The 57,470-nt window shown below is 71.9% G+C and carries 46 protein-coding genes and 2 tRNA genes (2 of these 48 running past the window's edge); 14 read left to right on the top strand and 34 right to left on the bottom strand.

Going from position 1 to position 57,470, the window contains the following annotated elements; translation table 11 throughout:
• Window positions 1–532, bottom strand: the start of a protein-coding gene (locus ABZ267_RS02560) for a catalase (protein WP_356747239.1). The gene continues 938 nt to the left of window position 1, outside the view; only the first 532 of its 1,470 coding nucleotides appear in the window; it begins with the start codon at window positions 530–532; its stop codon lies off the left edge, out of view.
• A 146-nt stretch (window positions 533–678) separates the two neighbouring features.
• Here ABZ267_RS02560 and ABZ267_RS02555 point away from each other — a divergent pair, with 146 nt between their 5' ends.
• Window positions 679–1,098 carry a Fur family transcriptional regulator gene (locus ABZ267_RS02555; protein WP_356746800.1) on the top strand — a complete coding sequence of 140 codons (420 nt, stop codon included), beginning with the start codon at window positions 679–681 and terminating at the stop codon, window positions 1,096–1,098.
• A gap of 106 nt (window positions 1,099–1,204) precedes the next feature.
• On the opposite strand, the gene ABZ267_RS02550 is transcribed toward ABZ267_RS02555, so the two are convergent.
• The 4 genes from ABZ267_RS02550 to ABZ267_RS02535 form a co-directional block, all read right to left on the bottom strand.
• Window positions 1,205–1,278, bottom strand: a tRNA-Met gene (locus tag ABZ267_RS02550).
• 76 nt (window positions 1,279–1,354) lie between these two features.
• Window positions 1,355–3,607, bottom strand: a complete 2,253-nt coding sequence (locus tag ABZ267_RS02545; RefSeq protein WP_356746801.1) for a tetratricopeptide repeat protein — start codon at window positions 3,605–3,607, stop codon at window positions 1,355–1,357.
• A 210-nt stretch (window positions 3,608–3,817) separates the two neighbouring features.
• Window positions 3,818–3,891, bottom strand: a tRNA-Met gene (locus ABZ267_RS02540).
• 42 nt (window positions 3,892–3,933) lie between these two features.
• Window positions 3,934–6,918, bottom strand: a complete 2,985-nt coding sequence (locus ABZ267_RS02535) for a UPF0182 family protein (RefSeq protein WP_356747241.1) — start codon at window positions 6,916–6,918, stop codon at window positions 3,934–3,936.
• A gap of 136 nt (window positions 6,919–7,054) precedes the next feature.
• On the opposite strand from ABZ267_RS02535, the gene ABZ267_RS02530 reads away from it, so the two are divergent.
• Window positions 7,055–7,615 (top strand): PPA1309 family protein, encoded by a 561-nt coding sequence (locus tag ABZ267_RS02530; RefSeq protein WP_356746802.1) that lies wholly within the window; start codon window positions 7,055–7,057, stop codon window positions 7,613–7,615.
• 30 nt (window positions 7,616–7,645) lie between these two features.
• Here ABZ267_RS02530 and ABZ267_RS02525 read toward each other — a convergent pair whose 3' ends face one another.
• The 3 genes from ABZ267_RS02525 to ABZ267_RS02515 form a co-directional block, all read right to left on the bottom strand.
• Entirely contained in the window at window positions 7,646–8,749 is a 1,104-nt protein-coding gene (locus ABZ267_RS02525) for a PDZ domain-containing protein (RefSeq protein ID WP_356746803.1), read from the bottom strand.
• Window positions 8,750–9,150: 401 nt separating this feature from the next.
• Window positions 9,151–9,612, bottom strand: coding sequence for a molybdenum cofactor biosynthesis protein MoaE (locus ABZ267_RS02520; RefSeq protein ID WP_356746804.1), 462 nt, complete (start codon window positions 9,610–9,612; stop codon window positions 9,151–9,153).
• A gap of 110 nt (window positions 9,613–9,722) precedes the next feature.
• Window positions 9,723–10,880, bottom strand: coding sequence for an SDR family oxidoreductase (locus ABZ267_RS02515; RefSeq protein WP_356746805.1), 1,158 nt, complete (start codon window positions 10,878–10,880; stop codon window positions 9,723–9,725).
• Window positions 10,881–11,070: 190 nt separating this feature from the next.
• Between ABZ267_RS02515 and ABZ267_RS02510 the strand changes: the two genes are divergently transcribed.
• The gene (locus ABZ267_RS02510; protein WP_356746806.1) at window positions 11,071–12,519 is read left to right on the top strand and encodes a zinc-dependent metalloprotease; all 1,449 of its coding nucleotides are present in this window, start codon (window positions 11,071–11,073) and stop codon (window positions 12,517–12,519) included.
• A complete protein-coding gene (locus tag ABZ267_RS02505; RefSeq protein ID WP_356746807.1) occupies window positions 12,516–13,058 on the top strand; it encodes an NUDIX hydrolase in 543 nt (180 codons plus the stop codon). Before ABZ267_RS02510 ends, ABZ267_RS02505 begins: the two co-directional genes overlap by 4 nt.
• A 69-nt stretch (window positions 13,059–13,127) precedes the next feature.
• Here the strand turns inward: ABZ267_RS02505 and ABZ267_RS02500 are convergent, their stop codons facing one another.
• The 4 genes from ABZ267_RS02500 to ABZ267_RS02485 form a co-directional block, all read right to left on the bottom strand.
• On the bottom strand, window positions 13,128–13,883 hold the full coding sequence (locus ABZ267_RS02500) for an AIM24 family protein (protein WP_356746808.1): 756 nt from the start codon (window positions 13,881–13,883) through the stop codon (window positions 13,128–13,130).
• 17 nt (window positions 13,884–13,900) lie between these two features.
• A complete protein-coding gene (locus ABZ267_RS02495) occupies window positions 13,901–14,581 on the bottom strand; it encodes an AIM24 family protein (protein WP_356746809.1) in 681 nt (226 codons plus the stop codon).
• A gap of 12 nt (window positions 14,582–14,593) precedes the next feature.
• Window positions 14,594–16,201: a TerD family protein gene (locus ABZ267_RS02490; RefSeq protein ID WP_356746810.1), complete on the bottom strand. Its 1,608-nt coding sequence runs from the start codon at window positions 16,199–16,201 to the stop codon at window positions 14,594–14,596.
• A gap of 120 nt (window positions 16,202–16,321) precedes the next feature.
• On the bottom strand, window positions 16,322–16,903 hold the full coding sequence (locus tag ABZ267_RS02485; protein WP_356746811.1) for a M48 family metallopeptidase: 582 nt from the start codon (window positions 16,901–16,903) through the stop codon (window positions 16,322–16,324).
• Between the two features lie 299 nt (window positions 16,904–17,202).
• Here ABZ267_RS02485 and ABZ267_RS02480 point away from each other — a divergent pair, with 299 nt between their 5' ends.
• The gene (locus ABZ267_RS02480; RefSeq protein WP_356747243.1) at window positions 17,203–18,348 is read left to right on the top strand and encodes a ThiF family adenylyltransferase; all 1,146 of its coding nucleotides are present in this window, start codon (window positions 17,203–17,205) and stop codon (window positions 18,346–18,348) included.
• Window positions 18,349–18,412: 64 nt separating this feature from the next.
• A complete protein-coding gene (locus ABZ267_RS02475; RefSeq protein ID WP_356746812.1) occupies window positions 18,413–19,891 on the top strand; it encodes an AarF/ABC1/UbiB kinase family protein in 1,479 nt (492 codons plus the stop codon).
• A 5-nt stretch (window positions 19,892–19,896) separates the two neighbouring features.
• On the opposite strand, the gene ABZ267_RS02470 is transcribed toward ABZ267_RS02475, so the two are convergent.
• The 5 genes from ABZ267_RS02470 to ABZ267_RS02450 all read right to left on the bottom strand — a co-directional run bounded on the left by ABZ267_RS02470 (window position 19,897) and on the right by ABZ267_RS02450 (window position 23,828).
• The gene (locus tag ABZ267_RS02470) at window positions 19,897–20,100 is read right to left on the bottom strand and encodes a hypothetical protein (protein WP_356746813.1); all 204 of its coding nucleotides are present in this window, start codon (window positions 20,098–20,100) and stop codon (window positions 19,897–19,899) included.
• Window positions 20,101–20,217: 117 nt separating this feature from the next.
• Window positions 20,218–20,481, bottom strand: coding sequence for a hypothetical protein (locus tag ABZ267_RS02465; RefSeq protein ID WP_356746814.1), 264 nt, complete (start codon window positions 20,479–20,481; stop codon window positions 20,218–20,220).
• Window positions 20,482–20,573: 92 nt separating this feature from the next.
• Window positions 20,574–20,942 carry a WhiB family transcriptional regulator gene (locus ABZ267_RS02460; RefSeq protein ID WP_356746815.1) on the bottom strand — a complete coding sequence of 123 codons (369 nt, stop codon included), beginning with the start codon at window positions 20,940–20,942 and terminating at the stop codon, window positions 20,574–20,576.
• A gap of 164 nt (window positions 20,943–21,106) precedes the next feature.
• Window positions 21,107–21,436, bottom strand: a complete 330-nt coding sequence (locus tag ABZ267_RS02455; protein WP_356746816.1) for a hypothetical protein — start codon at window positions 21,434–21,436, stop codon at window positions 21,107–21,109.
• 166 nt (window positions 21,437–21,602) lie between these two features.
• Window positions 21,603–23,828: an ATP-dependent DNA helicase UvrD2 gene (locus ABZ267_RS02450; protein WP_356746817.1), complete on the bottom strand. Its 2,226-nt coding sequence runs from the start codon at window positions 23,826–23,828 to the stop codon at window positions 21,603–21,605.
• Between the two features lie 225 nt (window positions 23,829–24,053).
• Between ABZ267_RS02450 and ABZ267_RS02445 the strand changes: the two genes are divergently transcribed.
• On the top strand, window positions 24,054–24,308 hold the full coding sequence (locus ABZ267_RS02445; RefSeq protein ID WP_084749136.1) for a glutaredoxin domain-containing protein: 255 nt from the start codon (window positions 24,054–24,056) through the stop codon (window positions 24,306–24,308).
• A gap of 73 nt (window positions 24,309–24,381) precedes the next feature.
• On the opposite strand, the gene nudC is transcribed toward ABZ267_RS02445, so the two are convergent.
• The 5 genes from nudC to ABZ267_RS02420 all read right to left on the bottom strand — a co-directional run bounded on the left by nudC (window position 24,382) and on the right by ABZ267_RS02420 (window position 34,452).
• Window positions 24,382–25,338: an NAD(+) diphosphatase gene (nudC, locus tag ABZ267_RS02440; RefSeq protein WP_356746818.1), complete on the bottom strand. Its 957-nt coding sequence runs from the start codon at window positions 25,336–25,338 to the stop codon at window positions 24,382–24,384.
• A 64-nt stretch (window positions 25,339–25,402) separates the two neighbouring features.
• Window positions 25,403–26,794 (bottom strand): dipeptidase, encoded by a 1,392-nt coding sequence (locus ABZ267_RS02435; protein WP_356746819.1) that lies wholly within the window; start codon window positions 26,792–26,794, stop codon window positions 25,403–25,405.
• Window positions 26,795–26,804: 10 nt separating this feature from the next.
• Window positions 26,805–30,290 (bottom strand): UvrD-helicase domain-containing protein, encoded by a 3,486-nt coding sequence (locus tag ABZ267_RS02430; RefSeq protein WP_356746820.1) that lies wholly within the window; start codon window positions 30,288–30,290, stop codon window positions 26,805–26,807.
• Between the two features lie 57 nt (window positions 30,291–30,347).
• Window positions 30,348–33,836 (bottom strand): ATP-dependent DNA helicase, encoded by a 3,489-nt coding sequence (locus tag ABZ267_RS02425; protein WP_356746821.1) that lies wholly within the window; start codon window positions 33,834–33,836, stop codon window positions 30,348–30,350.
• Between the two features lie 214 nt (window positions 33,837–34,050).
• On the bottom strand, window positions 34,051–34,452 hold the full coding sequence (locus ABZ267_RS02420) for an MGMT family protein (protein ID WP_356746822.1): 402 nt from the start codon (window positions 34,450–34,452) through the stop codon (window positions 34,051–34,053).
• A gap of 221 nt (window positions 34,453–34,673) precedes the next feature.
• On the opposite strand from ABZ267_RS02420, the gene ABZ267_RS02415 reads away from it, so the two are divergent.
• The 3 genes from ABZ267_RS02415 (at window position 34,674) to ABZ267_RS02405 (ending at window position 40,978) form a co-directional block, all read left to right on the top strand.
• Window positions 34,674–37,625, top strand: coding sequence for a lysylphosphatidylglycerol synthase domain-containing protein (locus ABZ267_RS02415; RefSeq protein WP_356746823.1), 2,952 nt, complete (start codon window positions 34,674–34,676; stop codon window positions 37,623–37,625).
• Between the two features lie 76 nt (window positions 37,626–37,701).
• Window positions 37,702–39,303 (top strand): alpha/beta hydrolase, encoded by a 1,602-nt coding sequence (locus ABZ267_RS02410; RefSeq protein WP_356746824.1) that lies wholly within the window; start codon window positions 37,702–37,704, stop codon window positions 39,301–39,303.
• Window positions 39,304–39,397: 94 nt separating this feature from the next.
• Window positions 39,398–40,978, top strand: coding sequence for an alpha/beta hydrolase (locus ABZ267_RS02405; protein ID WP_356746825.1), 1,581 nt, complete (start codon window positions 39,398–39,400; stop codon window positions 40,976–40,978).
• Window positions 40,979–41,048: 70 nt separating this feature from the next.
• Here ABZ267_RS02405 and moeZ read toward each other — a convergent pair whose 3' ends face one another.
• The 12 genes from moeZ to ABZ267_RS02345 form a co-directional block, all read right to left on the bottom strand.
• Entirely contained in the window at window positions 41,049–42,227 is a 1,179-nt protein-coding gene (moeZ, locus tag ABZ267_RS02400) for an adenylyltransferase/sulfurtransferase MoeZ (RefSeq protein ID WP_030561087.1), read from the bottom strand.
• Window positions 42,228–42,326: 99 nt separating this feature from the next.
• Window positions 42,327–43,166, bottom strand: a complete 840-nt coding sequence (locus tag ABZ267_RS02395; protein WP_356746826.1) for a spherulation-specific family 4 protein — start codon at window positions 43,164–43,166, stop codon at window positions 42,327–42,329.
• Window positions 43,154–44,119, bottom strand: coding sequence for an NAD-dependent epimerase/dehydratase family protein (locus ABZ267_RS02390; protein WP_356746827.1), 966 nt, complete (start codon window positions 44,117–44,119; stop codon window positions 43,154–43,156). The genes ABZ267_RS02395 and ABZ267_RS02390 overlap by 13 nt, the downstream gene beginning before the upstream one ends.
• Window positions 44,120–44,309: 190 nt before the next feature.
• Window positions 44,310–45,461 (bottom strand): hypothetical protein, encoded by a 1,152-nt coding sequence (locus tag ABZ267_RS02385; RefSeq protein ID WP_356746828.1) that lies wholly within the window; start codon window positions 45,459–45,461, stop codon window positions 44,310–44,312.
• Window positions 45,454–47,214: a DUF3492 domain-containing protein gene (locus ABZ267_RS02380; protein ID WP_356746829.1), complete on the bottom strand. Its 1,761-nt coding sequence runs from the start codon at window positions 47,212–47,214 to the stop codon at window positions 45,454–45,456. Before ABZ267_RS02380 ends, ABZ267_RS02385 begins: the two co-directional genes overlap by 8 nt.
• A 190-nt stretch (window positions 47,215–47,404) precedes the next feature.
• Window positions 47,405–49,072 carry an ABC transporter ATP-binding protein gene (locus ABZ267_RS02375; protein WP_356746830.1) on the bottom strand — a complete coding sequence of 556 codons (1,668 nt, stop codon included), beginning with the start codon at window positions 49,070–49,072 and terminating at the stop codon, window positions 47,405–47,407.
• Window positions 49,069–50,058 (bottom strand): ABC transporter permease, encoded by a 990-nt coding sequence (locus tag ABZ267_RS02370; protein WP_356746831.1) that lies wholly within the window; start codon window positions 50,056–50,058, stop codon window positions 49,069–49,071. The genes ABZ267_RS02375 and ABZ267_RS02370 overlap by 4 nt, the downstream gene beginning before the upstream one ends.
• The gene (locus ABZ267_RS02365) at window positions 50,055–51,065 is read right to left on the bottom strand and encodes an ABC transporter permease (protein WP_356746832.1); all 1,011 of its coding nucleotides are present in this window, start codon (window positions 51,063–51,065) and stop codon (window positions 50,055–50,057) included. The genes ABZ267_RS02370 and ABZ267_RS02365 overlap by 4 nt, the downstream gene beginning before the upstream one ends.
• Before the next feature lie 20 nt (window positions 51,066–51,085).
• Window positions 51,086–52,810, bottom strand: coding sequence for an ABC transporter substrate-binding protein (locus ABZ267_RS02360; RefSeq protein ID WP_356746833.1), 1,725 nt, complete (start codon window positions 52,808–52,810; stop codon window positions 51,086–51,088).
• A gap of 236 nt (window positions 52,811–53,046) precedes the next feature.
• A complete protein-coding gene (locus ABZ267_RS02355) occupies window positions 53,047–53,142 on the bottom strand; it encodes an Ms4533A family Cys-rich leader peptide (protein WP_316943073.1) in 96 nt (31 codons plus the stop codon).
• A gap of 78 nt (window positions 53,143–53,220) precedes the next feature.
• Window positions 53,221–54,639: a DUF3152 domain-containing protein gene (locus ABZ267_RS02350; protein ID WP_356746834.1), complete on the bottom strand. Its 1,419-nt coding sequence runs from the start codon at window positions 54,637–54,639 to the stop codon at window positions 53,221–53,223.
• Between the two features lie 8 nt (window positions 54,640–54,647).
• On the bottom strand, window positions 54,648–55,613 hold the full coding sequence (locus tag ABZ267_RS02345) for an alpha/beta hydrolase (RefSeq protein WP_356746835.1): 966 nt from the start codon (window positions 55,611–55,613) through the stop codon (window positions 54,648–54,650).
• Window positions 55,614–55,738: 125 nt separating this feature from the next.
• On the opposite strand from ABZ267_RS02345, the gene ABZ267_RS02340 reads away from it, so the two are divergent.
• From ABZ267_RS02340 to ABZ267_RS02325, 4 genes are all read left to right on the top strand, one after another.
• Window positions 55,739–55,954: a hypothetical protein gene (locus ABZ267_RS02340; RefSeq protein ID WP_356746836.1), complete on the top strand. Its 216-nt coding sequence runs from the start codon at window positions 55,739–55,741 to the stop codon at window positions 55,952–55,954.
• A 167-nt stretch (window positions 55,955–56,121) separates the two neighbouring features.
• Window positions 56,122–56,766 carry a TetR/AcrR family transcriptional regulator gene (locus ABZ267_RS02335; protein ID WP_356746837.1) on the top strand — a complete coding sequence of 215 codons (645 nt, stop codon included), beginning with the start codon at window positions 56,122–56,124 and terminating at the stop codon, window positions 56,764–56,766.
• A 160-nt stretch (window positions 56,767–56,926) separates the two neighbouring features.
• Window positions 56,927–57,154, top strand: coding sequence for a DUF3107 domain-containing protein (locus ABZ267_RS02330; RefSeq protein WP_018489160.1), 228 nt, complete (start codon window positions 56,927–56,929; stop codon window positions 57,152–57,154).
• 214 nt (window positions 57,155–57,368) lie between these two features.
• A protein-coding gene (locus tag ABZ267_RS02325) for a hypothetical protein (RefSeq protein ID WP_356746838.1) crosses the window boundary here: on the top strand, window positions 57,369–57,470 show its start. It continues 171 nt past the right edge of the window; only the first 102 of its 273 coding nucleotides appear in the window; the start codon lies at window positions 57,369–57,371; its stop codon lies off the right edge, out of view.

Raw genomic sequence — 57,470 nt, 5'->3', positions numbered from 1 at the left:
TCGACTCGGGCGACAGACCCCAGAAGTCCCAGACGTTGTCCGCCTCCTGCGAGCCGGTGTACGGGTCGCGCTTCTGGGTGTGGATGAAGTCGGGGAACTTGATGGCGTCCTTGATGAAGAACACCGGCGTGTTGTTGCCGACGAGGTCGTAGTTGCCCTCCTCGGTGTAGAACTTCAGCGCGAAACCGCGCGGGTCGCGCACGGCGTCGGCGGAGCCGAGGTTGCCGGCGACCGTGGAGAAGCGCAGGAACGTCTCGGTCTCCTTGCCGACCTCGGAGAGGAACTTCGCCCGGGTCCACTGCGACACGTCACGGGTGACGGTGAAGGTGCCGTACGCGCCGGCGCCGCGGGCGTGCACGACGCGCTCCGGGATGCGCTCCCGGTTGAAGTGGGCGAGCTTCTCCAGCAACGCCTGGTCCTGGACCAGAACCGGACCGCCGACGCCCGCGGTCTCGCTGTTCTGGTTGTCGGCCACCGGCGCGCCGGCCTCCGTGGTGAGCGGTCCCTGCGTCACGTGCGCCTCCTGCGTCATGTCCTGTACAGCCATCTGTTTTCCGTACAGCCCTACCCCTTGGCCAATGCTGTTCTCGATCCTACAATAGACATTGTCTAAGTCAATTGAAGATCCAAAGTCACACCCGATCGGGATTCGATCCCTCCACTGTTAGGCTGGGCTGCATGAGTGACCTCCTGGAACGACTCCGTGGACGCGGCTGGCGCATGACGGCGCAGCGGCGTGTCGTGGCCGAGGTCCTCGACGGGGACCACGTGCACCTGACGGCTGACGAGGTCCACGCGAGGGCCGTCGACCGGCTGCCCGAGATCTCGCGCGCCACCGTCTACAACACCCTCGGCGAGATGGTGTCCCTCGGCGAGGTGCTGGAGGTCTCCACCGACCGCCGGGCCAAGCGGTACGACCCGAACGCGCATCGCCCGCACCACCACCTGATCTGCGGCCAGTGCGGTGCCATCCGCGATGTGCATCCGGCGGGCAACCCGCTCGCGGACCTGCCGACGGATGAGCGCTACGGCTTCACGGTCTCCGGCGTCGAGGTGACGTACCGCGGTCTCTGTCCGAGCTGCGCCGCGTCTGCGTGAGCCTGGCGTCGGGCCCGTCTCCTTGAGGCGGGCCCGGTCCGCTGTCCGCTTCCGGACATGACGAAGGCCCGGATCCCCTGAAGGGATCCGGGCCTTCGTTCTTCAGTAGCGGGGACAGGATTTGAACCTGCGACCTCTGGGTTATGAGCCCAGCGAGCTACCGAGCTGCTCCACCCCGCGTCGGTGAATGCAACATTACGTCAACGGGTTGGACGGCGCAAATTCCTTCACACCGATCCCGGACTGCCCCGAGGGCCTACGCGGTCAGCTCCTGGTGCAGCGCGTCGCGCAGCCGGGCCGCCCGCTCGGCCACCTCGGCCGGGCCCAGCTCCACGGCCCGCGCGCACCAGCGCTGGCCCTCGGTCAGCTCACCCCGGCGCGCGGCGAGCAAAGCCAGCCGCAGCGCGGCCCGCCCGTGACCGGCGTTGGCGGCGCGGCTCCACCACAGGGCCGCCTCGCGCTCGCTGCCCTCGCGGGCCAGCAGCAGCCCCAGGTTGAAGGCGCCGTTGCGGCTGCCCGCCTCCGCGGCCTCCCGGTACCAGTGTGCGGCGCTCTCCACGTCCCCGCGGGCGGCGGCGAGCATGCCGACCCGGACCTGGGCGCGGCGGTGGCCCTGCTGGGCGGCGCGCTCGTACCACTCCTCGCACTCGGTCTTCTCCGGCATCGGCTCACCGAGCGCGGGCGGACCCGGCGGCGGCTGGCGCGCGTCCAGCACTCCGGCCAGCCGGAACGCCGCCTCGGCGCTGCCGCCGCCCGCCGCGCAGCGCAGATGGCGCTCGGCCTCGTGGTCCTCGCCGTCGCGCAGCAGGGCCATGGCGACCTGGAGCGCGGCGTCGGTGTGCCCGGCCGCCGCCGCCCGCTGGTACCAGCCCAGAGCCGTACGGTCCTCGTCGCGTCCGGCGTGCAGGATGCCGAGGTTGAAGGCGGCGTCCACACTGCCCGCCTCGGCCGCCTTGGAGAACCAGGGCTCGGCGCCGGTGTGGTCGCCGGCCTGGAGCAGGAGCACGGCGAGCGCGTTGGCGGCCTCGCGGTGTCCGGCGTAGGCGGCACGGCGGTACCACTGCTCGGCCTGCGGCGTACGGTCCTGGGCGGCACAGAGCAGCCCGAGGTTGTACGCGCCGTTGACGTCACCGGCGTCCATGGCGGCCCGGTACCAGCGCTCGGCGGTCTGCTGCTCGCCGCGCGCCGCGTGCAGGGCGCCGAGCGCGTTGGCGGCGTTGCCGTCGCCGTCCTGGGCGGCGCGCAGCCACCAGACGGCGGCGCTCTCCTCGTCGCCCGCGTCGCGCAGCAGGAAGCCCAGCGCGCAGGCGGCGCGGGCCTCGCCGTCCTTGGCGGCGGTGAGGTACCAGCGGCCCGCCTCCTTGAGCTCGCCGCGCTGTTCCAGGATCGCGCCGAGGTGGAGTGCCGCACGGCGGTGGCCTCGGGCGGCGGCGCGGCGGTACCACTGCTCGGCCTCGCCGATGCGTCCGGCGGCGGGACCGGCCACGGGGCTGTCGCCACCGGCTCCGTCCTTGTTCTCCTTGGTGCCCCGCTCGCTCTTGGCCAGCGCGGCGGGGACGGCGGGGTCGGCGGCGAGGCCCAGACCGCTCCGGCCGGCGCCCCGGCCCAGGCCGAAGGCGTCGTGCGGGTCCTCGACCGCGTTCCGCTCCAGCGTGCGGGCCAGCCGGTAGGCGGCCTCCCGGTGGCCCTGCTCGGCGGCGGCGCGCAACCACCGCTCGGCGCCGATGTCGCCACGGTGCTCCAGCAGGTCGGCGAGCGCGTAGGCGCCCAGCGCGTGGCCCTGCTCGGCGGACTGCCGCAGCCAGTACTCGGCGCCGGGCTCGTCGCCGCGCTCGCGGAAGTGGCGGCCCAGCGCGTGCGCGGCGGCGGCCGAACCGGCCACGGCGGCGATGCGCCACCAGCCCGCGGCCTCGTCCGGGTAGCCGCGCTGGTGCAGCAGGACGCCCAGGTTGTTGGCTGCGGCCCGGTCGCCGTCGGCGGTGGCGGCGCGGAGGTAGGTCTCGGCGCCGTCCAGCTCGCCGCGGCGCAGCAGCAGCGCGCCGAGCACGCTCATGGACGCGGTGTCCCCGGCCTCGGCGGCCCGGCGGTGGCGCGCCTCCGCCTCGGCACTGTCCGCCGCGTCGACGGCGTCGGTGATGCCCGCGTCGGCGTCGGTCCTGTCCGTGGCGGCGTGCGTGACGCCCGCGTCCGGCGTGGTCACATCCGTGACGCCCGTGGCGCCGGTGGCGTGGGCCGCGGCCGCACGCACGGCGTCGGAGCCGGCGTGCGTGCGGCCCACCGTCGCGGCGGTCTCGCTCGTGGTACGCCCCCTGCCCCGGGCCGGCGCCTCGACGGCGGGTCCCGCTTCACCGGCGGTGGTGGCGTCCCGCGGTCCGGGTGTGCTCGCGCCGGCGGCTCCGGCGATGACGGCAGCGAAGGCCGCATCTGCCACCTTGTCCGCCTTCTGGTCGCGCCGCTGCACAAACCGCCCTGTCTCCAACAGAGTTGCCCTGTCCCCCATAAATACCATCGTCGCACCACCTGTAACCCGCGTACACCTGGTATATCGCGGCCAGTGAGGTCACTTCAGCGTTTTGTCGACATACCCACAGAGAGACAAGTCAAACACGTCGGAACCCAACTGGTGCCCAGCGAACCGCACTTCACGCCCACGGAACAAGAAAGACACGACGACATGACGAAGGCCCGGATCCCATAGGATCCGGGCCTTCGTCTTCAGTAGCGGGGACAGGATTTGAACCTGCGACCTCTGGGTTATGAGCCCAGCGAGCTACCGAGCTGCTCCACCCCGCGTCGTTGTGTTCAAACCGTACCACGACGCGGGGTGGAGCTTACTCAGGTGCCCTGGTCGCCGCCCTGCTCGGTCCCGCCGCCCTCATCAGGCTTTTCGTCGGGCTTCTTCGCCGGATCGGCTCCGTCACCCTTCTCCGGCACAGCGGCCTCGCCGCCCTCGGCCCCACTCGTGGGCTGAGCCGTGGCCGCCCGCTCCAGAGCTTCCTGGAGCGCGTCCTGGGCCTTGCCGTAGGCGGGCCAGTCCTGCTCCTTCAGCGCCGCCTCACCGTCCTCGTACGCCTTCTGAGCGTCCGCGATGGCCTCCTTGAGCGCGTCGCTGCCGGTGGCCGGCGGCTTGGTGGTGTCCCCCGGCGGATCATTGGGATCGGGCGGTGTGGTGTCCACGTCGCCGTCGACCCCGAAGACCGCGTTGAGCGCGTCTCCCAGGTTGTTCTCGAAGACGATCTTCGAGCCGAACGAGGCGGCCACCTTGCGCAGCAGCGGATAGTTCTGGTTGCCGCCGCGCGTGTAGACGGGCTCGATGTAGAGGAAGCCGCCTTCGAGCGGAACCGTCAGCAGGTTGCCGTAGTCGATGTCGGAGTCCGTGCCCTTGAGGTTCCTCACGAACTCGGCGACGTCGTCGTTACCGTTGAGCTCACTCTGTACCTGACCCGGGCCCTTCACCGTGGAGGTGACCCGGAGCAGTCTCATCGTGCCGTAGTCCTTGCTGGCCGCGTCCGCGTTCACCGCCATGAAGGCACCGAGGTTCGGCCGCCCCCTGGGCGTGAAGGTGGTGGTCAGCGAGAACGCCTGCTGGTCCTGGCCCGGCATCTTCATGGACAGGTAGTACGGCGGGACGGAGCCCGACTCATTGGTGGTCGGGTCGGCCGGCACCTGCCACGCGTCGGAGCCGCTGTAGAACTGCGCGGGGTCCTCGACGTGGTAGCGGGTGAGCAGCTCACGCTGGACCTTGAAGAGGTCCTGCGGGTACCGCAGGTGGTCCATGAGCGTCTGCGGGATCTTCGAGCGGTCCTCCACCGTGCCCGGGAACGCCTTGCGCCAGGTCTTGAGGACCGGGTCCTCGGTGTCCCACTCGTAGAGCTTGACCTTGCCGTCGTACGCGTCGACGGTGGCCTTCACCGAGTTGCGGATGTAGTTGACCTGGTTCTGCTGGGCGACGACCGCGCGCTGGTTGGTGGTGAGCGAGTCGGCCGTGGTGTCACCGAGCGTCGTACGGGAGGCGTACGGATAGCCGTTGGTCGTGGTGTACGCGTCGACGATCCACTGGATCCGGCCGTCGATGACCGCGGGATAGGCGTCGCCGTCGATGGTCAGCCACGGGGCGACCGCCTCGACGCGCTCCTTGGGCGTGCGGTTGTACAGGATCCGCGAGCCGTCACCGATGGCTCCCGAATACAGGATCTGCGGCTCGCTGAACGAGACCGCGTACGCGGCGCGGTTGAACGTGTTGGAGAGGCTGACCCCGCTGTCACCCTGGTAGCTGGTGGTCTTCTCGCCGTCCTCCTCGTAGTCGAGCTCCTTCTGGGGCCCGCCGACGATGGAGTACTGCTCGGTCTTCTCGCCGTAGTAGATCCGCTGCTCGTACTTCCCGAACTCACCGGTGGACGGCAGACCCGACTCGGTGAAGTCCGGGGACCCCGTCGGGTTGGTGCCGGTGGTGGTGCCGCGGGCCGCGATGGCGCCGTAGCCGTGGGTGTACGTGAAGTGGTCGTTGATCCAGTTCCGCTTGGGCAGGCCCTGGATGTTCAGCTCACGCAGACCGATGACGGTGTCCTGCTCCTTGCCGTCCTCGCCCTTGTAGCGGTCGACGTCCAGCGTCTTGGGGAACTGGTAGTAGTTCCTGCGCTGCTGGAGCTGCTGGAAGGCCGGGGAGACGACGTTGGGGTCCATCACGCGGTAGCTGGCGGCCGTGTTGGCGGCGGCTCGCAGCTTGGTGTCGTCGCTCGTGGTGGCCTGGCCCGAGTAGTCCTCCATCTGCGCCTTGTCGATGTCGTACGCATCGCGGGTCGCGTCGATGTTCTTCTGGATGAACGGCGCTTCCTTGGCCTGCTCGTTCGGCTGGACCTGGAACTTCTGCACGATCGCCGGGTAGAGACCGCCGATCAGGATCGCGGAGAGCACCATCAGGCCGAAGCCGATGACGGGCAGCTGCCAGGTGCGGCGCCACAGGGTCGCGAAGAACAGCACCGCGCAGATCGCCGCGATGCAGAACAGGATGGTCTTCGCCGGGAGATAGGCGTTCGCGTCGACGTACCGCAGGCCCGTCCAGTTGTCCGCGGCCTTGAAGTCACTGGACTTCACCGCGAGCCCGTACCGGTCGAGCCAGTAGGCCACGGCCTTCAGCGCGACGAAGATGCCGAGCAGCACCGAGAGGTGGCCGGTGGCCGCGCCGGTGGCACGGGCTCCGGGGCTGGTGATGCGCAGCCCGCCGTACAGGTAGTGGGTCAGGGCGGCGGCGATCAGCGAGAGCACGGTGGCCGCGAAGCCGAAGCCCAGCAGGAAGCGGTAGAACGGCAGGTCGAAGGCGTAGAAGGAGACGTCCAACTTGAACTGCGGGTCCTTCGTGCCGAACGGTACGCCGTTGACGTACATCAGCCAGGTGCGCCACTGGCCGGAGGCGGATGCTCCGGCGATCAGCCCGACGAGCGCGGTGACGGCGAGCAGCACCCACTTCTTGAAGGGGGCGACGCTCATCCGGTAGCGGTCCAGGCTCTGCTGCTCCAGCGACATCGCGCTCAGCGGCGGCCGGAGCCGGTGCGCGAGCCAGATGTTCAGACCGATGGCCAGAGCCATCAGCAGTCCGAAGACGAGGAAGAGTCCGATCTTGGTCCACAGGGTGGTGGTGAAGACGGAGGAATACGCCACCGACCGGTACCAGAGCCAGTCCGTCCAGAACCCGGCGAACATGACGAAGGCCATGGCGAGAACCGCCAGGACCCCCAACGTCATGAGCAGGGTGCGGGCCCGCCGGGACGGGCGGCCGACACTGATCCGTGGCCCGGTGGGGCCTCCGCCGCGGTCCGGCATCTGGAAAGCCAACGTGCGCACCTCGAAGTTCGCGGTCGTGTGGAGCGGCCCCAGCGGTCGTAGAGCCCACCTATGCAACTTACTGAAGCTTTACCTAGTTCCCGATACCGGGGCCGAAGGAGGCAGGATATTGCCCATGCCCAACGTTTCTCCCGCAGGACCTCCGATGGCCGCGAGCCCGCTCACCGTCGCCGTCCTCGAAATCGACGCCTATGCCTCCACTCTCGGCTGGGACCAGCCCGCCCGGCTGTTCGCCCTGGTCGACACCGCCCGGCTGCGGGCCCAGGAGCCGGGTCTCGCCGCTCAGCTCGGCCTGGACGACACCGCCTCCCCGACCGCTTCCCTCACCCCGATCGAGCAGGAGGAGCTGCCCGCCGGCACCGCCCTGGACGATTTCCTCGCCACCATCGCCTGGCCCGACTCCGTGGTGGGCTGCGCCATGACCGTCGAGCGGCTGATGCTGCCGCCGTCCGCCGAGGCCTCCGTACCGGAAGGCCTCAGCGACAAGCAGCTCACCCGGTGGGTCGCCAAGCACCCCGACCGGCAGGAGGTGCGGATGACGGTGGCCGTGCTGCGGGACGGGGCGCGCGACTCCGCCGTACGGCTGCGCGAGAAGGACTCCCCCACCGAGGTGCTGACCGGCGCGGGTCTGGTGCCGGGGCTCGCCGAGGCCCTCGCGGCGACGTTCGAGTCCTGACCGGCCTGCTGTCCGCCTCCCGACGCGCTGTCAGCCGGCCGAGCAGCTCGGCAGCGCGTCGGTCTTGCCGGCGCTGATCTTCTCCAGCGACTTCTTGGCGTCGTCGAGGGTCTTGACCCGGACCAGCGTCAGCCCGTCCGGGGTGTCCGAGGCGGCGGCGGCGCAGTTGTCGTCGGGCGTGAGGAAGTAGCGGGCGCCCGCGTCCCGGGCGCCGACGAGCTTCATGTTGATGCCGCCGATCGGGCCGACCTTGCCCGCGTCGTCGATGGTTCCGGTGCCCGCGATGAACTTGCCACCGGTCAGATTGCCCGGGGTGAGCTTGTCGATGATGCCCAGGGAGAACATCAGACCGGCGCTGGGGCCGCCGACGTCCGCGAGCTTGATGTCGATCACGAACGGGAACCGGTGGTCCGTCCCGGCCCTGATGCCGACGACCGCCCGCTCCTTGCCGCCCTCTTCCGCCGGCGGCGCCTTCTGGGTGGTGATGGTGACCTTCCGGCCGCCTTCGGGGGCCCGGCCGGCCTTCTCGGCGGCGGCCGCCTCCCTGGCCGGAATGATGGTGAAGGTGACGTCCTCGCCGGGCTGGTGCTTCGTGACCAGCCCGGCGACGTCGTCCGGCTCCTTGACCGCCGTACCGTCGACGCTCTTGATCACGTCACCCGCGTGCAGTTTGCCCTCGGAAGGGCTGTCCTTGACCACGCTGGAGACGATGACCTGGGTGGCGACCGGGATGTCCAGCTCCTTGAGGGCGGCCACCTTGGCGCTCTCCTGGGACTGGCTGAACTCCTCGGCGTTCTCCTGGGTGGACTGCTCCTCGGTCTTGCCGTCCGGGTAGAGCGTGTCGTGCGGTACGACGACGCTGTCGTGGGCCAGCCAGCCGTAGACGGCCTGGCCCAGGTTCATCCGGTAGTCAGCTCCGGTGACCCGGACCGTCGTCATGTTGAGGTGCCCGGTGGTCTCGTACGTGTCGGAGCCCTCGATATGCAGGACCGGCTCGCCGCGCGCATCGCCCAGGGTGTTCACCGTCGGCCCGGGGGACATCTCCGAGTACGGCACTTTGATCACCATGCCCGCGCAGAGAAGCGCGATGAGGACGAGGGCGGAGGCGAGCATCGTCGCGGTGCGGCGTGGCATGGAACGACAGTACGGGAAGGGCCTGTCCGTCCACCCTCGGGGCCGGTCCGTCCGGGCAGGGGCAAAAGCGCGGCGGAGAGGTGGTCACGCGGCGTTCGACGGCCTCAGAGTGCCCCGGAACCGGAGTGCGATTTCTCCATCGCGTCACGGAACCTGGCGTACCCGGCGAGTTCGGTGACATCGCCGGTCGTGCGGTTGCGAGCAGCCCAGCTCGCCCATATCGCACCACCGACAGCAGCGAAAAGTGGAATCAACAGCCAAGCGAGTGCCGCCATCACGACCTCCCTACCCCATGAGCGATCGAATGATCGATCTGCAGATTAACGATCCGGAAGACCAACGCTCACGGCAGGGGTGCGGTTACGCAAATCGGGGCTGATGCGGCCCGGTCCGGTTTGCGCTCAGCAGGCGCCGACCCACTCCTCCGTACCGTCGGAGAAACGCTGGTGTTTCCAGATCGGAACCTCGTGCTTGAGGTCGTCGATGAGCTTGCGGCAGGCGGCGAAGGCCTCCGCTCGGTGCGGGCAGGCGACGGCGACGACCACCGCCAGATCGCCCACCTCCAGTTCACCCACCCGGTGGACGGCGGCGAGGCCGCGGACCGGGAAGTCGGCGACGACCTTCTCCGCCACTCGGCGCAGCTCGTCCTCGGCGGAGGGATGGCAGGAGTAGCCGAGTGCGCCGACGTCCTGTCCGCCGTCGTGATTGCGCACGGTGCCGACGAAGAGCGCGATGCCGCCCGCGGCGTCGTCCCCGACGGCACGGAAGACCTCGTCGACGGAGAGTTCGCTCTCCCGGATCGCCAGCAGCCGGATGGGGTCCGAAGCCGCCTGCTCGCCGGGGTGGTCCTGGGTGCGTGCCATGACCCCATCGTGCCTCACGGCACCGACAACACGGAATTGCCTGTTCGACCGGCGGACGCGCGGCCGCGTTGGAGCCTCCTACAGACGCCTGCCCGGCCCTGTGGACGCGGTCAGATGCGGCGGCGCGCCTTGCGGGCGCGGCGGACCAGGGCGGCCGTGCCGAGCAGGGCGACCGTGGCGCCGGCGGCCGTGGCCGTGGCGGCGGCGGCGTCCTTGCGGCCGAGGCGGCGTCCGGCGAGCGTGTGGCGTCCCTCGACCTCTTCCAGGAGCGCTCCGAGGACCTCCTCGTTGGTCCACTGCGGCCGCCATCCCACGTCGTGCAGCCGGCTCACACTGACGACCCAGGGGTGCATCGTGTACGCCAGGTCACCGGCCGGGGACGGAGTGAGTCCGATCCGGTGCAGCCGCGCGGCCGCCCCCAGGGCGACGGCGGAGGGCAGCTCCATCCGGCGTACGCCGCTGAGCTCCTCGACCTCCTCCTGTTCGAGCCAGCCGTCGCAGCCGACCGCGAACTCTCCGTCGATCTTCTCCAGCGCGGCGTACTCCAAGGCCGTCACCAGATCGTCGACATGGCAGAACTGCCAGGTGGGCCGGGAACCGGCGACAACCAGGAGACGCGGTGACTCGAAGTAGCGGGTCAGCGCGGTGTCGGTGCCGCCGACCAGGACCGTGGGGCGCACGACGGTGACATTGAGGCCCGGGTGGGCGCGGGGCGCGCGGCGGCCGAGGCGTTCGATCTCCAGGAGGTCGCCGACGCCGGTGGCCTCGGCGGTGGCGCGCAGCTCGGCGTCCTCGGAGAGCGGTACGTCGTTGTCGGCGAGCGCCCCGTAGACCATCGCGGAGGTGCACAGCACGACCCGGTGGACCCCGGCGGCGGCAGCGGCGGTGAGCACGGTCTGCGTGCCGCGTACGTTGTACGCGGTGCGGGCGGCGGGGTCGGTCTCCAGGTCGAGGTCGAGCGCCAGGTGCACGACGACGTCCGCGCCTCGCAGCTTCTCGGCGATGGCCGGATCACGGACGTCCAGGATGTGCCAGGTCGCCTCGGAGACCTCTCCGCGGCGTTCGTCGATCGCGATGACCTGCTTGACCTCGTCGGATGCGGCGAGGTGGGCGGTCAGCAGCTCGCCGACGCCGGTCGCGGCACCGGTGACCGCGACGACGGGGCCCCGGTTCCTGGGGGTCCTGGGGCGTTTCTTCTCGGGTGTGATCTCGGGCGGCGGGTCGGTCAGGTTTCGCGCTGCGCGAACCTGCGGATCTGGGGAACTCACCGGGCGTCTCCAGCGGTTGTCTTCAGTACGTACCCGAATGACGCGTACGTACCAGGTGGCGTCCATCCTGCCGCAGGCCGGGAGTCGGCGGAGCACTGAGGCCCGAAGCGGGCGTGGTGTCTACGCTGGATGGTGATGTCGGGCAGTCGCCGTCGGTTCGAGCCGGCGGCCCTACGAGCCGAGGAAACCCGTGAGTGACACCCCATTCGGATTCGGCCTTCCGCCGGAGGAGCCGGAGAACGGCGACGAGGGCAAGAAGAAGGACCCCACCGAAGGTGGGCAAGGCGCGGGCGGGCCGGGAAACCCGTTCGGTATCGGGCCGGGAGCGGGCGGTGACAACCCGTTCGCCGCAATGTTCGGCTCGATGAATCCGAACGATCTCGGCGCGGCCTTCCAGCAGCTCGGCCAGATGCTGAGCTACGAGGGCGGTCCCGTGAACTGGGACATGGCCAAGCAGATCGCGCGCCAGACCGTCTCGCAGGGCACGGCCGACGGCACCAAGGACGCCAGCGTCGGCCCGTCCGAGCGGACGGCGGTCGACGAGGCGCTGCGGCTGGCCGATCTCTGGCTGGACGGCGTGACGTCGATGCCTTCCGGTTCGGTCTCCACCGTGGCCTGGAGCCGCGCGGAGTGGGTCGAGGCCTCGCTGCCGGCCTGGCAGCAGCTGGTCGACCCGGTGGCCGAGCGGGTGGGCCTGGCGATGGGCGATGTGCTGCCCGAGGAGATGCAGGCCATGGCGGGCCCGCTGATCGGCATGATGCGGTCGATGGGCGGCGCCATGTTCGGCCAGCAGATCGGCCAGGCCGTGGGCACGCTGGCCGGTGAGGTGGTCGGGTCGACGGACATCGGGCTGCCGCTGGGCCCGGCGGGCAAGGCCGCGCTGCTCCCGCTGAACGTGGAGCAGTTCGGCAAGGACCTCAGCGTCCCGCAGGACGAGGTGCGGCTGTATCTGGCGCTGCGCGAGGCTGCTCACCAGCGGCTCTTCGCGCATGTGCCGTGGCTGCGCTCGCACCTGTTCGGCGCGGTCGAGTCGTACGCACGCGGCATCAAGGTCGACACCAGCAAGCTGGAGGACGTGGTCGGCCAGTTCGACCCCGCCAACCCCGAGCAGCTGCAGGACGCGCTCCAGCAGGGCATGTTCCAGCCGGAGGACACGCCGGAGCAGAAGGCCTCCCTGGCCCGTCTGGAGACGGCTCTGGCGCTCGTCGAGGGCTGGGTGGACGCGGTGGTCCACGAGGCCGCGAAGTCCCGGCTGACCTCATCGGACGCGCTGCGCGAGACGATGCGCCGGCGCCGTGCCTCCGGTGGTCCGGCCGAGCAGACGTTCGCCACGCTCATCGGTCTCCAGCTGCGCCCGCGCCGGCTGCGGGACGCCTCGCGACTGTGGGCCTCGCTCACCGACGCCCGGGGTCTGGAGGGCCGCGACGCGCTGTGGGAGCACCCGGACATGCTGCCGACCGCGCACGACCTGGACGACCCGGACGGCTTCGTCCACCACGAGCAGGCGGACTTCTCCGAGCTGGACAAGATGCTCGGCGAGGCGGCGAAGGGCCCGCAGAAGCCTTCCGAGACCAAGGAGAGCGACGAGGACAAGGGTGAGGGCGGCACGGAGGACGGCAAGGACGGCAGCGACCGGTGACGCTGCACGACGACGCCACCCTCGTACTGAAGGGTCACGCTTCCGAGGGCGAGGCCGGCGGTGACCAGGCGGAGCTGCGCCAGGCCTATCTGGACCATCTGGCGCTCCATGCCGACGGCATGTGGAAAGCGTGCGGGGCCGGGCATCTGACGGCCAGCGCGCTGGTGATCGATCCGGAGCGTGAGAAGGTGCTGCTCACCTTGCACCGCAAGCTCCGGATGTGGCTCCAGATGGGCGGGCACTGCGAGGAGCAGGACGCCACCCTGGAGGCCGCCGCGCTCCGCGAGGCGACGGAGGAGTCCGGCATCACCGGCCTCACCCTGCTGCCGGGCGGCCCGGTCCGGCTGGACCGGCACCCCATCCCGTCGCCGTGCAACTGGCACCTGGACGTGCAGTACGCGGCGCTGGCCCCGGCCGGAGCGGCGGAGCGGATCAGCGAGGAGTCCCTGGAGCTGCGCTGGTTCGGCTACGAGGAGGTGGCCGGTGTGGCCGACGCCTCCGTCGTACGGCTGCTGGAGGCGACGCGCGCACGCCTGTAGCGAGAGCGTGTGCGTAAGGGGCGGCCTCTATGGAGGCCGCCCCTTACGGCTTTGTTCTGCGGGTGGAGGTCAGTTCCAGGCGTTGTTCTGGTTCTGACCGTGGGAGCCCTGCTGGCCCATGCCGAACTGGGCGCGGGCGCCCTGGCCGATCTGGGCGTTCTGCGGGGGCATGACCTCACTCGGCTGCACCAGCGCGAAGCCCTGGCCGAGGAAGCTCAGCTCCCAGCCCTCGCCGGTGTTGCCGCGGCGCCGGAAGACCCCGCTGGAGTGCGTCTGGGCCTGCATCTGCACCCGCAGGGCGCTGGACCAGGCCACGATGGCGTCGGCGTCCACGTTGACGTACTTCTCGGGCGTGACCTGCATCATCAGCGGCTGGCCGGAGGTCATGAGGGCGACCTTGCCGGTGCCGGTGATGTTGAGCTGGTACTTGCCGCTGCCGGAGATGCCGTACTGGCTGTCCACCGCGATGACCTCGGTGTGCAGCGAGGAGTCGAGCGCGAGGACGTAGGCGCTGTCCACGGTCATCCCCTCGCGGTCGACGTCCACGACATGGATGTACTGGGCGAGGTTGGCGAAGTAGACCGTGCCCTGGCCGGACACGCGCATCAGGTCGAGGCCCTCACCGGTGTGCGCGCGGGCGCGCCGCCGGCCCTGCGACTGGTACTCGCCGTCGAAGTCCATCAGTCCCTGGTAGGCGACCATGGCGCCCTTACGGGCCAGGATGTCGTCCTGGCCGGTCAGCGCCACCCGCAGGAGCTGCGGGTTCTGGATCGTGTACCGGTCCTGGGACTGCTGCTCGGTGTGGTTGAAAAGCGGACTCTGCATGGTGTGTTCCCCTCCCCTCAGTGCCGGATCCGCAGGCGGTCCGTACTGTCCTCGCTCGGCTGGACGACGACGATGCCCTCTCCGGAGAAGGCCATCTGGTACGCCTCGCCGCTGCCGCGGCCGATCAGCGCGCCGGCCTTGAAGCTGCGCTTGCCCTTCACCTTGAGGTTCGTGGACCAGGCGACGAGGGCGTCCGGGTCGACGTACGTCTCGTCGTCGCCGCGGCCGCAGTCGACGACGATCGGCGTGCCCCGGGAGGTGATGGCGACCCAGCCGGTGCCCTGGACCACGACGTTCCACAGCCCCTGTCCGGCGAACTTGGCCATCCCCTTGACCTTCTCGACGCCCCAGGTGAGGTGCGCGTCGAAGGCGAGGAGGTTGGTGCCGTTGACCGAGATGGCCTCGTTGTTCAGGTTGATGACGACGACGTCGGCGCCGTAGTCGGCGAGGTAGAGCAGTCCGTCGCCGGAGCACTTCATGACGGGCGCGCCTTCGCCGGTGATCCACTGGGAGGCGACCTGCCGGGCGGCGGGCGGGTTGGGCTCGTACTGGATGAAGCCCTCGTACGCCACCATCGAGCCGGTGCGCGCGTAGAGGTCCTGCCCGGAGGCCATGGCGACCTTGAGCATGGCCGAGCCGTGGTTCTCCATCCGGGCCGTGACGGGGGTCGGGGCGAAGCCCGCGAGTTGCTGGTTCATGACGGGCTCCCTCTAGACCTCGTAGGGCTGGACGACGATGAAGTTGCCGGGCGCTCCCCGGAACTGGAGGTTCACGGTCTCGCCGCTGTGTCCCGGGTACGCGTTGCGGCGCAGCCGGACCTGGCTGGAGACGATCACCTGGGAGGCGGCCGACCAGGCGACCACCGCGTTGCAGTCGGCGAACGTGGTGGGCGTGACGGGCAGGACGACCGGGGTGCCGTGGGTCTTGATGATCACGGTGCCGGTGCCCTGGAACTGCATGGTGAACAGGGCGCCGCCGGGGATGCCGTGGCCCTCGACGCGGCGGACCTCGTACTGGAGTGACTCGTCGAAGGCGAGGACGCTCTCGGCGGAGACGCAGATCGCGTCGCCCTGGAGCTCGATCGGGTGCAGATACGAGCCCTCCTCGGCAAGGAAGACCTGGCCGCGGCCGGTACAGCGCATCAGCTGCATCTCCTGGCCGGTGGCGTTGCCGACGGCGCGGCCGACGAAGCCGGCACTCTTGTAGCCGAAGTCGACCTTGCCCTGGTACATCACCATGCTGCCCTGACGGGCCAGCACGCCGGCGCCGCCCATGGTCAGGTCGACGCGCATGAGCTGCTTGTTCTGTGGGGTCCAGCGCTGCCCGGTGGGCGTCTCCTTGTACAGCTGGAGCGCCGCGTGGAGCCCGGCGCCGGCCGCCGGAGCACCCTGGGGCACGCCTTGCGGCCCGCCGGCGGGCTGCTGCCCGAAGGGGGCGGGCTGTCCGTACGGTGCCGGGGCCGGCTGGCCGTAGGGCGGCGTGGGCGGGGCGCTCTGGCCGGGGACCTGACCGAACTGCGGCTGCGGGGGCGGCGGCTGGTGGCCGGGCTGGCCGTACGGGGACGGGGCCGGGGGCGCCTGCGGGGTGAGCGGGGCCGCGATCGTGGGCGCGGCGTGCATGGGCTGCTGCGGCGCGGGGGCGGGCGCGGGCGGAGCACCGAAGGATGGCGCGGGCTGCGGGGCCTGGGGAGCGGCTGGGGCGGGCGGGGCGCCGAAGGCCGGGGGCGCGGTGGCCTGGGCCGGCGGGGCGAAGCCGGGTGGGGCCTGCGGGGCGGCCGGCGCCTCTTCCTCCTCGGCGACCTCGCCGCCGAAGTTCCTCAGGAGCGCGTCGAGGCCGCCGTCGAAGCCCTGGCCGACGGCGGCGAAGCGCCAGACGTCCTTCAGGTAGAAGTCGCCGAGCATCACCGCGCGCTCGGTGGTGAACTCCGAGCCGGTGAAGGCGTATCTGACCACTTCCTCGCCGCCCGCGACGATCCGGATGTAGCCGGGGCCGACCTGTGACATCTGGCCGGCACCGTCGAGCGTCGCGGTGAAGGAGAGCCTGTGGATGGTGGTCGGGATGCGGTCGAGCGTGACGCGGAAGGACTCGGTGTCGCCGGACTGCGGACCGAGAAGCTGAATGGACTCCTCGGGCGATTTCGGCTGGTTGAAGAAGATGAAATACCGGTCGTCCGAGAGCTGTTCGTCGGCATCCAGGCCGAAGCAGCTGATGTCGAAGGTCAGCCCAGGGGCGGCGATCTGCACACCTACGTACAGATCTGTCCCCGGTGTGAGATCACTGATCTTGGCCTTGTGGCCTCGTTGGAATTCCCTGGCCATACGTAACGACCGTCCCCCATCCCGAAGGTGAATGCGTCGCGTCAGGCTAACCGCAAACCGCGACATCCGGCCAAGCCGGTACACACCCGGTACAGAACCAGCGGGAACGGCCCGCCGGGCTCACTCCTCGGGTGTGGCCGACGAGCGGGGCAGCTGGTCGGCCGCCACCACCCCCTCGAGGTAGCCACGGGCCCGCTCGGTACGTGGATACGCCTCCAGCAGCCGCCAGAACTCCGGGCCGTGACCGGGGACGAGCAGATGGGCCAGCTCATGGAGGAGTACGTAGTCGACGACGTACTCCGGCATGCCCTGGAGCCGGTGCGAGAGGCGGATGCTGCCTTCGGCAGGGGTGCAGGAGCCCCAGCGGGTGTTCTGGTTGGTCACCCAGCGAACGGACGCGGGTCGGGCCCTGCCGTCGAAATACTGAACGGACAGCCGCTCGGCCCGCTCCGTGAGCTCGGCGTCGCCGAGGACCCGCTTGCTCTCCTGGGCCGCGAGCTTGTCGAGCATCACGCCGACCCAGCGTCGCTCCTCCGCCTCCGACATCCGGGCGGGGATGAGCACGATCGTTCGGCCGCCCTCCCGGTAGGCGGAGACCGACTTCCTGCGCCGGGTGCTTCTGCGGACCTCGACCGCGCTCGTCGCCGGGGCGCGGGGCGCACGGGCGGCCGCGCCGGGCTGACGGCTCACGGCGCTGCGCATGGGAATCTCCCCGGCGACGCCGGGTGACGGGTCTGCGGGCACGCCTCGACGTTACCCGCTGTCAGTGGAGGAAGTCCCGACTCCGGGTCCGTTCGCCACCGATCCTCTCCACTCTCCGCACCTCGCTTCGCACCATGAGCCACATTATCGAATGACTAATCCCGCTACCTGTGGATAACTCCGCGCACGCTTCGCCGCCAGCGCGCATTCTGGCAATGGCTCGACGCGGCCGGGAATCCTCCCGGGCACGCGGTCACGACACCGATCGGGGGAAAGCCGTGCGTCTCGGGGAAGAAGTCCTGCATCCGATGTTGAAGCCCGCGCTGCGCCGGGCATGGCGCGGGCGGAACACCGTGCAATTCGGGGTGACACCCGCGCACGCCGTGACGCTGGGTCCGGTGGACATCGCGACGGGAAGCTTTCTGGAACTGCTCGACGGAACGCGCGGCCTGCCGCTGCTGCGCGAGGAGGCCCGGGCCCTGGACCTGTCGGACCGTCATGTCGACGTCCTGGTCCGCCGGCTGGCGGAGGCGGGCCTTCTCGACGATCCGAGAGCCGCCGGCGTGCAGGCGGATGTCCTGCGCCACCGGGCCGAGATGATGGAGCGTCAACGCCCCGATGTCGCCGCGCTCTCCGTCGTCCACCCCGGTCCGGGCGAGGGGCTGCGGCGGATGGCGGCCCGGCGGGCGATGCGGGTCCAGGTGCGGGGTGCGGGCAGGGTCGGTGCGTCGATCGCCGCGGTGCTGTCGGGCTCGGGGGTGGGCCAGGTGGAGGTGCTGGACGGAGGCCGGGCCGAGCCGGGGGACGTGGCGCCGGCCGGGCTGCCGCCCGCCGCCGTCGGGGAACGGCGCGATGTGGCGGCCCGCCGACTGGTCCGCCGGGCCGCTGCCGGGCCCGCGCCTCGGTCGGCCGGGGCGGAGCGGGGCGCGGGTGAAGGGGCGCCCGGGCTGTCGCTGATCGTCGTGGCGCCTCGGGACGGCCTCTCGGTGTACGCGCCGGTCCCGGACACCGCGGCGCCCTGGATCGCGTCCGGCACTCCTCATCTCTATGCGGGAGTCATCGAGGCCACCGGGGTGGTCGGACCGCTCGTGCTTCCGGGCGGCACCGGGTGCGCAGGGTGTCTGGAGCTGCACCGCGCGGACCGGGATTCGCAGTGGCCCCGGATGCTGGCGCAGTGGCGCTCGGGTCGGCGGGGCGCGGTGCCCGCCTGCGATCTGGGGCTGGCCACGGCGGTCGCCGGTCTCGCAGCGGCCCACGCCTTGTCCTTCCTGGACGGGGAGCTGCCGGCGAGCACCGGGGCGCGCTGGGAGGCCGCGCTGCCGCTGCTGGACTGGCGGAGCCAGCGGATCGGCCCGCATGCCGACTGCTCGTGCGGAGCGGTGGCACGGGCCGAGGGGGAAGGGGCCTCCGGCTCCGTTCCGGCGCAGGACACAATGGCTGGGTGACCGCTGCCGCCGGAGAGACACCGGCGGCCCGAGCGGCACGGCGGTCTGGGAACTGGAGGGGCACATGTCTGATCTTCCCCGGAAGGCGGTTACGCGTACGGCCAAGCTGGCCGCGCTCCCGCTCGGCTTCGCCGGCCGTGCTACCTGGGGTCTGGGGAAGCGGATCGGTGGCAGATCCGCCGAGCTGGTCGCCCGCGAGGTGCAGCAGCGCACGGCGGACCAGCTGTTCAAGACCCTGGGCGAGTTGAAGGGCGGGGCCATGAAGCTGGGCCAGGCCCTCTCCGTCTTCGAATCGGCGCTGCCCGAGGAGGTCGCGGGGCCCTACCGGGCCGCGCTGACCAAGCTCCAGGAGGCCGCGCCACCGCTGCCCGCCTCCACGGTCCACGCGGTGCTGGCGGAGCGGATCGGCGAGGACTGGCGGGAGTATTTCCTGGAGTTCGAGGACAAGCCGTCGGCCGCCGCGTCGATCGGGCAGGTGCACCGCGGGGTGTGGCACGACGGCCGGGAGGTCGCCGTGAAGGTGCAGTATCCGGGTGCGGGCGAGGCACTGCTCTCGGACCTCACCCAGCTCAGCCGCTTCGCCCGGCTGCTCGGCCCTCTGGTCCCGGGGATGGACATCAAGCCGCTCATCAAGGAGATGCGCGACCGGGTGTCGGAGGAGCTGGACTACGAGCTGGAGGCGGAGGCCCAGCGGGTCCACGCGGAGGAGTTCGCGGACGATCCCGATGTGGTGATCCCTGGGGTGGTGCACCAGTCCGACCAGGTGCTGGTGACGGAGTGGATGACCGGGGTCCCGCTGGCCGACGTGATCGCGGACGGTACGGCGGAGCAGCGGGACCGGGCCGGGCAGTTGCTGGCGCGCTTCCTCTTCTCGGGTCCGGCACGCACCGGCCTGCTCCACGCAGACCCGCACCCGGGCAACTTCCGGCTACTGCCGCCGGCGGAGGCGGCAGACGGTTTGGCCGCCTCGGAGGCTTCGGATGCCTCGGACGAAGAGGGTGCCGAGGCCGGTGCGGGTGCCGAGGCCGGTGCTTGGCGACTGGGGGTGCTGGACTTCGGCACGGTGGACCGGCTTCCGGGCGGGCTGCCGGGGACCATCGGTGAGTCCCTGCGGATGACGCTGGAGGGTGACGCGGCCGCGGTGTACGGGCTGCTGCGGGACGAGGGCTTCGTGAAGGAGTCGATCGATCTGGAGCCGGACGAGGTCCTCGAGTACCTGCTCCCGATCATCGAACCGGCGCAGGTGGAGGAGTTCACCTTCACCCGGGGCTGGCTGCGGGACCAGGCGGGCCGGATAGCCGATCCGCGCTCCCCCGCTCACCAGCTCGGCAGGCAGCTGAACCTCCCGCCGTCCTACCTCCTGATCCACCGCGTCACGCTCAGCACGATCGGGGTGCTGTGCCAGCTCGGCGCGGCGGTCCGGCTGCGGGACGAACTCGAAGCCTGGCTGCCGGGGTTCGTCGCGGAGGCCGAGGAGTACGAGGAGGCCGAGTACGCGCCGGAGGGCGAGGAGCCGGAGACGGTTCCGGAGGGCGACGCGTAGCCGGGTCACCACCAGAGGGAGTCGAGGCGGCTCTCGATCGCTCTGATGTGGAGGCGGGCGCAGGTCTCGCAGAAGTGGAGGAGGTGGCCGTCCTCCACGGAGGAGAGCCAGGTCACCGGGGCCGTGTCGCCTTCGGCGGCGGTGCCGCAGCGGGCGCAGACCACCGGTCCGTTGGCGGGTTCTTCGGGGGGATGCGTGTCCTCGTCCACCTCGTGACGATATCCCCGTCTCCGGGACCCGGCAGCACAACGCACCGCGGGGCCGCCCTCGTCGGACGGCCCCGCGGTGGGGTGGTGCTACGGCATGGAGCGGAGAGGCGGGGCCTCTCAGTGCATGACGGCCATGGCCAGCGCCCGGCGGGCGCGCAGCGAGGCGCGCTCCGCTCGGCGCTGCATCCGGCGGGCGGCGACGAGGCGCACCGCCTGGCGGTCCACCTCGGCCTCCCGCAGGCGGTCGTGCATATGCGCACGGGCCAGGGCTTCGGGGATGAGTTGCATCTCGCGGGTCCTGTTCTGACGCGAGTCGTTCGCGCCGATGATGGTGACGTCAGGGGTTGCGGAGCCGACGGGCTCCTGCGTGGGGGTGATCATTGGTGCCTGATTCCGGGGGTCATGGGTCTGCGGGCGGTCGATGGTTCCTGCGCGCAGCCACCGCGTGGGGGCGGGGGCGGCGGAGCCGGCGATCACGCTGCGACCGGGTTCTTGCGCGGACGGCCACGCGGCCGCTTGCGGGCCACGACGACACCCTGGACGAAGAGCTCACCGCCCCAGACACCCCACGGCTCGCGCCGCTCCTTGGCACCGGCGAGGCAGGCCTCGACGAGCGGGCAGGTCCGGCAGAGGGACTTGGCGTACTCGACATCCGCCGGGGACTCGGCGAAGAAGACCTCCGGGTCGTACGAGCGGCAGGGGACGGGTACGCCGAGGTTCTCGATGGCGTCGTCGAGCGCGGTGAGCGCGGTGAGGGGGAGCAAGGTGGAGTCCTCCGTGGAGCCGGGCGGGGAGATCAAGTCGGACTGCGGTACTGACGGGGCGTGCGCTTCGAGTTGCACGGTGGGTGGTGTCCTCGTCTGGTCGTGCCGGCCTGTTGGCCGGTTGGCGGCTGGTACTGCTGGCCCGAGGCGCCTTGGGCATGTCCCGTCCGTTCGGACAAAACAAAAGGGCCGCGGATCCCGAGTGGGGTTCCGCGGCCCTGAGGCGCCGGCCTGATGCTGCATCAGGCTGGATCGCTCCAGGGTTCAGGCCCACGGAAGGCCCACATCGTGTGGTGCTGCTGCGTCTGCTTCTGGACTCCGGCACCGGCTGCCGCAAAGGCATAGGCCTGAGCCTGTGCATCCTTCGCTACTGCTGCCGCCGGTGCCTCGATCGGTCGCTCATTGCGCTCCCGCATCACGGGGAGGTTCGCCAGGGACAGCGGACTGACGGCGGAGATGCCGGACAGACCGGTGGCGCGGAGCGAAGCAGCCGAGGAGCGGGCGAGGCCGAGCGAGCAGGCGGAGACGACCGAAAGACCGGTCATTTTCTGGGTTTCGATGATGCTGATCACTTCAATCGCCTCCTCTCGGCGTCTAGGGTGACCGGCCGGAGCCGGTCGCGCGTATTCGGATAAGTACAGCACGGATTCAGGGCTTCAGAGAAGTCGCTGTTCCCGTGGTTAAGAACCTATGGTGACGACTGGGGCGTGCGCAAACTATTTTCTGGACGAGTTTTTCTCAGCCCTCCGCGCCGGCCTCCTCGGACCCCTCATCGACCGTCTCACCTGCGCAGATGGCGAGTACGTCGGCTCCGAATCGGGTCAGCTTCCGGTTGCCGACGCCGGCGATGACGACCAGCTCGCCCTCGGTGGACGGCACGGCTTCGGCGATGGCCATCAGAGTCTTCTCGGTGAAGACGCAGTAGTCGGGCTGGCTCAGCCGGGCCGCCTGGCCGGCCCGCCAGTCGAGCAGCCGCCCGTACAGCGCCTCGTCCATGTCGGACGGGCACTCCTCGCACCGCATCAGCTTCATCTCGCCCGCGTCGGTGAGGGTCCGGCCGCAGACCCGGCACCGCACCGGCTGCCGTGGCCTGCGCTCGACCGCGTCGGTCCGCCCGGACACTGCCGCAGCGGCCCGGCCGGTGCCCCGGTCGATCCCTCCGCCGCCTCCGGCCCCGCCCCGGGCGCCGACCGCCGTGGAACCCGGGCGCAGTCCGTTCAGGAACCGGGTCGGCCGACGGTTCGCCCGGCCGCCCGGAGAGCGCGCCAGGGACCAGGAGAGCGAGAGGTGGAGGCGGGCGCGGGTGACGCCGACGTACAGCAGGCGGCGCTCCTCCTCGACCTGCTCGTCGGTCTTGGCGTACGCGATCGGCATCATGCCCTCGGTCAGACCGACCAGGAACACCGCGTCCCACTCCAGCCCCTTCGCGGCGTGCAGCGACGCCAGCGTGACGCCTTGGACCGTCGGGGCGTGCTGGGCGGCGGCCCGCTCGTCCAGCTCGCGGACCAGGTCGGTCAGGGTCGCGCCCGGCCTGGCCGCCTCGAAGTCCTCCGCGAGGCGCACCAGCGCCGCCAGCGACTCCCAGCGGTCGCGGACGGACCCCGATCCGGCGGGCGGGCGGGTGGTCCAGCCCTTGGTGGAGAGCACCGCCCGCACCTGGGACGGCAGCCCCTCCGCCGCGTCGAGCAGCGAGTCGTTGCGCCCGGCGCGGGCCGCGCCGCGCAGGGCGGTGCCCGCCTCGCGGACCTCGGCCCGCTCGAAGAACCGCTCGGCGCCGCGCAGCTGGTAGGGCACGCCGGTGTCCGCCAGGGCCTGCTCGTAGACCTCGGACTGGGAGTTGACCCGGTAGAGCACGGCGATCTCTCCGGCCGGGACGCCCGCCGCGATCAGGTCGCGGATGCGCCGGGCGGTCGCCTCGGCCTCGTGGGGCTCGTCCGGATACTCCGCGTAGACCGGCTCGGGGCCCTTGTCGCGTTGCGAGACCAGCTCCAGCCGGTGGTCGGCGGCCCTGCCGCGGGCCTGGCTCAGCAGGCCGTTGGCGAGGTGGACGACCTGAGGCGTGGAGCGGTAGTCCCTCACCAGCTTGACCACCGTCGCGCCGGGGTGGCGGGTGCGGAAGTTCAGCAGGTGGTCCGGGGTGGCGCCGGTGAAGGAGTAGATCGTCTGGCTGGCGTCGCCGACCACGCAGAGGTTGTCCCGGTCGCCGACCCACAGGTCGAGCAGCCGCTGCTGGAGCGGGCTCACGTCCTGGTACTCGTCGACGACGAAGTGCTGGTACTGGCCGCGCACGTGGTCGGCGATGTCCTGGCGGTCCTGGAGGATGCCGACGGTCAGCAGCAGCACGTCCTCGAAGTCGATCACCGAGCGGTCGCGCTTGAGCTGCTCGTACGTGGAGTAGATCTGGGTCAGGACCGCCGGGTCCCGGGGGGCGTCCCGCTGGGTCTTCGCCACCGCCGCCGGATAGTCGGCGGGGACGGTCTGGGTCACCTTGGCCCACTCGATCTCGCCGGTGACATCCCGCAGCTCGTTGCGGTCGAGCCGGAGCTCGCAGCGGGCGGCCGCCTCGGCGACCAGCTGCACCTTCCGCTCCAGCAGCCGGGGCAGCTCACCACCGACTGCTTTCGGCCAGAAATACTGGAGCTGCCGGAGCGCCGCGGAGTGGAAGGTCCGCGCCTGGACACCGGTCGCGCCGAGCTGCCGGAGCCGTCCGCGCATCTCGCCCGCGGCCCGGTTGGTGAACGTGACGGCGAGGATCGTGGCGGGCTGGAGGATGCCCGCCCGCACTCCGTACGCGATGCGGTGGGTGATCGCGCGGGTCTTGCCCGTCCCCGCTCCGGCCAGCACGCACACCGGTCCGTGCAGGGCGAGCGCCACCTCGCGCTGCTCGGGGTCGAGCCCGTCGAGCACGGCGTCCGGAGTCTCGGGAACCTGCGGGAAGAGGGTGGAGTGCGTTGCTGCTGTCACCCCGCCATGCTGCCAGGTCCCACGGGACGGATGCGGCGGTTGTCCACAGGGGTGAGGTATTCGTCGTACTGATGCGGGGAGACGAGGGCCCCGGTGCGGTGGCGGGAATGGTCGCCGCCTCCCGTACGTTCCACCCGGTGCGGGAAGGCGGCCCAGGCCGCCTGGCCGCGTGTTGACGCTGCCGGCCGCGCAGCGGGACGGACGAGACAAGGGAGCGCCAGCGACATGGCGGGCACTGTGACGATGTACAGCACCACCTGGTGCGGCTACTGCCGTCGGCTCAAGAGCCAGATGGACCGCGAGGGCATCGCGTACAACGAGGTCAACATCGAGCACGACGCGGACTCGGCGGCGTTCGTCGAGAAGGCGAACGGCGGAAACCAGACGGTCCCGACCCTCCTGATCGTCTCCCCTTCCGGCACCGAGTCGGTCATGACCAACCCGTCGCTGGCCCAGGTGAAGCAGGCCCTGGTCGCCTGAGGTCGAGCGCTCGGCGCACCGCACTTCCACCACTGCCCCCGGCGGATCGCCGGGGGCGGTGGTGTGTCCGCGCTCAGTTCGTACGGTTCAGGCTGCCCGGCCTCGGCAGCGGCTTCCCGTACCAGAGCTCGATCAGCCGGGCGGCGATCGAGATGCCGAACGGAGGCATCACCTCGCCGGACTCGAAGGCGGCGGTGAGGTCCTCGCGGGAGAACCAGCGGGCCTCCTCGATCTCCTCGCCGTCGACGGTGATCTCCGAGGAGGTCGCGCGAGCCATGAAGCCCAGCATCAGGCTGGACGGGAAGGGCCACGGCTGGCTGGCGATGTACTCGACCTCGCCGACGGTGACGCCCGCCTCCTCGTAGACCTCGCGGATCACGGACTGCTCGATCGACTCCCCCGGCTCGACGAACCCGGCGAGCGTGGAGAAGCGGCCTTCGGGCCAGTGCACCTGGCGGCCGAGCAGCGCGCGGTCCTGGTCGTCGGTGACGAGCATGATGACCGCCGGGTCGGTGCGCGGGTAGTGCTCGGCGCCGCAGGCCTGGCAGCGACGGATGTGCCCGGCCGCCGCGATGACGGTGCGTTCGCCGCAGCGGGAGCAGAAGCGGTGCAGGCGCTGCCAGTTCTCCAGGGCGACCGCGTGCACCATCAGGCCCGCGTCGCGCGGGCCGAGCAGCAGTCCCGCCTCGCGCAGTCCGGCCGGGCGGGCCGACTGGTCCATGCGGCCGGGCAGCGAGTCCTTCTGGAGCGCGAAGTAGCTGACGCCTTCCTCGTCGGTGCCGAGGAAATACCGGTGGGTCTCGGTGACCGGGGCCTCGAAGGCCGGGGTCATCACGATCGCGGTGCCGCCTTCGGGGGTGTCGTCGATCAGCACCTGCCCGCCGGAGACGACGAAGACACGGGTCGTCGGGTGGCTCCACGCCACGGCCAGCCACGCCTCGTCGAGACGGTGGTGCGCCGCGCGGTCGATACCACTGGGCGCGGTGAGGCCGATCGGGCGGTCTGTGGTGGCGTTGTCGAAGGTGCTCACAGGTACTTCCTACTCCCCCTGGGTGGATCGGATGTGCACAGGTTCGTGGAGGTGTGCAGAGGATTCAGAGCGCCGTGGCCATCTCGCCCCACAGGTACGCGGTCGTCTCCACGCCCTTCAGCAGCAGGTCCAGCTCGACCTTCTCGTTCGGCGCGTGCCAGCCGTCGGAGGGTACGGAGATGCCGAGGAAGAGGACGGGTGCGCCGAGCACGTCCCTCAGGTCGGCGGCCGGGCCCGAGCCTCCTTCGCGGGTGAAGAGGACCTTCTTGCCGAAGGCGCGGCCCATCGCGCGGGCCACCGCCTGGAGGGCCGGGTGGTCCAGCGGGGTCAGACACGGGCGGGTGGCGGGCTGGAACGTGATCCGGTGGCGGACGCCCGCCGGAACGCGGGACTCCATCCAGGCGCGGACCGTCTCCTGTACGCGGTCGGGGTCCTGGCCGTCGACCAGGCGGAAGCTGATCTTCACCATCGCGGAGGACGGGATGATCGTCTTGCTTCCGGCGCCCTGGTAGCCGCCGCCGATGCCGTTGACCTCGGCGGTGGGACGGGCCCAGACGCGCTCCAGCGTGGAGTATGCGGCCTCGCCGGAGGCCGCCTGGGACTTCGCCGTACGGAGCCAGGTCGCCTCGTCGAAGGGAAGCTGGGCGAACAGGGCCCGCTCGGCGTCGGTGAGGTCGGTGACGCCGTCGTAGAAGCCGGGGATCGCGACGCGGCCGTCCTGGTCGTGGAGGGCGGCGACCAGGCGCGCGACCTCGGTGGCCGGGTTGGGGACGGCGCCGCCGAACGAGCCGGAGTGGATGTCCTGCGCGGGGCCGTACAGCTCGATCTCGCACTCCGCGAGGCCGCGCATGCCGGTGCAGACGGTCGGCGTCTCCTCGTCCCACATGCCGGTGTCGGAGACGATCACGGCGTCGGCGGCGAGGCGGTCCGCGTACTGCTCGGCCAGGGCGCGGAAGTTCGGTGAGCCCGACTCCTCCTCGCCCTCGATCAGCAGCTTGAGAGTGACGGCCGGAGTCGTACGGCCGGTGGCGGCGAGGTGGGCGCGGACGCCGAGGGTGTGGAAGAAGACCTGGCCCTTGTCGTCGGCGGCGCCGCGTCCGTACATCCGGCCGTCGCAGATCACCGGCTCGAACGGGTCGGTGTCCCAGCCGTCCTCGCGGGCGGCGGGCTGCACGTCGTGGTGGCCGTAGACCAGGACCGTCGGGGCGTCCGGGTCCTCGCTGGGCCACTCGGCGAAGACGGCCGGCGCGCCAGGCGTCTGCCAGATCTCGGTGACCGGGAAGCCGGTCTCCTTGAGCTTGGCGCTCAGCCACTCGGCGCTGCGCCGTACGTCCCCGTCGTGCTCCGGCTGCGCGGATACGGACGGGATGCGCAGCCACGCGGCGAGGTCGTCGAGGAAGGCTGCGCGGTGCTGTTCGGTGTACGTACGGACGGCGCTGTCCGGGGTCTCGCTCATGCTCTTGAGCCTATCCGTCCCGCGGGGCGGGCTCGTCCAGCAGGATCCGCTCCAGCTCCGCCCGGCCCGGCAGTCCCTGCGGGTGGACGGTCTCTCCGCTGCGTACGTAGAGGAAGGTGGCGGTGACGGCTTCGATCGGCAGATCGTGCAGCTCGGCCCAGGCCAGCCGGTAGACGGCGAGCTGGAGCGGGTCGGCGGTGCGGTGGCGGGTGGTCTTCCAGTCGACGATCTCGTAGGTGTCACCCGTGCGGTAGACGGCGTCGATCCGGCCCCGGATCACCCGGCCGGCGAGGGTGATCTGGAACGGGGTCTCCACCCGGTACGGCGTGCGCCGGGCGTACGCCGTGCGCTCGAAGGCCTCCTTCAGCTCGGCCAGGTCGCGCTCGTCGGCGATCTCCGCGTCGTTCTCGTCGCCGCCGGGCAGCTCGTCGGGGCCGAGCATGGGCAGCGGCAGCTCCTCGTACCGGGACTCCACCCAGGCGTGGAACCGCGTGCCCCGGCGGGCGGCGGGCTGCGGTGGCCGGGGCATGGGCCGGGCCAGCTCCTTGGCGAAGGCGTCCGGGTCCTCGGCCAGCCGCAGCAGCTGGGTGGCGGAGAGCGAGGCCGGGACGAGGACGTCGTGCACGGTGGCGCGGGCGCGGCGCAGCTCTCCGGCGAGCGCGTTGAGATCCCGGTCCCAGGAGGCGAGCGTGCGGGTCTCCTCCGGCGTGAGGTGGTCGGCCGGTTCTTCCTGCGGGTGGCGGGCGGCGGGGATGTGCGGTGCCGGGTCCCGTACGGGCTCCGGGGCCGGTGCGTCCTGGGTGTCCGGCGTACCGGCGGGGCGCTCGGCGGGGAGCGCGTCCCAGTCCCAGTCCTCGTCGGCCGGTGGCTCGTCGTCCCAGGGCTCGTGCGTCGGTACGTCGTCGGGTCCATACGCTGGTACGTCGTCGGGTCCGGGTCCGTACGCCGGTGGCTGCTCGTCGCCGTGGACGGCCAGGCGCTCCAGGTGGGCCAGGACCGTGTCGCGGGCGGCTCGGCGGCGGGTGAGGGCCGTGGCGTCCAGCGGGAGCGGCCAGGCCTGGTCGGTGTCGGGCGCCGCGAGGGCCGGGTTCTCCTCGTCCTCGGCGGGCTCGTCGGCCCACGCCTCGATCTCGCCGTGGCCCGCCGCGCAGTGCTCGTACAGCGCCTCCAGGAACGCCGACGGGCCGCGCGTCCTCTTCTGGGACGGGCCCCACCAGTGGCCGCAGCCCAGGAGGAGCGAACGGGGCCGGGTGAAGGTGACGTAGCCAAGGCGCAGCTCCTCCGTGTGCTGGTGCTCCTTCATCTCCTCCTTGAACGCCTTCATGCCCTTGGCGTCGAACGTGTCCACTTCCGGGAGCGTCGCCGCGTCGCCGCGCAGAGCGTGCGGGAGCACCTTGGCCTGAGCGGTCCAGGCGTCCCGTGAGCGGTCGCTCGGAAACTGGCCGGTGACCAGGCCCGGCACGGCGACCACGTCCCACTCCAGGCCCTTGGACTTGTGCGCGGTGAGGACCTTGACGGTGTTCTCGCCGCCGGGCAGCGCGTTGTCGAGGCCCTTCTCGTACTGCGCGGCGGTCCGCAGGAAGCCGAGGAAGGCGAGCAGCGACGCCTCGCCGTCCAGCGAGGCGAAACGGGCCGCTATGTCCAGGAAGTTGGCCAGCGTCTCGCGGCGGCGGGCGGCCAGCGCCTGCGGCGACGCCGACAGCTCGACCTCCAGACCGGTGGTGGCCAGGACGCGGTGCAGCACGTCCATCAGCGGGTCCGCGAGCGAGCGGCGCAGGTCGCGCAGCTCACGCGCGAGCCGGGCGAAGCGGACCCGGGCCTCCGCCGAGAACGGCAGGCCGTCGTCCGCCGCGTCCGCCGCGATCAGGAAGGTGTCCAAGGCGTCGGCGAGCGATATCACCTCGGCCGGGTCGGTGCCCTCGACGGCCTCCGCGAGCCGCCGGTCCGGGTCGGCGTCGTCCCCGTGGGCGGCGCGGTGGACGAGGAGGCGGGCGCGGCGGCCCAGGAGCGCGAGGTCGCGCGGGCCGATGCGCCAGCGCGGGCCGGTGAGGAGGCGGACCAGGGATGCGTTGGCGCCCGGATCCTGGAGGACTTCGCAGACGGCGACCAGGTCCGCCACCTCGGGCAGGTGCAGCAGCCCGGCCAGGCCGACCACCTCGACCGGGATGTCCCGGGCGACCAGGGCCGCCTGGATCTGCCCGAAGTCACCTGCGGTGCGGCACAGGACGGCGATCTCGCCGGGCGGAGTGCCGGTGCGCACGAGGTGGGCGAGGGAGTCGGCGAGCCAGTCGATCTCCTCGGTGTGCGTGGGCAGCAGCGCGCACCGGACCGTTCCGTCCCGCTCGGCGCCGGGCGCCGGACGCAGCGCCTCGACGCCTTCGTGCATCGCGCGCAGAGGTTCCGCGAGGCCGTTGGCGAGGTGGAGGAGGCGGCCGCCGCTGCGCCGGTTCTCGCTGAGGCTGTAGCGGGTGGCGGGCGTGCCGTCGGCGTGCGGGAAGTGCTCGGGGAAGTCGTCCAGGTTGGCGACGGAGGCGCCGCGCCAGCCGTAGATGGCCTGGCAGGGGTCGCCTACGGCGGTGACCGCGTGGCCGGTGGGCACCTGGCCGGCCGGCCCCGGTTCCGTACCGCTGCCGAACAGCGCCGACAGCAGCAGCCGCTGCGCCACCGACGTGTCCTGGTACTCGTCCAGCAGCACGACCCAAAACTCGTCCCGCAGGATCGCTCCCACCTCCGGCCGGGTCAGGGCCAGCTCGGCGGAGAGGGCGATCTGGTCGCCGAAGTCCAGGACGTCGCGGCTCCGCTTGGCGGTGCGGTAGCGCTCGGTGAGGCCGAGGAGGGAGCGGCGGGCCTCGGCGGTCTCGGGGATCTTGCGCAGGTCGGCGTTGCTGAGCTTGGCGGTGGCCAGCTCGTGCAGCAGCTCGGTGTCGTACGTCTCCAGCGCCTCGGGCCGTACGAGGTGTTCGGACAGCTCGCCGTCGAGCGCCAGGAGGTCGCTGACGAGGGTCGGGAAGGAGCGGGTGAGCGCCGGATACGGGCCCGGGGCCTCGCGCAGCACCTTTGCTGCCAGCTGGTAGCGCGTGGCGTCGGCGAGGAGGCGCGTGGAGGGCTCCAGGCCTATGCGCAGGCCGTGCTCGGTGAGGAGGCGGCCGGCGAAGGCGTGGTACGTGGAGATCGTCGGCTCGCCCGGCGGGTGGTCCGGGTCGATGACCTCGGGGTCGGTGACGCCGGCGGCGATCAGCGCCTTGCGGACGCGCTCGGCCAGCTCGCCCGCCGCTTTGTTGGTGAAGGTGAGGCCGAGGACCTGCTCGGGCGCGACCTGGCCGGTGCCGACGAGCCAGACCACGCGTGCGGCCATCACCGTGGTCTTGCCCGACCCGGCTCCGGCCACGATCACCTGCGGGGCGGGCGGCGCGGTGATGCAGGCCGTCTGCTCCGGGGTGAAGGGGATCCCGAGGAGCTCCTTGAGCTGCTCGGGATCGGTGATGCGTGAGGACACGTGAGAAACGGTAACCGGGCCCACTGACAATCCGATCCGATGCGGGCGGCCCCGGCCCTACTCCACCACCTGCCGGCCCTCCGGCTGCGCGCTGCACGAGGCGCGGAACGTGCAGTGGGCGCAGTGGGTGCCGGTGGTCGGCGTGAACCGTTCGTCCAGGACCTTTCCGGCGGCCGTGGCCAGCAGGTCCGAGACCCACTCGCCGGCCGGCGGTTCCTGCGCCTGGACCTTGGGAAAGGCGTCGCCGCCCTCCTTCTTGGGAGCGGGCTGGCGGAGCTGGACCAGTTCGGCGCCGCCGGGCTCGGGCCGCCGGCCGTCGAAGACCTCGTCGACCGCGCCCTCGCGGACCGCCAGCTGGTAGACGGCGAGCTGCGGGTGGGTGGCCACCTCGTCCTTGGTGGGCGCGCTCTTGCCGGTCTTGAAGTCGACGACGTACGCCCGGCCCTCGGCGTCCTCCTCCACCCGGTCCATCGAACCCCGGATGCGGACGGCGTACTCGCCGGCCTCCAAGGTCACGTCGAAGTCGTGCTCGCTGGCGGCGGGCGTGCGGCCGCCGCGGTCCAGGACGTGCCAGTGCAGGAAGCGTTCCAGGGCGGCGCGGGCCTGGTCCTTCTCCTGTTCGGACTTCCAGGGGGCGTCGAAGGCCAGGCCGTTCCAGACGGAGTCCAGGCGCTCCATGAGGACGTCGAGATCGGCGGGCGTACGGCTGGAGGCGACCTCGTCGGCGAGTACGTGGACGACGTTGCCGAACCCCTGCGCGGCGGTGGCCGGTGCGTCGGCCTTCACCTCGCGGCCCAGGAACCACTGGAGGGCGCAGGTGTTGGCGAGCTGGTCCAGTGCGGAGCCGGAGAGCGTGACGGGCTGGTCGCGGTCGCGCAGCGGGACGGCGGAGCGGGTCGGCTCGTCCAGGCCCCACCAGCGGGACGGGTGGGCGGCGGGTACGAGCTGCTGGCCCTCGTCGTCGGTGAGCGCGGCGAGCCGGGCGAGGCGGTGGGCGGCGGCGTCCCGCAGCGCGTCGGAGGCGGCCGGGTCGACGGTGGTGGCGCGCAACTCCGCGACGAGTGCGGCGACGGCGAGCGGGCGGCGCGGGCGGCCGGTGACATCGCGGGGTTCGACGCCCAGCTCGGTGAGGAAGCGGGAGGGCTGGTCGCCGTCGTCGGCAGGAGCCTTCACGGCGGTGACGATCAGGCGCTCGCGGGCGCGGGTGGCGGCGACGTAGAAGAGGCGGCGCTCCTCGGCCAGGAGTGCGCCGGGCGTGAGAGGTTCGGCGAGCCCGTCGCGGCCGATCCGGTCCGCCTCCAGGAGCGAGCCCCGGCGGCGCAGGTCGGGCCAGAGCCCTTCCTGGACCCCGGCGACGACGACGAGCCGCCACTCCAGGCCCTTGGAGCGGTGCGCGGTCATCAGGCGTACGGCGTCGGGTCGGGCGGTCCGCCGGGAGAGGGTGTCGGCGGCGATGTCCTGGGCGTCGACCTCCTCCAGGAAGTTGAGCGCTCCGCGCCCGCCGGTGCGTTCCTCGGCGCGCGCCGCCGTCTCGAACAGGGCGCACACCGCGTCCAGGTCCCGGTCGGCGTTGCGTCCGCCCGCTCCGCCGCGCAGCGCGGCCCGCTCCAGCCTGCCGGGCCACGGAGTGCCGTTCCAGAGGGTCCACAGGGCCTCCTCGGCGGTGCCGCCGCCTTCGAGGAGCTCGCGGGCCTTGCGCAGGAGCGCGCCGAGGCGCTGTGCGCCGTGGGCGTACGCCGGGTCATGTGTGACCAGGCGTTCGGGCTCGGCGAGAGCGCGGGCGAGCAGTTCGTCGGAGGGGGCGGGCACCGTGACTCCGGCGGCGCGCTCCTCGTCGCGCAGGGCCCGGCCGAGGCGGCGGAGGTCGGCGGCGTCCATGGAGCCGAGCGGTGAGGTGAGGAGGGTGAGGGCGGTCTCGGTGGTGAGCCAAGGGGCGGTGACCGGGGCTGTCTCCTGTCCGCCCTCGTCCTGCCCCTCGTCGGCCGCCCGGCCCGTGCGCTCCTCGTCGGCCCGGCCCGTACGGAGCGCCGCCGTCGCCACCGTCCGCAGGGCCGTCAGCAGCGGGGCCACGGCCGGTTCGTGGCGGAGCGGGAGGTCGTCGCCGTCGACCTCCAGAGGGACGCCGGCCGAGGTGAGGGCGCGGCGGACGGCGGGGAGCGAGCGGCCTCCGGCCCGTACCAGCACGGCCATCTCGCGCCACGGAACCCCGTCCTCCAGGTGGGCGCGGCGCAGCAGGTCCGCGATGTTGTCCAGCTCCGTGGAGGCGGTCGGATAGGTGTACGTCTCCACCCGGCCGCCTTCCCGGACGGCCTGGAGCTCGCGGTGCGCGCGGACGGTGTCGGCGGGCAGCCGGGTCAGCGGCATCCGGCGGGTCAGCAGCCGGGTCGCCGCGAGCAGCTCGGAGCCGGAGCGGCGCGAGGTGGTGAGGACGCCGACGGGGGCCGGGGTGCCGTCGGCGCGCAGGAAGGTGTCGGGGAATTCGAGGATGCCGTTCACATCGGCGCCCCGGAACGTGTAGATCGACTGGTCCGGGTCACCGAAGGCCACCAGCGTGCGCCCGGCGCCCATGTCTCGCCCTCGGAGCACGGCACCCGCGCCTGCCACGCGCCTCCCGTCACCCGCGTGCGCCGCGCGCACCTCGTCCCCGGCGTGCGCCCCGCGCCCGGCGCTCCGAGAACCGCCCACCCGGTTCCCCGCCAGCGCGTGCAGCAGGCGTACCTGTGCCGGGTCGGTGTCCTGGTACTCGTCGACGTACACCGCGTCGTACGCACCCGCCAGCTGCGCCGAGACCTCCGGGCGCTCCGCGAGCAGGACCGCGCGGTGCACCAGCTCGGCGTAGTCCAGGACGCCCTGCGCGTCGAGCACGTCCAGGTACTCGGCGAGGAACTGGGCCGCCGCGCTCCAGTCCGGGCGGCCCGTGCGGCGGGCGAAGGCGGCGAGCGCGTCCGGGCCGAGGCCCAGTTCGCGGCTGCGGGCGAGCACGGCGCGCACCTCGTCGGCGAAGCCGCGCGTGGTCAGGCAGGCGCGCAGTTCGTCGGGCCAGCGGACGTGGGCCAGGCCTTCCTTCTCCAGGTCGAGCTGGCCGGCGAGCAGGTCGCGGACGGTGACGTCCTGTTCGGGCCCGGAGAGCAGCCGCAGCGGATCGGCGAAGAGATCGGCGTCCTGGTGGGCGCGGACCAGGGCGTAGCAGTACGAATGGAAGGTGGTGGCCTGCGGACCGCGCGCCGAGCCGAGCCGGGCCGCCATCCGGTCGCGCAGCTCGACGGCGGCTTTGCGGCTGAAGGTGAGGACGAGAATGCGGGCCGGATCGGCGCCCCGGTTCACCCGGGCCGCCACGGACTCCACGAGCGTGGTGGTCTTGCCGGTGCCGGGACCCGCGAGGACGAGCAGCGGTCCTTCGGTGTGATCAACCACAGCGCGCTGGCCTGCGTCCAGGAGAGGAGGCTCCACGGAACCCGGCGGAGTGCGCACCAGGCGGTACGCGCCCGTGGTCCGCGGCCGTGTCTCACGGTGCGGACTGTGCCGGGTGGAAGAGGAGGAGCTCACGTGGATCGCCGGTCCTGGTGGGTTCACGGGCCGTACAGGTCGTACGGCCCGAAAAGGGTCGTTCACAGAGGTCGTAGAGGGACGAGGAGAGGAGGCGCGCGTGAAGCGCGGTGACGACGCTACGCCAGCGGGCGCGCGGGAGGCGGCGGGTGCGGTGCGTCTCTGGTCACGCACCGGCCCGCGCCCGGCCGGACGCGGTCGCGGGCGGCCGCCGTCAGGTGTGAGTTTCCTCGCCCTGGCCGGCCGGACCGGCGGACTCACCTCCGCTCCCGTCCCAGCGCGCCCGGCGCATGTCGAGCCGCGGAAGGTGGCCGTCCGCCTGCCGCGACGCCTCACGCAGCGGCGTCCCCTCCGCGCGGTAGTGGTCCAGCGCCCGCAGCTCGTGGCCCGGCAGCAGCGCCCCGTCCGCCCGCACCACGCGCCACCACGGCACGGCGGATCCGTACAGCGCCATGGCCCGTCCGACCTGCCGCGGGCCGCCGTCGCCCAGCCACTCCGCGACGTCGCCGTACGTCATGACCCGGCCCGGCGGGATCAGGTCGGCGACGTCGAGAACCCGCTCCGCGTACTCCGGCAGCGCGCCCGGCTGCTCGTCGCCCGTCTCGTCCTGGCTCATCCGTCCCATCCTGCCGTACGCCACCGACAGCGCGGCCGGAACCGTCTCGGTACGGTCACCGAGCGTGCGCGCAGGTGCAAAGGGGCGTATGTTGCGCTTCCCGCGCCCGGGCGACGCACCCTGATGCCCCCCTCCGTCTCCGGGCCGTGCCACCATCATCCGGGCGGTGACCGGTGATACGAGACCACGAAGACGAACCAGAGGCGACGAAGGAGCAGGGCGTGCAGCCACCGAAGGCGGCGGACGCCTCCGATGCCGGAGAGCGCCCACCGAGTGCGCCGGAGCACGCCGGAGAACGTCCGCCGCGCACGCCGGATCCCGCCGTGGATCATCCGTCGCCTGCGCCGGAGCCCTCCGAAGAACGCCTGCCGCGCACGCCGGAGCCCTCCGAAGACCGCGCCTCGCGTACCCCGGAGCTCGTCGAGGAGCGTCCGGAGGAGGTCCCGGACCCCGCCGCCGTACTCCGTACCGACGGTCCCTCCGCGGCCACCGCGTCCACCAGCGGCCATCTGACCGGCTCCACGCTCGCCTCCGCCGAGGCCGCCCTGACCGACCGGGTCTCCGGCGACGAGCCGCTGCTCCCGGCCCGGGTGCACCGGCCCTCCGACCTGATGCGGCTGCTCATCGGCATCGCCGCCATCGCCGTGCTGTTCGCGATCGCCGCCTTCGCGCAAGGCACCACCACCGGGCTTGAGGACGACATCTCCAAGGGCACCGAGCAGGCGCCCGATCTGCTGATCAAGATCGCCGGACTGGTCTCCAGCATCGCCGTGCTGCTCGTGCCGGTCGCCTTCGCCATCGAACGGCTGATCAAGCGGGACGGGCTGCGCATCGCCGACGGCGTCCTGGCCGCCGTGCTCGCCCACGGCGTCACCCTCGCCACCGACCTCTGGGTCTCGCGCTCCGCGCCCGGCACCATCCAGGAGGCGCTGACCCAGCCGCAGCCGGGCGCCGGACTGACCGACCCGGTGCACGGCTACCTCGCTCCGGTGATCGCGTACATGACCGCCGTCGGCATGGCGAGACGGCCGCGCTGGCGGGTCGTGCTCTGGGCCGTGCTGCTGCTCGACGCGTTCGCGATGCTGGTCGGCGGCTACACCACGCCGTTCTCGATCATCCTGACGGTCCTGATCGGCTGGACCGTGGCGTACGGAACGCTGTACGCGGTCGGCTCGCCGAACGTCCGGCCCACCGGCCAGCACCTGATGGCGGGGCTGCGGCACGTCGGCTTCCGGCCGGTCGCCGCGATGCGCACCGAGGACGCCGCCGACAGCGACACCGCCGACCCGAGCGACCGGGGCCGGCGGTATCTGGTCACCCTGGAGGACGGGCCGCCGCTGGACGTGACGGTCGTCGACCGGGAGCAGCAGGCCCAGGGGTTCTTCTACCGGGCCTGGCGCCGCCTCACGTTGCGCACGCTCACCCAGCGCCGCTCGATCCAGTCGCTGCGGCAGGCGCTGGAGCAGGAGGCGCTGCTCGCGTACGCGGCGATCGCCGCCGGGGCAAACGCGCCGAAGCTGATCGCCACCTCCGAGCTGGGGCCGGACGCGGTGATGCTCGTCTACGAGCACATCGGCGGCCGGTCGCTGGACCAGCTGGAGGACGAGGAGATCACCGACGACCTGGTGCGCGGCGCCTGGCGTCAGGTGAAGGCGCTCCAGTCGCGCCGGATCGCGCACCGCAGGCTGACCGGTGACGCACTGCTGGTGGATCGTTCCGGCAAGGTGTTCGTGACGGACCTGCGCGGCGGTGAGATCGCCGCCGGCGACCTGGTGCTGCGGATGGACGTGGCGCAGCTGCTCACGACGCTGGGACTGCGGGTGGGAGCCGAGCGTTCGGTCTCCGGCGCGCTGGCCGTGCTCGGCCCGGACGCGGTGGCGGACTGCCTGCCGCTGCTCCAGCCGATCGCGCTGAGCCGCTCGACCCGCGCGACGCTGCGCCGGCTCGCGCGGGAGCGTTCGCAGCAGGAGCGGGACGCGGTGCTGGAGGCCTCGCGAGCGGCCAAGGAGGCGCGCGCCCGGGACGCGGCGGAGGCGTCGGCCGGGGCCGAGGCCCAGGCCGAGCCCAAGTCCGGTCACAAGGCCGAGCGGAAATCGCTGCGGACCGAGAAGCAGGCCGAGAAGCGGGCCGTGGACGACGCGCTGGAGGAGGCCCGGGAAGGCGATCTGCTCGCGCAGATCCGCCGTCAGGTGCTGCTGATCCGGCCGCAGGCGCCGGTCGAGCCGGTCCGCCTGGAGCGGATCAAGCCCCGGACGCTCTTCAGCTTCATCGCCGGAGCCATCGCCGCGTACTTCCTGATCTCCCAGGTCACCCAGGCCGACTTCGGCGTGCTCGTGGAGCAGGCGGAGTGGGGCTGGGTGGCGGCGGCGCTCGGCTTCTCGGGGCTCAGTTACGTGGCGGCGGCGATGAGCCTGCTGGGCTTCGTGCCGGAGCGGGTGCCGTTCCTGAAGACCGTGCAGGCGCAGGTGGCCGGCTCGTTCGTGAAGATCGTCGCTCCGGCCGCCGTCGGAGGCGTGGCGCTGAACACCCGCTTCCTGCAGCGCGCCGGCGTGCGCCCCGGTCTGGCCGTGGCGAGCGTCGGAGCCTCGCAGCTCTTCGGGCTCGGCTGTCACATCCTGCTGCTGGCCCTCTTCGGCTATCTCACCGGTACGGAGAAGACGCCGGACTCGCTCACGCCCTCCCGTACGGTGATCGCCGGTCTGCTGACGGTCGCGGTGCTGGTGCTGGTGGTGACGGCCATTCCGTTCCTGCGGAAGTTCGTGGTGACCCGGGTGCGCTCGCTCTTCGCCGGGGTCGTGCCGCGCATGCTGGACGTGGTGCAGCGACCGCAGAAGCTGGTCACCGGGATCGGCGGGATGCTGCTGCTGACCGGCCTGTTCGTGCTCTGCCTGGACGCGTCGATCCGCGCGTTCAGCGGCCCGGACGTCACCCAGCTGAGCTACGCGAGCATCGCGGTGGTCTTCCTCGCCGGCAACGCGCTCGGCTCCGCAGCGCCGACGCCGGGCGGGATGGGCGCGGTCGAGGGTGCGCTGACGCTGGGCCTGATCGCGGTCGGGCTGCCGATGGAGGTCGCGGCGCCGGCGGTGCTGCTGTACCGCGTGATGACGCTGTGGCTGCCGGTGCTGCCGGGCTGGATCGCCTTCAACCAGCTGACCCGGAAGGGCGAGCTGTAGGTATCCGGAGGGGCGCACCACCCGCATGGACCGCGCCCCAGCGCGCTCCCCGGCGCCCCGCCGCACGATGGAGCCCATGAGGACTTCCCCCGCTCTGCGTGCCGCCGCCCTCGCCGCCACCGCCACCGTGCTGCTGCCCCTGGCCGGCTGCTCGGACGGCGGCGACGGAGGCGGAGAGGGCCGCTCGACGCCTTCCGGGGCCTCGACCGCCTCGCCCACCGCCACTTCCCAGGAGCTGGCGTCGCAGAAGCTGGAGTGGTCGCCGTGCCCGGCGCCGAACGTGGCGCAGGGCGGTGGTGAGTCGCCGTCGCCGCTGCCCGGCGGCGCGGTCTGGGAGTGCTCCTTCATGGACGTACCGCTGGACTACGCGGATCCGGACGGCCGCACGATCGAGCTGGCGCTGATCCGAGGGAAGGCCAAGGACCAGAAGCGGCGGATCGGTTCGCTCCTGTTCAACTTCGGCGGGCCCGGCGCGTCCGGAGTCGCGACCCTGCCGGCCTTCGGCGCGGACTACGACCGGCTGCGCGGCCGGTACGACCTGGTGAGCTTCGACCCGCGCGGAGTAGGGCGCAGCGAGGGTGTGGAGTGCGCGGACGACGCCCAGCTGGACGCGATGTACGAGGAGGACTCCACGCCGGACGACGCGGCCGAGGAGAAGGAGTTCGTCGAGGGCCAGAAGGACTTCATCGCCACCTGTAAGGAGAACTCGGGACCCGAACTGCCTTATGTGGGCACCACGAACGCCGCCCGCGACATGGATCTGATGCGCACGGTGCTCGGTGACGACAAGCTGCACTATTTCGGCATCTCCTACGGCACCGAGCTCGGCGGCGTCTACGCCCACCTCTATCCGGACAAGGTCGGCCGGGCCGTCTTCGACGCGGTGGTCGACCCGACGAAGGACGCCGAGCAGTCCTCGCTCGGCCAGGCGCAGGGGTTCCAGCTCGCCTTCGACAACTTCACCAAGGACTGCGCGGACCGCGGCGACAAGTGCGCCCTGCCCGGCGCCACCGGCGAGGAGGTCGAGCAGTGGATCGCCGGCTTCCTGGCGAAGCTGGAGAAGGAGCCGATCGACGGGCTCGGCGACCGGGCGCTGACACAGACGCTGGCCACCACCGGTATCGCCTCCGCGCTCTACTCCAAGGAGACCTGGCCGCTGCTGGAACAGGGCCTGGACGAGGCCGACGGCGGCTCCGGCGCGCTGCTGCTGGCGCTGGCCGACTCGCTGAACGGCCGTTCCGAGGACGGGCGGTACGACAACTCCAACGCCGCCAACATCGCGATCAACTGCGCCGACAACAAGCAGCGCTTCACGCTGGAGCAGACCAAGGCGGCCCTGCCGGCCTTCCGCAAGGCGTCACCGATGTTCGGCGAGTACCTCGGCTGGGGCCTGATGGGCTGCACCGGCTGGCCGGTGGCGGGCGCCTGGGTCACGCCCGACGTCAGCGCTCCCGGCTCCGCGCCGATCCTCGTCATCGGCAACACCGGTGACCCGGCGACCCCGTACGCGGGTGCGAAGGCGATGGTGGAGAAACTCGGCAAGGGAGTAGGCGTCGAGCTGACATACAAGGGCGAGGGCCACGGTGCGTACAACAGTAAGAACACGTGTGTACAAGGAGCCGTCGACGGCTATCTCCTGAACGGTACGGTGCCGAAGTCCGGCACGGTCTGCGAGTGATCCGCACCCGGCCGACAGCCTTTAGCATGACGGGACATCACGAACGCCCGACGCGTCACCACCGGCTTCGGGCCACGGGGACGGGAGCCGGATCATGCGTGTGCACCGAGCGGCGGTACGGGCCGGAGCGGGCCTGCTGGCGGCGGGACTGCTCGCGGGCTGCGGGCTGCTCTCCAAGGAGCCGGAACCGTCCGCGACCGCGGACGGCCGCCCCGGTGACGCCTCCGCCTCTCCGTCACCGAGCCTGAACGAGACCCCGAAGACCTCGCCACTGCCCGCCGCGCTCACCTCGCAGCGCCCCGACTGGCAGCGCTGCAAGCCTCCGCGCAACGGCGGCGCGCCCAGCTCCGAGTGGCGCTGCACGAGCGTCGAGGTGCCCTTGGACTACGCGAAGCCGTCCGGCGGGACGCTCTCCGTCGCACTGATCCGCAAGGAGGCCCGGGACAAGGACCGCCGGCTCGGCTCGATGCTGTTCAACTTCGGCGGCCCGGGCGGCTCAGGCGTCGAGATACTGCCGCGCGCGGCCTCCTCGTACGAGAAGCTCAACTCCCGCTACGACCTGGTGGGGTTCGATCCGCGCGGGGTCGCGGCCAGCTCCGGAGTGAACTGCCGCACCGACGAGGAGCAGGAGCGGGCCCTGCGGAGCGTCGACCTGACACCGGACACGGCGGCCGAGGAGGCGGCGTTCCTCAAGGACGGCGCGGACTTCGGCGCGGGCTGCGAGCGCCGGTCCGGCAAGGTCCTCCCGCACGTCGGCACGTCCAACGCCGCCCGCGACCTGGACCTGATCCGCCAGGTCCTCGGCGACGACAAGCTGTCGTATTTCGGCTTCTCCTACGGTACGGAGCTGGGCGGGACGTACGCGCACCTCTTCCCGCAGAACGTGGGCCGCACCGTGCTGGACGCGGTCATCGACCCGACGGCCGACGGCGTCGGGCACGCGCGCAATCAAGCGAGGGGCTTCCAGCGCGCTCTGGAGAACTACTTCAAGGACCGCGGCGAGAACCCGAAGACGGCCTCGGAGCGCATCGCCCGGCTGCTGGCGGGCATCGACCGGAAGCCGCTGCCGACCGCGTCCGGCCGCGAGCTGACCGAGTCCCTCGCGCTCACCGGCATCGTCACCCCGCTCTACTCGCAGTCCAACTGGCCCGCGCTGACCGCCGCTCTGGACGAGGCGGAGAACAAGGGCACCGGCGACGGGCTGCTCCAGCTCGCCGACTCGTACAACGGACGGGACGAGGACGGGCGTTACGACACCCAGGCCCACTCCCAGCGGGCCATCTCCTGCGCCGACTCCAAGGCCCGCCCGACGGTGGGCGAGGCCCGCGCGCTGCTGCCGGAGTTCCGCAAGCTCTCATCCGTGTTCGGGCCGTTCCTGGCCTGGGACACGGCGGGCTGGTGCGCGCAGTGGCCGGTCGACGGCGAGCACGAGACGCCGGAGACCAGCGCGCCGGGCGCGGGCCCGATCCTGGTCATCGGCACGACCGGCGACCCGGCCACGCCGTACGAAGGGGCGCAGCGGATGGCGGACGAGCTGGGCAAGGGCGTCGGCATCATGCTCACCAACAAGGGTGAGGGACACGGGGCTTACGGCGAGGGCGACTGTGTGACCCGGGCCGTGGACGACTACTTCCTGGACGGGAAGGTTCCGGAGGACGGCACGACCTGCGGGTGACGCGCACGGGAGAAGGGGCCGGTCCACACGAGGTGGTCCGGCCCCTTCTCCGTAGGTACTGCGTGACGCTCTAGTAGATCGGCTTCTCCGGCTCGATCTGGTTGACCCAGCCGATCACGCCGCCGCCGACGTGCACCGAGTCGGCGAAGCCCGCCGACTTGAGGACCGCGAGGACCTCCGCGCTGCGGACACCCGTCTTGCAGTGCAGGACGATACGGCGGTCCTGCGGGAGGTCCTGGAGCGCGTTGCCCATGAGGAACTCGTTCTTCGGGATCAGCTTCGCGCCCGGGATCGAGACGATCTCGTACTCGTTCGGCTCGCGGACGTCGATGATCTCGATCTTCTCGTCGCCGTCGATCCACTCCTTGAGCTGCTTGGGAGTGATCGTGGAGCCGGCCGCCGCCTCCTGGGCCTCCTCGGAGACGACGCCGCAGAAGGCCTCGTAGTCGATGAGCTCGGTGACGGTCGGGTTCTCGCCGCAGACCGCGCAGTCGGGGTCCTTGCGGACCTTGACCTGGCGGTACTGCATCTCCAGGGCGTCGTAGATCATCAGGCGGCCGACCAGCGGGTCACCGATGCCGGCGAGCAGCTTGATCGCCTCGGTCACCTGGATCGAGCCGACCGACGCGCACAGCACGCCCAGCACGCCGCCCTCGGCGCAGGACGGGACCATGCCCGGCGGCGGCGGCTCCGGGTAGAGGCAGCGGTAGCAGGGGCCGTGCTCGGACCAGAACACGGAGGCCTGGCCGTCGAAGCGGTAGATCGAGCCCCAGACGTACGGCTTGTTCAGCAGCACGGCCGCGTCGTTGACCAGATAGCGGGTGGCGAAGTTGTCCGTGCCGTCCACGATCAGGTCGTACTGGGCGAAGATCTCCTTCACGTTCTCGGCCTCGAGCCGCTCCTCGTGAAGGACCACGTTGACGTACGGGTTGATGCCCAGCACGGAGTCCTTGGCCGACTGCGCCTTGGACCGGCCGATGTCGGCCTGGCTGTGGATGATCTGGCGCTGCAGGTTCGACTCGTCGACCTCGTCGAACTCCACGATGCCCAGCGTGCCGACACCGGCCGCGGCGAGATACATCAGAGCCGGAGACCCGAGACCGCCGGCGCCCACACAGAGCACCTTGGCGTTCTTCAGGCGCTTCTGCCCGTCCATCCCGACATCCGGGATGATCAGGTGGCGGGAGTACCTGCGGACCTCGTCGACGGTGAGCTCGGCGGCCGGCTCGACCAGGGGTGGCAGCGACACAGGAACCTCAACAATGCAGGTGGTCGGATTTACGTATATCGACTGCACGTCCATCGACTACGTACGGTTGTTCTTCCGGTAACACTGCCACGCCCCTTCTCATTCCGAGATACCGGGTCCGATCCGCGAGACGATTTCGTCCCAGTACCTGGGCAGCGCGGCGAATGGATCGCTTTGTCCGTTCCGTCCGTCGCCGCTCCGCCCGCCCCGGTCCGTGAAGAAGATCGTCCCGGCGCCCTGCCAGCGGGCGACGCGCATCGCCTCGTCGAGATGGGTGCGCGGTACCCCGTGGACGAAGTGCGCGAACCGCTCCGGCGGATAGTCCGCCGTCCACTCGGCCACCTGTGACCAGCGGTAGTCGGTCCACGGGCCCTGGAAGGTGACCAGTTGGTCGGCCGCCTCGGCATAACCGGGGTACGGGTGGGTGCCGTGGCCGAGGACCAGGCGGCCGCCGTCGTCCGCGCTGTCGCTCTCCGCGAGGAGCGCGTGGAGCGTGCCGGTGAGCCGGCGTACGCCGGGCAGGTCGGCCCGCTCGGCGGAACAGCGGGCGAGGTAGAAGCCGCCGACCCGGTACCAGTCGATGAAGGCCCGGGCGTCCGCGATCAGCTCGTCGAACGGCCGGGTGCCGTAAGCCAGATCGAGGTGGCCGAGGAGCCGGCCGCCGCAGGCGCGTACGGAATCGTCCGGAGCCTCGCCGTGCAGCGCGCGTTCCCGGGCGTTACGGAGTCTGCCGGCCACCTCCAGACAGTGCGGGTCGGGCCGGGTGCCGGGGCCCTCCGCGATGTTGAGGACGGCCCAGTGCAGCGGCGTGCCCGGGCGGATCAGCTCGGCCCACTCGGCCGGAGCGAGCAGCGGGTGGGCGTAGCCCGGGACGCCGAAGCCGAGCTGTTCGCCGCCGGCGATCCTGCGGGCGTCGGCGGGAGCGGTCAGATACGGCACGCCGCCTCCATCCAGATGTCCGCGAGCGACTCCTCCAGGTTGATCCGGGGCCGCCAGCCGAGCCGGTCCCGCGCGGTGCGGACGTCGGCCTGCTGCCAGGCGCCGCAGCCGTCCGGGTACGGCGACGGGGTCGCGGAGAGGTGCTCCATCACCGACTCGGCGGAGGTGCGCGGGGCGCCGATCGGCAGGCGCGGAGGCGGCGAGTCCAGCTCGTGGAGTGCGCCGGCGTATCCGGCGACCCGCGCCAGTACGGCGGCGGCGTCGCGGAGGCGGACGGCGCGCCCGGTACCGATGTTGATGACGCCTTGCGCGGCGGAGAGCGAGGCGGCGTGGACGGCCCGCGCCACATCCCGTACGTCGACGAAGTCCCGCTGCACACCGAGGCCGCTGAGCTTGAGCTCGCCGTCGCCGGACTGCATGGCCCGGCGCATCGCCTCGGCGAGCCGGCCGAGCGGCGATCCTGCGGGCGTGCCGGGGCCTACGGGTGAGAAGACCCGGAGGACGACGGCGTCGAGGCCCGAGCCGAGGACCAGCTCGGTGGCGGCGAGCTTGCTGACGCCGTACGGGCCGCCGGGGCGCGGGACGGCGTCCTCGGCGGTGGAGGAGCCGGGCTGCGATGGGCCGTACTCGGAGGCGCAGCCGACCTGGACGAGCCGGGCTCCGCAGCCGCTGCGGCGCAGGGCCTCGCAGACGGTGGCGACGGCGACGGTGTTGTGGCGGGTGAGGTCGCGGGCTCCGCCGCGGGTGGCGCCCGCGCAGTTGACGACGACTCCGGGGTGGACGGCGTCCAGGAAGCGGGTGAGCGCTCCCGGGCTGCCGCCGGCGAGGTCGAACCGGACGTCCGCGTCGTCGCCGCGGCCGAGGGCCGTGAGGTGGACAGCGGGGTCGGCGAGCAGCCGGTCGGCGACGAAGCGGCCGAGGAATCCGTTGGCTCCGAGCAGCAGCACCCTCATCGCGCACCGCCTCGGTGCCGACGGCGGGCTGCCGGTGCGGGGGACTGGGGGGTCATGGCGGGTTTCTCCTTGGTGGGTCGGTTCGCCGGTCGGCGCGTTGTCGGACAGGGCCCGCGGCGTCGGCTCCGCGGGAGTGGTGCGATGGTGCGGTTCTGGTGGCGGCGGTCTTCCTGCGGGGGTACGGGGTCGGTCAGGCCCTGCTGTGGGCGGAGGCGCGGGAGAGTGCGGCGCAGGCGTGGACCAGGAGTCCGAGCGCCGCCGCTCCGCAGGCGAGAGCGGGGACGGCGCCCGGGCCGCCCGCCGCGACGAGCGCGTGGACGGGTCGGGCGAGGGGTTCGAGGCCGGGCAGCCGGCCGGCGAGGACGAGGGCGGGAGCGGCGGCCTCCACGGCACAGGCGGCGGCGAGTGCGGCGGTGCCCGGCTCGGGCAGTCCGTGCGCGGCGAGCAGCCGGGCCAGGAAGAGCAGCACTCCCAGGGCGGCGGCCGCGACCGGCAGTCCTTGGGAGCCGAGGCCGAGACCGGCCAGGAACAGCAGAGGCAGCAGAGCGCAGAGGAAGAACGCGACGGCAGCCAGGAGCAGGGGACGCACTCCGGCACCGAACTCCTCCAGTGCGCGGCTTCCGGTGAGTTTGCGGTGGGCCCGCACGGTGAAGAGGTGCGCGCACCAGGCCGCCGGGGCGAGCGCGGCGGTGAGGCCGAGCAGCGGGGCCGGGTCGGCCGCCCACGGCCCGTCCGGGCCGCCGCTGACGACCTGGCCGATCAGCCCCTCGCCGTACACCGCGAAGCTCAGGAGCCAGCAGGCGTACATCCCGGCGCGGCCCGCTCCTTCAGGCGCGCGCAGAGGTCCGCGGCCCAGGCAGAGCCGGAGCGCGAGGCACGCCAGGAGTGCGCCGGAGAGGGTCACGGCAACCCGCGCTCCTCCGCCGAGCGCCCCTTCGGTGACCCGGAGCAGCCCTGCGGTGGCGAGGCAGGCGGCGCCGGGCAGCAGCGCGAGCAGCGTCCACCCGGCGCGCGCCTCGGTGTCGGGACCGGGCGGTGGAGGTGCGGCCGGTGAGGGGCCGGCGGGTGTGCGGGCGTACAGCTCCTCGGCGAGCGTGAACACGTCCCGGTGGCGGTAGCGGGCGGCGGTCCGGTCGGTGAGGCCGTGGGCCTCGAGCCCGGCGGCGATCTCCAGCGGACTCACGGCCCGTTCGCACAGGTCGCGGTGGTGGTGCATCAGGGACTTCACGGGGTCGGCGGGGCCGCGGCGCGCGGGAGTCGCCGGCCTGCGGTGCGCCGCGCGCGGCGCGATCTCCGCGGGGCGGTCTTCTCCGTGGTCGGGGCCGATCTCGTGGTCACGCATCGCCGTCCTCCGGTCCGCCGGTGGCCGCGCGGACACACACGGGCTCCGGCTCCGACCCGTCGGCCCAGCTCGTCACGGAGGGCTGTGGCTGGGTCCAGTGGCCGAGGAGGCGGGACTCCGCCGGAGTGGCGAAGAGCAGAGGCTCGCCGTCCGCGTCCACCACGTCGGCCTCCCGGCGCACCGGCGCGTGCGAGATCAGCTCCAGGTAAATGCCGCGAAATGCCGCGAGGTTCTGTTCGACGGTGAAGAGTTCGAGCGCGCGGGCCCGCGCCGCCGCACCAAGCCGCGCCCGGCGCTCAGGGTCGCGCAGCAGCGCGATACAGGCGTCCGCCAGCGCTCGCGGGTTGCGCGGCGGCACCACCAGTCCGGTGCCGCCGATGACCTCCACGACGGCTCCGACGTCCGTGGAGACCGTGGCACGGCCGCAGAACATCGACTCGACGAGGCTGATCGGGAAGCCCTCGACTGCGCTGGAGAGCACGGTCACGCCGCCCGCCGCGTACGCCTCGGCGAGGTCGGGCACCTCGGGCCCGCCGATCTCCTCGAAGGTGACCGGGCTGACGCCTTCGGCGTGAATGCCGGTGGCCTCGTCCGGGAAGAGCTGGGCGGCCAGCGCGCGGCAGTGCGCGAGGTACGTGGTGGCCTCGCGCTCGTCCGAGGGCGCGCCGAAGATCCGCAGCCGGGCGGCTGGTTCGGCACGGCGGACCTCGGCGAAGGCGTGGAGCAGCGCGATCAGGTCCTTGGCGGGCTCGATCCGGCCGACCCAGACCAGCGTGTCCGGGCCGCCCTGGTCGTCGTGCTCACCGACCCGGGCGAACCGCTCGGCCGCCATTCCCGGGTAGACCGTGCGCTGCTTGGCGGGGTCGGCGCCGCACCGCTGCTGCCAGCGGCGGACGTGCGTGTTGCCGGGCGTGATGAGCGCGGCCTGCCGGTAGACCTCGGCGGCCAGCAGGCCGTGGAAGGTGGCGAGGAGAGCGCGCACCGGAGCGCCGAAGGGCGCATCCGGCGCGGCGAGGTGGTGCGCGCGGAGCTGTACGCCGTGCTCGGTGACCAGGAGCGGCACACCGAAGAAGCGTTTGGCCAGCAGCCCCGGAATCGCGGCCGCTCCGCCGGACGCGGCGTGGCAGAGGTCGACCGCGCCGAGGCTCTCGGAGGCGTACCAGTCGAGCGAGAGCGGGCGCAGGACGCGCTCCAGTTCGGCGGCGAAGGCGAGGTGGTCCACGACGGTGGCGCTCTGCACGGTCCGGCCGGTCCCGCGCGCACGGGAGGCGGCCTCCAGGATCCGTACGGTGGTCTCGGAGCGGAGGGCCGGGTGGAGTCCGCCGCGCTCCCGGGCCAGCTCGGCGAGACCGTAGAGGCCCTCGGTGAAGAGTCCGCCGTCGGTGGCCGGTTCCGTACCGGCGTCCTCGGTGGCGCAGATCGCGGTGGCCAGCGCCCGCAGATGGCCGGCGAAGCGCCTGCGGTCGCGCCGCCCGTAGGAGGCGCCGCCGCCGGTCACCAGCCTGGCGAGCAGACCGCGTTCCCCGCTGCCGCGCCGGGTGCCGTCCTCGGGGGTCCAGAGCGGCGCGGTGCGCACCCGGCTGACGTGGTGCGGCAGCCGGACCCAGCCCTGGTCCTCCTGGTGGGCGGAGCGGCTCAGCGCGAAGAGGTCGAACTCGTGCTGCGGCAGTCCGCGCACCAGACGGTCGCACCAGAGCCTGGACTCACCGGCCGCATACGGATAGCCACCGTCGGTGAGCAGTCCGATCCGCACGAGTGCACCCCCGATCTCCCTTGTGGGCGGCCGCCGTTGGAACGGCGACTCACAGCGGGACGACGTTAAGCGGATACGTCGGTGGCGCGACGGACGGTTGTCCGTCGCACCACCGAAAGGGGTGAACCGTCGTAACTTTCCCGCCTCGACCGCGTTCCGTCGCGATACAGCGGTCGGTTGTCACGGAGGGTCAGGCTGCGGCCAGCTCCTTGCGGGCCGCGCGGCGGGCCGCCGCAACGCCGGGATCGAGCGCGGGAACGGCCGCCAGCAGCTGTTTCGTGTACGGGTCGCGAGGGTCTCCGTACACCTCGTCGGCCGGGCCCTGTTCGACGATCAGGCCGCCGCGCATCACCGCGACCCGGTCGCTGACCTGCCGGACCACGGCGAGGTCGTGGGCGATGAAGACCAGGCCGATGGAGAGCTCCTGCTGGAGTTCGGCGAGCAGCGCGACGACCTGGGCCTGGGTGGTGACGTCGAGCGCGGAGACCGGCTCGTCGCAGACGATCACCTTCGGATCGGCGGCCAGCGCGCGGGCGATCCCGATGCGCTGGCGCTGTCCGCCGCTGAACTCGTGCGGGTAGCGCTCGAAGTGCGCCGGGTCGAGCCCGACGCGCTCCAGGAGTGCGCCCACCCGGTCCCGTACGCGCCCCTCGTCGCGCTCTCCGGCGGCCCGCAGCGGGTCGGCCACGGACTCGCCGACCGAGCGGCGCGGGTTGAGCGAGGCGACGGGGTCCTGGAACACCATCTGGAGCTCACGCCTGAAGGGCCGCAGCTCCTTCTCCGACAGCGAGCCGATCTCCGTACCCCCGTAACGGAGGCGGCCCGCCGTCGGGTCCAGCAGGCGCACCAGCATCCGGCCGAGCGTGGTCTTGCCGCTGCCGCTCTCACCGACGATGCCGAGCGTCCGACCGGCGTGCACGGCCAACGAGACCCCGCCCACGGCCGCCACCTTCCCGCTCCCCCGGCCGAACTCACGCCGCAGACCGACGGCTTCGAGCAGCGGTACGGAGTCCTCGGCAGTGCGCGGTGGAGGTACCGGTACCACCCTGCGCGTCTCCACTCTCGGCACCGCTGCCAGCAGCTCCTTCGTGTACGCCTCACGCGGCGATCCCAGCACCCGGGCCACCGGCCCGCGCTCCACCTCGCGGCCGCCGCGCATGACGAGCACCTCGTCCACGCTCTCGGCGGCCACGCCCACGTCGTGCGTGACCAGCAGCAGCCCCGTGCCGGTCTCCTGGCGGAGGTCGTGCAGCAGGTCCAGGATCTGGGCCTGCACGGTGACGTCGAGAGCGGTGGTCGGCTCGTCCGCGATCAGCAGGCGCGGTTCGCAGGCCAGGGCCATCGCGATGAGCGCCCGCTGCCGCATCCCGCCGGAGAACTCGTGCGGCCGGAGCCGGGAGCGGCGGGCCGCGTCCGGGATGCCGACCCGGTCCAGCACCTGGACGGCCAGGGCTCGGGCGGCCTTGCGGGAGACGCGGTGGTGGACCCGGCGGACCTCGGCGATCTGGTCGCCGATGGGGTAGTACGGGTCGAGCGAGGAGAGCGGGTCCTGGAAGACCATGGCCGCCTTCGCGCCGCGCAGCGCCCGCAGTCCGGCGTCGTCGGCCGCGTTCACGTCCGTACCGGCGACGCGGACCGTGCCGCCGACCCTGGCGCCTGTGCCGCGGTGCAGGCCCAGCAGCGCGTAGGCGGAGGCGCTCTTGCCGGAGCCGGACTCGCCGACCACGGCGAGCGCACCGCCCGCCTCCAAGGTGAACGAGAGCCCGTCCACGGCCCGTACGGACCCGAAGTCGACCGTGAGACCGGAAACGTCGACCAAGAGGTCACGCGTTGTCTTCAGTAGGTCGTGCGTTGTCATGAAAGGACCACCCGTCGGTCGGCCAGCGCGTACAGCAGGTCCGCGACGGCATTGGCGAGGACGACGAAGAACCCGGTCACCAGCACCATGCCGACCACCACCGGCAGGTCGACGACTTTCACCGCGTGGACCAGCTCGCGTCCGATGCCCGGGATGCCGAAGAGGGACTCGGTGAGCACCGCGCCGCCGAACATCGAGCCGAAGTCCAGCGCGCTCAGCGCGATGACGGGCGCCACCGCGCCCCGGAGCGCGTGCCGGCCGACGATGGCCCGCTCCCCGACCCCGTACGCCCTGAAGGTGCGCACATGGTCCTCGGCGAGCGTCTCCAGCATGGCGCTGCGGGTGAGCCGCGCGTACTTCGCGGACTCGATCAGCGCCAGCGACACCCACGGCAGGAGCAGGCCCCAGGCCCACTGTTCGGGGTCCTCGGCGAACGGCACGTAACTCGGTGCGGGCAGCCACTGGAGGGTGGAGCAGAACACGATGATGAGCAGCAGTCCGATCACGAAGACCGGCGTGGCCGAGCCCGCCAGCGTGATCCAGGTCAGGACGCGTTCGGTGAGCCGGCCGCGCCGCCAGGCGGAGAGCACACCGGTGCCGACGCCGAGCAGCAGCCAGCCCGCGAAGGCGCCGATGACCAGCGAGCCGGTGACCGGGAGCTTGGCCAGGATGAGCTGCGTGACCTGCTGGTCGGACTGGTAGGAGACGCCGAGGCAGGGCGCGGAGCAGTGCTCCACGCCGGTGCCGGTGGAGAAGTCGCGCCCGGCGACGATGCCTTGGAGGAAGTGGCCGTACTGCACGTACAGCGGGTCGTTCAGCCGCAGCTGCTCGGTGACCTGCGCGACCTGGGCCGGCGAGCAGCGCGGGCCGCAGGCGATCTGGGCGACGTCGCCGGGGGCCACGTAGAAGATGCCGTACAGGATGGCGGTCAGGGCGAACAGGACGAGGACGGCCCCGCCGAGCCGCCGGATGAGAAACCCGGTCATGCCGCGTCCTCCTTGGTCTGCTTCGCGCCGACGCGGGTCTGCTTCATGCCGACGCGCAGGCGGGACGCGGCGCGCGGGTCGAGTGCCGTACGGACGCCTTCACCGAGGACCGTCAGCGCTAGGACGGTGACGAAGAGGAGTCCGGCCGGGAGCAGCAGATAGGTCGGGGCCGCCTGGTACCAGGTGTCGGCCTCGGTGAGCATCTGGCCCCAGGACGGCGTGGGCGGTTTGATGCCGACGCCGAGGAAGGAGAGGGCCGCCTCCACGATGATGTTGGACGGGAAGGCCAGGGCGCCGTACGTGATCACGGGAGCGGCGAGCGAGGGCAGCAGTTCGCGGCGGGCGATGGACCACTTGCCGCGTCCGCTGAGCCGGGCCGCCGAGACGAAGTCGAGCGACTTCAGCGTGAGCGCCTGGGCCCGCACGATCTTCGACGTACCGGCCCAGTTGATCCCTCCGATGACCAGCGCGATCAGGACGGGCCGCGGGAAGGTGTCGGGGACGATCGCCAGGAGCGCGAGCGCGATGACCATGATCGGCAGAGCGACGTTGATGTCGGTGATCCGGCTGAGGAGCTGGTCGACCCAGCGGCTGCCGAGCGCGGCGGCCAGGCCGATGATCAGACCGAGAGTGATCTGCAAGGCGGTGGCGACGAGGGCCACGCCGAGCGAGACGCGGGCGCCGTGGACGATCCGGGCGAACAGGTCGCGGCCGGTCTGCGGTTCGACGCCGAGCCAGTGGTCGGCGCTGATGCCGCCGAACGATCCGATCGGGACGCCGCCGGCCGCCGAGTCGACGAGGTCGGGATGGTAGGTGTTCGGGTCCTGGCCCGCCAGTGCGGTGAGCAGCGGCGCGGCGAGCGCGGCCAGGACGAGCAGGAGGACGACGAGGGCCGCGGCGAAGGCCGCGCGCTGGGCGCGCAGCCTCCGCCAGAACAGCCGGGCCCCGGAGGCGGGCGCGACGACCGGTGCCGCTCCCGCCTCCTGGACCAGCAGGGCTTCCGACATGGTTACGTGACCGCGACCTGTTACTTGACCGCGACCTGGGAGACGTCGAGGACGCCGGTCCAGTCGCTGATGACGACGTTCTTGACGTCCTGGCCGTACAGCCGCTTGTAGACGGGGTGGAACAGCGGCACGGTCAGCGCCTTCTCACCGATCTTCTGGTCGAGCGCGCCCCAGCGGCCGGCGGCGGCCTTCAGGTCGGTGAGCTTGTTGATCTCGTCGATCTCCCGGTTGACCTCGGGGTCGTTCAGGAAGCTGGTGTTGTAGTTGGCGCCGTTCTCGACGATCTGCCGGCCGTCGAAGATCGGAGCGAGGAACGGGCCGCCGGACGGCCAGTCGGCGCCCCAGTGCGCGAGGAAGAAGCCGGGCTCCTTCTTGGCGTCGTGGATGGTGTCGGAGTAGTCGTTGTCCTCCAGGCCCTGGAGCTTGACGGTGATGCCGGCCTTCTTGAGCGCGGCCTGGAGCGCGGTGGCGATCTCCGGGCTGGTCTCGAAGTCCTTGGCGTTGGAGTGGGTCAGCGTGACGGTGAGGCCCTGGTCGTAGCCGGCCTCCTTCAGCAGCGCCTTCGCCTTCGCCGGGTCACCGGTCTTCCCGGCCGGGAAGTGGTCGTAGGGCGTGTGGCCGAAGGAGTCCCGCTCCGGGAGGAAGGTGGTGGCGGGCTCGGCGAGTGAGGAGCCGCCGGCCGCGTTGACGACGGAGGTGCGGTCGACGGCGTACGAGATCGCCTGGCGCACCTTCGGGTCGTCGAAGGGCTTCACCTTCGGGTTGAAGGCGATGTAGTTGGTGTAGCCGAAGTGTCCGGTGCCGACCCGGGCGGCGAGCTTCTTGTCGCTGCTGACCTTGGCGAGTTCGGCCGGGCCGAGGTTGGTGTCGGTGGTGACGGCGGCGGCGTCGGGGCCCTGGGACGCGGAGAGCCGCTGGTTGATGACGGCGGCGTCGAGGCCGGAGCGGACGTCGATCCGGTCGGGATAGGCCTTGCGCTCCTCGTCGGTCGCGGCCGACCAGTGCGGGTTGCGCTCCAGTACGAGCCGCTCGCCGTCGTTCTCGTTGGTGACGACCTTGTACGGACCGGAGGAGACCGGGTGCTCCTCGTACTTGGTGCCGGTGTCCTTGGCCTTGGGTACGGGAGTGGTCTGGGTCTGGGTCGCCAGGTACGGGAACTCGCCTTCGGGCTTGTTGAGCCGGAAGACGATGGTCCGGTCGTCGGGCACCTCGATGGAGTCGAGGCCCTTCTTGTCCTTGTACGGGCCCTGGTAGTCGGCGCCGCCGATCAGCCAGTCCCGCAGGTAGGGCGCGCCGCCGGAGAGCTCGGGCGCGAAGGAGCGCTCGATGCCGTACTTGATGTCGGCGGAGGTGATCGCGGTGCCGTCCTCGTACTTCAGACCCTCCTTCAGCGTGTACGTCCAGACCGTGGCGTCCTTGTTGGGCTTGCCGAGGTCGGTGGCGAGGTCCGGGACGACCTGCGCGCCGTCGGCGCCGTCCTCGCGGTTGCGGGTGGTGAGGGTGCGGAAGACGAGGGAGGGGACGTTGCCGCCGCCGGAGGTGTAGAGCCGGGCGGGGTCGAAGTCCTGCTGGGTGTTGCGGTTCAGGACGGTGAGCGTGCCGCCCTTCTGCGGCGTGCCCTCGGCTCCGGAGCCGCTGTCGCCGCCCTTGCTGTCCTCGGGACCGCAGGCCGCGGCACCCGCGGCCAGGACGAGGGTGACGGTGGCCGCGGCCACGCGGCGCGATATGACGGACGGTTGACGCATCGGAAGATGACCTCTCGGTGTACTGCGAAAGCAACGCGGAAAAAGGAAAGGAGAATCCGCGCAGGCGACAGCACGAGAAAGGCCCTGGGCCATGGAACGGGCCGCGTAGAGGAAATGCCGCGCCTGCGGACGGAGTGAGGTCCAGGCGCGGCGGTCACGGGCCGTCCGGAGCCGTTCGGAAACTCACGGATGGGTCACGCGAAAAGAGAAAAGCCGGCAGCGCGCTCGGACAGGCGTCAACGACAGAGAACGTCGGCTACGCAGTGCCCGGTCACGCCGAGAAGCGCCAGCTCAAGGGCGGCGATCTCGGAAGGTGCGGGGCTGCGTGACATGCCGAGAAATATGAACGACCGCCTTGACCGCTGTCAAAGCGGAACAGGACGGCCGTCTCGGTATGCGGACACGCGTCGTCAACTACCGGGGTACACCCAGGGGTTGGGCTTGCACTTGATCCCGTCGATGTCCAGGGATTTGGTCTGCTGCTGCATCACCGGCGCCGGAGCGCCGGGCGTGCGACAGCTCACATGATCGTGTCCGAGCCGGTGGCCGACCTCGTGATTGATGAGCATCTGACGGTAGGCCAGCATCTGCTTCGGGCCGAAGGTGGCGGAACCCTGGGCCCACCGGTAGGCATTGATCATCACGCGGTCGGTCGAGGCGGAATCGCACGAGACGTTCTGGACCGTCGTGTCCAGACCGGATTTCGCACACCATTCACCGGTCGTCCCGGGACTGGCGAGCGTGATCACGAAATCGGGGCTCCCGGAGGAGATCCGCTCGAAGGTCATCGCACCGTTGTGCGCCCAGCTCCGGTCGTCGTTCAGCGTCTTCTGCACGGCCTCGGCGAAAAGGCCGGCGTCGAGGGAGAGGCCCTTCTCGACATCGATCCGGTAGCGGTACTTCTGTCCCTTGCCGGGCGCCTTCGCCAGTCCGGGAACGGCCTCGAACGCGCCGCTCGCCTTCAGGTCCGCGGCGAGCGGAAAGGGCTCAGCCATCTTGGCCGCGTACGACAGGGGCTTGACCTCGGGAGGCCTGGTGGCGGGCTGGTCGGGCGTCGGGCGGGCGTCCGAGCGCGAGGCGTCGTCGCCGCCGTCCCGCTCCACACCGGCCGCCCGCTCCGCCACCGCCGTCCGGCCGGCGGAGTCCTCGGCGACCTGTCCGGCGACCACGACCGCGAGCACGGTCGTCACCGCGGCGGCGGCGATCCCGGTGAAGGTCCGCCCCTTGCCGCTCCTGGGCTCAGGCCGTTCGGCGGGATCGCCGTCCGGGCCGTCGCCGGGTCCTGCCGGAGGTCCGGCGTCGGAGGTCCCGGAGGTTACGGCCGAGGCGGGCGCATCGGCGTCGAAGGCGTCGACGAACTCGCGGCGCGGGCCCGGCATCGCACCAGGTCCGGCGGCCGGCTGACGCACCGTTCGCCCGTCGGCGGCGCGCTGAGCGGCCCGCTGGGCGGACACCTGGCGGGCCACGGCCTGTTCGCGGGCGGCGCCGTCCTGGTCCTGGCGGGCCGGAGCGCCGTACGGCTGTGCGCAGGAGGGGTTGCCCAAAGACGCCTGCCGGGTGCCCCAGCCGCCGCCCGGCTCGTGCTGCTCGGGGTGGCCACCGCGCACCCGCGGAGCGTCCTGGAAGGGCGCGGCCGGATAGGGGGCGTCGAGGAACGCGGTGTCCCGGTGCGGTGCGTGCCCGTCGGCGGAGGGCGCGGGGCCCTGGCGCCTGCGCCGGCCGCCGCCGGTCGCGGTGGCGGGGCGGGGTACGGCGCGCCGGCCGCCCGGATCCGCCGCTGCGGCGTCCGGGCGGGTGGCCTCGGCGCTCTTTCGGCTGTGTCGTCCCACGCCCCGGATCAGCTCCCGCCACAATCGTCCAGCAGTTCCCGGAACGCCTGGGCTACCGCCTCCGGGTACTCGATCATCGCCACGTGCCCCGCGTCGGGCAGGGTCAGCAGCCGGGCGTCGCGGAAAGCCGCGGACGCCCTGCGTGCCATCCGGTACGAGACGAGCTGGTCCCGTCCGCCGTACACGAGCTGGGTCGGTGCGAGCACCCGCTCGGCCTGGCGCCACAGTCCGTGCTGGCCGCCCAGGGTGTACGCGTCCACGATGCCCCGGGCCGAACGCGTCATCGCGTCCCAGAAGTACGGCAGCTCCAGCCGGCGCTCCATCTCGGCCACCGCGTTGCGGAAGGCTTCGTCGGAGACCCGTTCCGGATCGCCGTAACAGAGTGCCATGACTCCGCGGGTCCGCTGCTCCGCCGTCCAGCCCTTCGTGAGCCGGGCGAACAGCGGAGCGATCCCCGGCATCGCCAGGAGACCGGTCGGCACGGCGGGCCGCTGCACCCGCCACTCGGGCAGCGCGGGCGAGATCAACGTGAGGGTGCGCACCAGGTCGGGGCGGACGGCGGCGACCCGGGTGGCGACCGCGCCGCCCAGGGAGTTGCCGAACAGGTGGACGGGTCCGCGCTCGGCGCCGTCCAGCAGCCGGATCACCGCACGGGCGTGCCCGGTGATCGAGTAGTTGCCGTCGTCCGGCGGCGGCGAGTCACCGAATCCGGGCAGGTCGACGGCGTCGGGATCGACCACGTCCGTCAGCAGCGGCATCAGCGCCGACCAGTTCTGCGAGGAGCCGCCGAGGCCGTGCACGAAGAGCGCGGGGGCCAGTCCCGTCCGGTCGGCGGGCCGGGAACGGACGGTCAGCGTGAGCCCGGGAAGGGCCACGGAACGCAGCCGCTCGCCCTCGGCGACCCGGACGGCGCTGACCGTGGGAGCCACCGCGGCGGCGACGGCTTGGGCACCCGGCAGCTCGGTCGAAGACATGCGCCAATGTTACGAGACGATCACGCCGCCGTTCATGTGTTCGCGGTCACAGGCCGCATCGCGGGGTAGGTGTGTTGCTCCTACGCTTCAGAGGAAGCGGCTACAGGGGAAGAAAGGGAGTCACCATGACGGTCGACCCGAGCGACCCGGACACCTTCGAGAGCACTGAGCCGGAGGCACCGGGTCCGGAAGCGCCGGAGGCGGATGCCGCCGAGCAGCGGACGGACATCCGGCCGGAGGAGGACGAACCGGCGGAGAGCGTCGACCCGGCCACCGCCGACGAGGCCGATGCGGCGGAACAGCGCAGGGTGATCCCGCTGGACGAGGACGATTACCGGTAGACCGCCCCGCTTTGTCCCGGGCCCCGGAGAACTGTGGCTTCCACCCGCGTCCGGTCCGTGAAATTCTGCGTCCGCGCCGCGCGCACCGGGGTTACCCAAAAGTACGATGGCTGTACGGCGCAGCGTGTACGGATCGGCTGTGCTGGAACACACATTTGGGAGGCGGCGTGAGCGCCATCGAGCAGACAGAGGCAGCGCGCCCGCGGGGCACGCGCCTTCCCCGCCGCGCCCGACGCAATCAGCTGCTGGGCGCCGCGCAGGAGGTCTTTGTCGCACAGGGCTACCACTCCGCGGCGATGGACGACATCGCCGAGCGGGCCGGCGTGAGCAAGCCGGTGCTCTATCAGCACTTTCCCGGCAAGCTGGAGCTCTACCTGGCCCTCCTCGACCAGCACTGCGAGTCGCTGCTCCAGGCCGTGGTGACGGCGCTGGCGTCGACGACGGACAACAAGCTGCGGGTCGAGGCGACGATGGACGCCTATTTCGCGTACGTGGAGGACGAGGGCGGCGCCTTCCGGCTGGTCTTCGAGTCCGACCTGACCAACGAGCCCGCCGTACGCGAGCGGGTCGACCGGGTCTCGCTCCAGTGCGCCGAGGCGATCTCCGACGTGATCGCCGGGGACACGGGCCTGTCCAAGGACGAGTCCATGCTCCTGGCGGTCGGCCTCGGCGGCGTGTCGCAGGTGGTGGCGCGCTACTGGCTCTCCAGCGGCTCCAGCATCCCGCGCGACACGGCGGTGCAGCTGCTCACCTCGCTGGCCTGGCGAGGCATCGCGGGCTTCCCGCTGCACGGCGTCGAGCAGCAGCCCTGAAGCCCTCCGGGCGGCGCGGACACCCTGGCGTGGCCGCGTCCCGGAGCGTGTTCGCTGCGGGCGTTGCCGGTCGGGCCGTGAGCCGTGGTCCCACCGGGCTAATGTGGCTGCGTACGGCGCGGTTCGCCGCGCAGGGACTGACCGTCGGAGGGACATAGCCGTGGAGGTCAAGATCGGGGTGCAGCACTCGCCCCGCGAGATCGTTCTGGAGAGCGGGCTTTCCGCCGAGGACGTCGAGAGCGCGGTCGCCGCCGCACTGGGCGGCAAGGCGGAGCTGCTGAGCCTCACGGACGACAAGGGCCGCAAGGTCCTGGTGCCGGCCGACCGGATCGCGTACGTGGAGATCGGTGAGCCGACCACGCGGCGTGTGGGGTTCGGCGCGCTGTAGTCCTCGGACGCGGTGAGCACGGGAGCGGCCCGGCGGGATCTTCCCGCCGGGCCGCTCCCGCATGCCCTGCGGAAAGACCTGGTACGCCGTGGGAGCCGGAGCCGTACCCGTAAGGGTTTCCCCAGCTCCGCGGAGGGTTGTACGGCATGGGCCAGGGGTAGTAGCGCCTACGACCGATTTGCCCGCCCCGCACACCCCCGCGAGGTGATCGTTAGTGCTCTGGGAATCCTTCGGCGCCGCCGCGCTCGGACTCGTCCTCGCCTGGGCGGCCGTCCACTCTCTGGCCGACCGGCTCCCCTCCGCCCGTGCTGTTTAT

Source organism: Streptomyces sp. NPDC006174, from assembly GCF_040614075.1.
Lineage (GTDB): Bacteria > Actinomycetota > Actinomycetes > Streptomycetales > Streptomycetaceae > Streptomyces.
This window is presented reverse-complemented; position numbering and strand designations above follow the sequence as displayed.

What these genes read in the sequence shown, in the direction of transcription:
- ABZ267_RS02475 (WP_356746812.1), top strand. Translation starts at nt 18,413, where the DNA reads ATGTCTGATCTTCCCCGGAAGGCGGTTACGCGTACGGCCAAGCTGGCC.
- ABZ267_RS02390 (WP_356746827.1), bottom strand. Translation starts at nt 44,119, where the DNA reads ATGAGGGTGCTGCTGCTCGGAGCCAACGGATTCCTCGGCCGCTTCGTC.
- ABZ267_RS02365 (WP_356746832.1), bottom strand. Translation starts at nt 51,065, where the DNA reads ATGTCGGAAGCCCTGCTGGTCCAGGAGGCGGGAGCGGCACCGGTCGTC.
- ABZ267_RS02340 (WP_356746836.1), top strand. Translation starts at nt 55,739, where the DNA reads ATGACGGTCGACCCGAGCGACCCGGACACCTTCGAGAGCACTGAGCCG.
- ABZ267_RS02495 (WP_356746809.1), bottom strand. Translation starts at nt 14,581, where the DNA reads ATGAACCAGCAACTCGCGGGCTTCGCCCCGACCCCCGTCACGGCCCGG.
- ABZ267_RS02410 (WP_356746824.1), top strand. Translation starts at nt 37,702, where the DNA reads ATGAGGACTTCCCCCGCTCTGCGTGCCGCCGCCCTCGCCGCCACCGCC.
- ABZ267_RS02545 (WP_356746801.1), bottom strand. Translation starts at nt 3,607, where the DNA reads ATGGTATTTATGGGGGACAGGGCAACTCTGTTGGAGACAGGGCGGTTT.
- ABZ267_RS02465 (WP_356746814.1), bottom strand. Translation starts at nt 20,481, where the DNA reads ATGATCACCCCCACGCAGGAGCCCGTCGGCTCCGCAACCCCTGACGTC.
- ABZ267_RS02375 (WP_356746830.1), bottom strand. Translation starts at nt 49,072, where the DNA reads ATGACAACGCACGACCTACTGAAGACAACGCGTGACCTCTTGGTCGAC.
- ABZ267_RS02445 (WP_084749136.1), top strand. Translation starts at nt 24,054, where the DNA reads ATGGCGGGCACTGTGACGATGTACAGCACCACCTGGTGCGGCTACTGC.
- ABZ267_RS02520 (WP_356746804.1), bottom strand. Translation starts at nt 9,612, where the DNA reads ATGGCACGCACCCAGGACCACCCCGGCGAGCAGGCGGCTTCGGACCCC.
- ABZ267_RS02370 (WP_356746831.1), bottom strand. Translation starts at nt 50,058, where the DNA reads ATGACCGGGTTTCTCATCCGGCGGCTCGGCGGGGCCGTCCTCGTCCTG.
- ABZ267_RS02490 (WP_356746810.1), bottom strand. Translation starts at nt 16,201, where the DNA reads ATGGCCAGGGAATTCCAACGAGGCCACAAGGCCAAGATCAGTGATCTC.
- ABZ267_RS02435 (WP_356746819.1), bottom strand. Translation starts at nt 26,794, where the DNA reads ATGAGCGAGACCCCGGACAGCGCCGTCCGTACGTACACCGAACAGCAC.
- ABZ267_RS02535 (WP_356747241.1), bottom strand. Translation starts at nt 6,918, where the DNA reads ATGCCGGACCGCGGCGGAGGCCCCACCGGGCCACGGATCAGTGTCGGC.
- ABZ267_RS02485 (WP_356746811.1), bottom strand. Translation starts at nt 16,903, where the DNA reads ATGCGCAGCGCCGTGAGCCGTCAGCCCGGCGCGGCCGCCCGTGCGCCC.
- ABZ267_RS02420 (WP_356746822.1), bottom strand. Translation starts at nt 34,452, where the DNA reads ATGAGCCAGGACGAGACGGGCGACGAGCAGCCGGGCGCGCTGCCGGAG.
- ABZ267_RS02355 (WP_316943073.1), bottom strand. Translation starts at nt 53,142, where the DNA reads ATGTCACGCAGCCCCGCACCTTCCGAGATCGCCGCCCTTGAGCTGGCG.
- ABZ267_RS02385 (WP_356746828.1), bottom strand. Translation starts at nt 45,461, where the DNA reads ATGCGTGACCACGAGATCGGCCCCGACCACGGAGAAGACCGCCCCGCG.
- ABZ267_RS02530 (WP_356746802.1), top strand. Translation starts at nt 7,055, where the DNA reads ATGCCCAACGTTTCTCCCGCAGGACCTCCGATGGCCGCGAGCCCGCTC.
- ABZ267_RS02500 (WP_356746808.1), bottom strand. Translation starts at nt 13,883, where the DNA reads ATGCAGAGTCCGCTTTTCAACCACACCGAGCAGCAGTCCCAGGACCGG.
- ABZ267_RS02555 (WP_356746800.1), top strand. Translation starts at nt 679, where the DNA reads ATGAGTGACCTCCTGGAACGACTCCGTGGACGCGGCTGGCGCATGACG.
- ABZ267_RS02405 (WP_356746825.1), top strand. Translation starts at nt 39,398, where the DNA reads ATGCGTGTGCACCGAGCGGCGGTACGGGCCGGAGCGGGCCTGCTGGCG.
- ABZ267_RS02360 (WP_356746833.1), bottom strand. Translation starts at nt 52,810, where the DNA reads ATGCGTCAACCGTCCGTCATATCGCGCCGCGTGGCCGCGGCCACCGTC.
- ABZ267_RS02345 (WP_356746835.1), bottom strand. Translation starts at nt 55,613, where the DNA reads ATGTCTTCGACCGAGCTGCCGGGTGCCCAAGCCGTCGCCGCCGCGGTG.
- ABZ267_RS02525 (WP_356746803.1), bottom strand. Translation starts at nt 8,749, where the DNA reads ATGCCACGCCGCACCGCGACGATGCTCGCCTCCGCCCTCGTCCTCATC.